This is a genomic window from Clostridium sp. D46t1_190503_E9 (assembly GCF_015555225.1).
Lineage (GTDB): Bacteria > Bacillota > Clostridia > Clostridiales > Clostridiaceae > Clostridium.
This window is the reverse complement of the sequence record NZ_JADNKB010000004.1, coordinates 57,672-115,342: the sequence shown is the minus strand read 5'-3', so window position 1 is coordinate 115,342 and position 57,671 is coordinate 57,672. Positions and strand designations below refer to the sequence as shown.

Here is a 57,671-nt window from a genome sequence, read left to right as displayed (position 1 = left end):
TCCATATTCTTTACTAAAAGAAAAGTACATCTAGATGTAGATACAAATAATGATATACGGAAACTATATATATTCAGTTATATACCTCATTAATTTTGAATTTGGATAATTCCATTTATCAGCATATACACACCCAATATGACCAAGTACAACTAATAATATTAAAATAGTATTAATTATTACCATATTATTTAAAACTATATTTTTTATCATCCATTTTATCTCATCTAAAAGCTTATTTATTTTTATAATTTATTTTTAAACTGCATAAACAATCTTTTAAACTCTTTTCTCATTGATGGAAATAAATAAAGTATAAAAAAGTAAACAAAAGCACAAATTAATATTGATATAAAATTCCAAATAATATCTTCGCTTCTGTATCCATTAATTAAATTAGCAACATAAGCCATGATTAATGTAGATATAATTATCGGGAACATATTTTTTATAGTTTTTTCTATCTTAATTTTTATTACATACTTCATTACTAGAAAATGAACAAATATAAATTGAATTCTCATAAAAGATCTTACATATACAAATGTCCAGAAACCGTATTTTATACTTATTATACAAGATGGTACTAAGAAAATTAGATGTAGTACCTGCGCTAATAATGATATCTTTGGCTTTCCTTTGGCTCTGTATACTTCACTGCATAAATCTCCTAATACTATTTTCATAGAAATTGTCAAAGCAGAAATCCCAACTATTAATTTGGCATCACTCCAACTACTTCCTAACATTATATTAGTTGCAAGTTCTCTATACAAATATATGCCTATCCCCAACGGAAAAATTATTATAGATAAGAATTTCTGTGTATCAAAAAATATATTACTAAAGCTTTTCTCATCTTCTTGCAATCTAGATAAAGTAGAAAAAAATGCTGGTATCACTGAAGCTGAAATTAGAGTCATAATTATATTTACCATGGAAGTCGAAGTTTTATATAATCCTAAAAAATATTCGTTCAAGTAATTTCCAATCACTAACATATCTATCCAACTACTTAGCCATATAGATATCGCTTCTATTAAGGACCAAATACTAAATGAAATCATTTCTTTTAGTATTTCTATCTTATAATATAATTTAGGCTTCCATTCTGATTTAATAGTTAAAATAATAGCATTAGAAATTTGAATACATATTGATCCTATAACAAGAGCCCAATAACTAAATCCTATTGATGCTAAAGGTATAGTTATAAAAAAAGGAATACATACGGATATCATTCTAACAACAAATAAAGTTTTAAAGTTAAAATTTCTTCTATAAAGAGCCATTTGTATGCTAGAAAATGAAGTTAGCAATATCTGAATACATGAAATAGAAATAACATTTCCTAGTCCTGGATTTCCAACTAGAATAGCAATACTATCTCTAAATATTATAATTATTAGCCATAATATTATAGATAATAATAAATTAGTCCAAAACGCTACATTAGCGCTATCAAATAATTCTTCTTCATTTCTAAATTCATGTTGAACTAAATATTTTTGAAATCCTGCATCAGTAAACATATCAACAAAGCTTATTATCATTGTTACTGTTGCTACTACCCCAAAAGCTTCTGGAGAAATAATCCTAGCCAAAATCATATTGGTAATTGGGCTTACTAATTTTGAAAACACTTCTGTTATAGCTGACCATTTAGTAGCAATTAAAAATTTATCATTAATATTAGATTTCATTGTCAATTTAATATCTCCTCAAGTTATTATTAAATTTAAATAATATAGTATAATAAATAGTAAACTGCCATTATTATGATTCTATGACTTCCTTATATATTTTATCTAGTTTCATTATTTCATTATTAATATCTAGATTATTATTTTTTAAATAATTAATACCATACTCTCTATCATTGATAATTTTCATTGATACTATCTTCTTAGCCCATTCCTCAGCTGATCTTTTTAATGAAAAAACTTCACATAGATTTGCTATGATAACCTCATTAGTTATAATATCGGAAACTAAACAAGTAAGTCCATTCGCTTCTGCCTCAATTAAAGAGTTAGGGAATCCCTCAAAAAGTGAAGGAAATAAATAAATATCAGCGGATGATAATAATTCTGAAATATCACTTCTTGCACCTAAAAATAATACCTTATCTTTTATTCCATAAGAGTCAACTCTATTTTCAATTTCATACTTTAAAGAACCCTCTCCTATTAGAAGTAATCTATAATTTGAGTCAATTTTCAATATTTCATTAAATATATCAATTAAAAATCTATGATTCTTCTGTTTCCTAAAAGCTCCAGTATGAATAATTACTTTTGTGCCTTCTAAATTATATAACTTTCTTATTTCATCTCTTTTATAATTATTAAACTTATATTTTTCAATATCTACGCTGTTATTTATAACAATGAAATCTTCATTATCTCCATACATCCATTTACCTGCAATATTCGATACTGCAAGTAACTTAACTTTTCTTTTAGGTAATCTATAATAATTGATTTTATTAACGATTTTCTCTACTAAATTAAAGTCTCCGCCGCCATTTCTACTATGAACTATTACCTTATTTCCATATTTTAATGCCACTAATACAACACTAATATTTTTTAAAGAATTTAAATGACAATGAACTATATCAAACTTCTCATTTTTAAACAATTTATTTAATTCATAAATATACTTAAAATAATTTTTTTTTCTAGATTCAACGAAGAAAAAATCGCATCCAAAATCCTTTAATTCATTAAAAAAACATGGATTTTCATTTCCTATAACTAAAAAATCAAACTTATACTTCTGTCTAGAAAAATTTTTAGTAATTTTTAATAGATACGTTTCAATTCCCCCAAGTGATGCGCATATACCAAAATGAAGTACTCTATACATAATAATTCTCCTTAATCACTATTTAATATATTTCTATTACTTAATTTTAATTCTGTTTTCTTTGAAATTACATATATTGATATCATATTATAGATCAATATGAAATGCTCTCTCATATAACTAATCGTTGCATAATCAAGTATTAATTCCATTAATAAAAAAGCAAACATTCCTGAGGAATATATATCCTTCCTCAATGCTAATCTTAATGTAGAAATTAGAATATAAAAGTACCAACCATAATATATACAAAAGCCAATCAAACCTTGATTACATAATATTTCCAAAAAGTTATTATGTGAATATAAATAAACTCCATAAGTATCCCCATATACTTTTATAAAGGAGTTACCACCTATTCCTCCTATTGGACTTTTCTCAAATAGTTCCCAAGCTAAATCTTTCATTTGCGATCTAGTAAAAGCTGATGCATCTGAAGCCTTTTCTCCTGTTTGTAAATAATGAAAAAATGATACTATTCTTTCTCCAATAGCATTATATAATGTTTCATTATTAATTATAATAAAATATCCTACTACTAAGATAATTATAGAAATTAGAATCCACTTTAAAAGCTTTTTAGGATTTTTCCCATAAATTAGCATTACCGATATAGCAGCAAAAATAAAAGGAGCAACCAAAAGTTTTCTAGTGCCATTCATAAAAATACATACCATTATAAATACCCAATAAATTATATATAATAATTTTTGCTTTACACCTTTATTATTTGCTTTTATTAAAATAAATGTTAAAAAGCAAACGCTTATTAATAAATTATAAGAATAAAATATATATCCTCCGTATGTACCAGCATATAATATTCCACCAAACCTATTATCCGGATTATGCTTCCCATATTCATATATAAGTGCGTAAACTGATGCTAAAATAGTCCCTAATACATAATATTTCCCAATAAACTCAACCATTCTATTATTATCTTTTACACAATATTTTACTAATCTTACAGCTGCAAATGAAAATACAATTAATCTTATATTTAATGAAAGTAATTGAAATGTATAATCTCTACTTATTGTATATATAAGTGAATATGCTATCGATATAGTAAAAATAATTTCCATGATTTCCAATGAAGATAATCTATCTCTTTTTGATATAAAAAGAAGAGTAGAAAATATAAATGAAATTAGCCCTAAAATATAGTATATATTACGGCTAAATATAGGCATCATTGGTAATGACATTATAAATACTAAACTTATAATTCTATATATTTTATTTACTGAGATTTGGTTATATTTGTTCATGTTATACTCCTAACCATTTAAAACTTTAAATAATAGTTATTCAATCATAAGTTATGATTACTTATATAAAACTTTTCCATATCATTACTTATTTTATTTATATCATAATTATTAACATATACATTTTGCAGCATATTTTTCCTTTCATATCCATCATAATATTTAAGAATATTTTTTGCCCAAAAAATAGGATTTTCACTTAATGAAATATATTCAATATTATCACTTATTTTAGCTTCATTAGGTACTACCCCACTACTAGTAAAGCACTTTAATCCAGATGCTTGTGCTTCAATTAACACAATTCCTAATCCTTCAAATAAAGAAGGTAATACAAATATATCCATTGCTTGTAATAAATATTCTATCTTATCTGAAACCCCATAAAATATAACATTTTTTTCTATTCCGAGCTTTTTAACATCATGTTCAATATCACTTTTAATATTTCCATCACCTATTAATAATAAAACAGCATTTTCTTTTTCCTTTAAAATTTCATAGAAAACATCGATTAAGAATGAATGATTTTTAGTTGGTACAAATCTACCAATATGCCCAACAACAAATTTATCTCTAATATCAAGTTTTTTTCTACTACTTTCTCTTATATTTAAATCGAAAATAAATTTTTTAGAATCTATTGCATTATTTATAACCTTAAACTTCTTATTTTTAAATAGATATTTACCTGCATTTAATGAACAAGCTAATCTATGACTAGAATATTTCACTGAAAGTCTTGATAGCAAAAATTTAGTATATCCTTTTAACGATTTTTCAAAAGATGACGTATGACTATGTAATATTCTAACTTTAACACCATTATTTTTTGCAACTTTAAGGTGCAAAAATCCTAGACTTGGCATATGAGAATGAACAACTTTATACTCTTTGTGATCTTCAAAAAACTTTATAAGATCTCGTTTATATCTTATAAAGTTATTATCTTGTCTCACTGTAAAATTATATATTCTCCCACCCATACTTTTTATTTCTTCATCAAAAAAATAATTTCCATTATAATGATATAAAAAATCAAATTGAACCTTACTTCTATCTATATTTCTATAAATATTCATTATAAAACTTTCTAATCCACCTGCTTGCATATTAGGTACTATGTGCAATATCCTTATAGCATCCATTATATACACTATCTCCTTAATAAATTTTTATAAATAAATTTTCTTATCGTATTAGGCATTAGGCAAACAATCGCATTCCCAAATGTACTAATAATATAGTCTTTATAAGAATAAAATCCATGATCTAAAAACTCTTTTTTAAGTGTCATTACTATTTTTAGTTGATTAAATCCGCCTCTTCTTTTATAAAAATCCTTATTTACTCTCATATAAGTTAAATATTCTTGTATATTATAGAACTTGCATCCATTAATAATCATATGGACAACTAAATTATAATCTTGAGCATGTCTATAATCTCTATAATTTCCAGATTCCAATACTTTGCTTTTCCTATACATAATTGCTGGATGCCTTATAGGGCATCTTTTTTTTGCATACTTTATAATCTCACTATTCTTTTCTGGAAGATTTACAAAAGAGATTATATTATTAATATTATCTGTAAATTCTATAACATTGCTTCCAACTACATCTATATTCTTATTATTTTCTAAAATACTTAATTGTTTTTCACATCTATCCGGTAAAGAATAGTCATCTGCATCCATTCTAAGAATATACTCATTGCTACACTCATTTACTCCAAATGCAAGTACCTTTCCCAAACCAATATTTTCTTCAAATTCTTTAATATAAAATAGCTCTCTATGCTGATTTTTATAATATTCTATTACTTTATCTAATTCACTTGTGAGTTTGCCATCTTTAATAATTATAAATTCTGATGGCTTAATTGACTGTAATAAAATACTATCTATACTTTCCTTAAGCCATTTTGGATTATCCTTATAATAAACTGGCATCAATACACTATATGAGCATTCTTCTCTACTAACATTCATAAATAACACCTTTCACTAACTATATGTTTTGTTATTGTATCTTCCAATCAACAAATTTTTTTATTCCCTCTTTAAAAATAGTCTGTGGCCTATACCCAAGTAATTCGCTGGAATGACTTATATCAGCACAAGTTCTATTCACATCTCCTGGTTGCATTGGCATTCTATTTAATTTAGCCTTTTTACCTAGAACTTCTTCAATAGTTTCAACCATTTCAATTAAAGAAACTGTCTTATCTCCACCAATATTTAATATTTCAAACACCTTTTTATCACTATTAACATAATTAATGCTTGCAACTATTCCACTAACAATATCATCTACATAAGTATAATCTCTAGATGTCGTTCCATCTCCATAGAATGGTATTTCTTTACCTTCTAAAATCAAACTTGTAAATTTATTAATTGCTAAATCTGGTCTTTGCCTTGGACCATATACAGTAAAGAATCTTAAACATGCTATATTCATATCAAATAAATGATGATATGTATGACACAAAAGTTCTCCGCTCTTTTTTGTTGCTGCATAGGGACTTATTGGGTTATCTACTCTATCACTTTCTGAAAATGGTACTTTTTCATTATTTCCATATACTGATGAACTTGATGCAAATACAAATTGCTTTATATTATTTTCTCTACATATCTCTAATAAATTAACTGTTCCAGTTATATTTACATCATAATATAATGAAGGATCTTGAATAGAAGGTCTAACACCTGCCATTGCCGCTAAATGCATTATAGAATCAATCTTATTAGAAAATACCTCTTTTAAAAGTCCCTTATCTCTAATATCTCCTTCAAAAACTTTATAATTTTCTAAGGAGATACCATTCTCAATACAAGTTTTCTTAACTTCCTTTATATTTTCTCTCTTTATTTTCGGATCATAATAATTATTAAAGTTATCTATAACTAAAACTTTATTTCCTTCTTTTAATAATCTTTCACTTAGATGTGAGCCTATAAATCCGGCTCCGCCTGTTACCAATATTGTTCTCATTTATCCTTCCCCCTCTATTCTAGTCCCTAGTAAATAAATCTCTTGTGTATATTTTATCTGAAACATCTTCTAGTTCATCTGCTAGCCTGTTAGATACAATCACATCTGATAATTCCTTAAATTCATCTATATCTTTTACAACCTTTGAGTTAAAGAAATTATCTTCCTTTAATACAGGCTCATAAACTACTACATCTATTCCCTTAGCTTTAATTCTTTTCATTATGCCTTGAATAGATGATGCCCTAAAATTATCTGAATCTGTTTTCATTGTTAACCTATAAATCCCAACTGTCTTTGGCGCTTTTTTTATAATCATATCTGAAATATGATCTTTTCTAGTTCTATTTGCCTCTACAATAGCTCCAATTATATTGTTAGGAACATCGGAATAATTTGCTAGAAGCTGCTTTGTATCTTTTGGTAAACAGTAGCCACCATATCCAAATGAAGGATTATTATAGTGCGTTCCTATTCTAGGATCCAATCCTACTCCCTCAATAATATCTTTTGTATTTAATCCCCTTAATTCTGCATACGTATCAAGCTCATTAAAATATGCAACTCTTAAGGCTAAATAAGTATTAGCAAATAACTTAACAGCTTCTGCTTCTGTAGAATTTGTAAATAAAACTGGTATATCTTCTTTAATTGCACCTTCTTTTAAAAGATTTGCAAATCTTTCTGCTCTTTCTGACTTTTCTCCTACTATTATTCTTGAAGGATAAAGATTATCATATAATGCTTTTCCTTCTCTTAAAAACTCTGGTGAAAAAATAATATTATCAGTTTCAAACATTTTTCTTACTTTTTCAGTATATCCTACTGGAACAGTAGACTTTATTACCATAGTTGCTTCTGGATTGATAGATAATACATTTGCTATTACAGCTTCAACACTTCTTGTATTGAAATAATTTAATTCTTCATCATAATTTGTTGGTGTTGATATTATTACATATTCAGCATCCTTATATGCCTTATATGAATCAGTTGTTGCAACTAAATTCAACTCCTTATTTTTCAAATAATCTTCAATTTCTCTATCTACAATAGGTGATATCTTATCATTTATCATATCTACCTTTTCTTTAATAATATCAAGTGCTATAATCTCATTATTTTGTGCTAATAATATAGCATTAGATAAACCTACATATCCTGTTCCTGCAATTGTAATTTTCATATTAAAATCCCCCTCATTTTTTATATCATTTAACATGCATTCTTATCTCCAAACAACACTGCTACTGTTTTAAAAATTAATTTTATATCTAGCCAAAATTTCATATCATTTACATATTTTAAATCAAGCTTCATCCACTCTTCAAAATCTATATTGTTTCTTCCTGAAACTTGCCAGTAGCATGTAAGTCCTGGTTTTACTTCTAGTCTTTTTAACATCCAAGGTTCAAACTTTTCTACTTCTTTTGGAAGGCTTGGCCTTGGACCAACTAAAGTCATATCACCTTTTAAAATATTTAATAATTGTGGAAGTTCATCTATACTTGTTTTCCTTATAAACTTACCTACTTTAGTAACTCTAGGATCATTTTTCATTTTAAACATTGGACCTGACATTTCATTTTGCTTAGCTAACTTTTCTTTTAGCTCTTCAGCATTTTGAACCATGGATCTAAACTTGTACATTTTAAATTCTTCTCCATTTAGCCCAATTCTGCTTTGAGCAAATATTGCTGGTCCCTTTGATTCTAATTTTATTAAAATAGCCACAATTAATAATATAGGGCTTAGAATTACTAGTCCTAAGAATGAAGCTATAACATCTAAAGCCCTTTTAAATATTTCATATAAAGTATTATCTTTTCTTTCAATCTGAATAATTTCTTGTTCTTCAATTTGAAGTCTTTCCATTACTAATTCTCAACCCCCTTAATAAAATAATTATTTATTCTACACTTTATTGAATATACCAAATAACCCTTTTTTCTCTTTTATTAAACTTCCCTGAAATTTAATTTCTTTATTATTCAAAAGATCTTCCCCAGAATCTAGTAAATAATTTGCGTATTTTTCATCGAGACTCTCTAAGTAATCCATAGCTTTTCTCATATCTGGATTTCTTTTTATATCTCTATGGGCATCTGAGCCAATAAAACTATATATGTTATTTTTTAAATATATCTCTGTAGTTTTCTTAACTTCTTTTCCAAAATCGCCAGTTAAACTATCTTTATTTACTTGAAAAAGAAATCCTTCTTTGATGAATTCATTTATCAAAGAAGGATTTTTTATAAACTTTTGATATCTTTCTGGATGAGCTATAACTAGTACTATTCCTTTAAGTTGTAACTCATAAATATTTTCAATAGCTTCTTTAATAGAAAAATCCCTCATGTTGAATTCAATTAACATATACCTTGAATCATTTATGGTCCCTATATAATTATTAATGTAATTTTCTAATATACTGCTTGTATAATACACCTCCTGCCCTTGATATATTTCAATATCTAAATTTTCTTCTTTTATTAAACTTCTTACGTCTTCTACTTTCTTTTTCACTTCCTCTAGAGGTACTTCAAAATACCCTGGCATATAATGAGGAGTAAGAACTAATTTGCTAGTTCCACCCCCAATAGCTTGCCTTAACATATTCAAAGTCATGTCTCTAGATTTAGATCCATCATCAATTTCCCAAATCAAATGAGAATGTAAATCTACCATAATTCTTTCATTCCTTCATTCCTTAATTCTTTAATTCCCCTTAAACTCCATTGGAGTTTATTCCTAAATTGTCAATTGTCAATTCTCCATTGTCCATTATTCTTACTTTTCTCCGTAGTAGTAATAATATTTGTTTCTACCATTGTCTACTCCGTTTAATACTGTTCCAATTATATTTGCTTTTACTTTCTTTAATAAGTTTATTGCATTTTCTACTGAATCTTTTTTTGTTTTTTCTGCTCTAACTACTAATATTGTTCCATCGGCTTTTGTTGAAAGTATTTGCGAATCTGTAACAGCTTGTACCGGTGGAGTATCTAAAATTATATAATCAAAATTATTTTTAAGTTCTTCTATTAATGTAGTCATTGCTTTTGATGAAAGCATTTCTGATGGATTAGGTGGTATTTTTCCTGAAGTTAGTATTACTAAGTTTTGATTATATCTATGAATTGCTGCAACTAATTCTTCTTTACCTATGATTACATCTGATAACCCAATTATGTTTGAAACTTTAAATTTTTTATGTATTGATGGCTTTCTTAAGTCGCAATCAATTAATATTACTTTTTTATCTCCTTGAGCTAAACATAAAGCAAGATTGCCTGCTGTTGTTGACTTTCCTTCTCCTGGCTCAGAGCTTGTTACCATTATTACTCTATATTCTTTATCAAAGGATGAGTATTGTATATTTGTTCTTAAAGTTCTATAACTTTCTGCTGCTATAGATTTTGGTTCTTTTTCTACTATAAACATAATATCCTCCTAAAGCTCCTTTACTGTAGGGATTAAACCAATTACTGGAATATCCAATTCTCTTTCTAATTGTTCTTTAGTTTTAAAAGTATTATCTAAGAATTCTAATAAGAAAGCTAAACCTACACTTACCATTAACCCAAGTAAAAATGCTATTGCAATATTCATCTTTTTATTTGGACTTACTGGTTTTTCTGGTAACTGAACTTCTTCTATTATTTTTATATTTCCATTTGGAACTAACTCTTTAGAAGTCTTAATAAACTCATTTGTTAAGTTTTGTATAATAGTTTTTGCTTCTTCAGGACTATTACTTTTATATTTTATTTGTAATATTTGAGTATCTGTTACTGCTTCTACAGTTAAATCCTCTAAAACATCCTTTGCTTCTAAATCAAGGTTTGTACCTTTTAAACTTTCAGAAACTAAATCTCTAGTTTTTATCGTTTCTGAATAAGTCTTCATAAGCTTTTGATACATAAGTACATCATTTTGATTATATGCTTGATTTTCCCCTTCATCTTTCCCAATAAAAACTTTTGTGCTTGCTTCATACTTTGGTTTTATTACAAAAAAGCTTAGTGCAGCTGATATAACTGTAGCTATTAATGTAATTGAAACTATCATCAGCCATCTCTTTTTTAAGGCTTCAAATAATTCATCTACCCTTATTACCTGTTCTTCCAACTCAAATTCCTCCCACTTAATAATTACATTTCTGGTTTATTATACCATTAAAATATTATATTTTTAGATATTTTAACCCTTAAAATAAGATACTCAGCAATTTCTGAATATCTTATTTGAAAAATCCAACTTTTTTCTTTTTTGAACTTTTTAAAATTTTTTTAGCTCTGGCTCCCTCTGGATTTAATATAAATAAACCCTTTTTACTTAGATCTTCTAGTTGTTTATCTATATATGTTTCTTCAATTGTTTCTTCAAAACCCACAAAATTATATATATTTTTTTTCAGTAAAATTCTTGCTGTTTTCTGGATTTGCTTTCCATAAGAACCTTCTAAACTTGCAGCATCTAATTGAAATAAACATTCTTCTTTTATTAACTTGTCTACTTTTTTACTATCGTTAATAACTTCTTCTATTTTTTCTGGGCTTACTATTATAGGTGTCAAGTTACGTATTTTGTATTCAAAAACTATTTCTAGTAATTCATCTATACTATTTGATTCCTGAACATCTAATAAAACGAATTTTGTTTCATTTATACTTCCTAATAATCCATCTATATGTTTTTTTACATTTTCATAATTATCTCTTAGTAAATTTCCTGGATATAATATTAAATCTATATTTTTTACTTTCAAATATGAATTAAGTTCTTCCACTATTGTATTAACTTCTTTTATTGTAGTCTTGCTATCTTTATCATAATATACGGGAGCTAAAACTAGTTTTTTTATATTGCATTTTGCTGCTTCCTCTATTTTTTTAAGTAAAGTTGTTGAGTTAAAGTTTCCACATAAGACCAATTCCTTAAAAATCAAAGTTGAAAATACCATTTTACCCCTCATTCCATTTTTTGTAATTCTAATTATAAATTTAAAAATTCATTTAAACCACATATTTTATCTTACAATTTTTTACATAATATAAGTTAATTAATTCATCATATGTAGTTTTATTTCTCTAAATGTTAAGTTAAGGTCTTTGATAAATTATTTCACTCACATTTTAGTGTTATTTTAATTGTTCTTATAATGAAATTAACTTGAATAAAATAATTCTTCTTATTTCTTGTATTTTTTTGACTAAAACTTTTTTATAAATTTTTCTCAAAATTACTTTTTTACAGATACTTACTTAGTAAAATAACTTTTAAAATGGAGGGGAAAATCATGAAAGATTTATTAGAAAAAGCCAAAAATAATGATTCTGACTCAAAAGAAGAAATTATAAAGATGTACTATCCATTAATAATAAAGGAAGCTAAAATAATTTATTTAAAAGATAAGTCCTTTGAAGATCTTATTCAAATAGGTATTATTAACTTACTTCATGCAATAGATGTTTTTGATTTATTAAAAGGTGCTGATAAATTTCCTTCTTATGCTCTTTGGTCAATAAAGAATGGTTATAAATATCTTTGCAGAAGTCAAATTAAATATAATACTGAATTTAGTTTAAATAAAGTTAACGATGATGGGTATGAATTTGGAGATAATATAGTAGATGTAAATATAAATATTGAGGATTATGTTATTAACAATACTATAGATGAAAATCTTTATTTAGCTTTAGAAAAGCTTGATAACGAAGAAAGAGAGCTTATTGACTTTTTGTATATATCTAATAATAAGCCTAATCTTACTAGATATTGTGCATTAAAAGAAAAGGATTATTACTATTGTTGTTCCTTGAAAAAAAGGGCTTTAAAAAAGCTTAAAAATATGATGCTTGATTTTTATTAGTAATTATCTTAGAACATATTTATTATTATATTAAGTAAAAAGGACTATTGATTTTTTCTTTCAATAGTCCTTTTTATATTTTATTGTATAAGAAATTGTGAATGCTTATGTTATTCTTAAATGAATTGAGATAATAATTAAATTTATGAGTATTAACTTTTTTATTATAAATAATATTATAATTTATACTGTATTTTAAAATTTTGTCCATAACTTTACTGTACTCTCCTGTTGCTTTTTATCTTTTTAATTCTGCTTCATTACATTAATGTTGATAGTTATTAATTAAATATTAATGTTATTTTTAAATTTTTATTTTATAACATTTCTGATATTTTTTTTTCTTAATTTGTCTATTATTTTCTTCTTCATATTATTTTATTCTTAGTATATTTGAATCATTTCTTAGCTTCTCCATTATTTTATCCTTCATATATCTAAGCTTATGATATTCAATATTTGTTCTTTTAGAATACTCTTTTAAAGTTATACCTTGTACATAAATACTATTAAGTAAAGCTTTTTCATCCTCATTAAGCATCTCTATAGATTTAAATAAAATGCTGCTTAATTCCTTCTTGATACATTCTTCAGAAACATCTGTATTTTGATCTATAATTTCTTCTACGTTTATTGAACTTGCAATTTCTTTATTCAACTTATTTTCGTAGTACTTATTAGTTGCTTTTTCTATTTCTTTGTACATCTTATTTTTTATGCATTTTTGCACGTAAGCAGGAAAGGAATCACTTAAATCAGTATTAAATTTTTCTACGGATTCAATAATTGTAAGCCTCGCTATTTGCTTAATATCCTCTTGACTATACCCGTAAATATAATAGCTAATTGAAGTTTTGTAAACTAGTGGTTCAAAGTTTTTTAATATTTCTTCCATTGACTTTTTATCCCCTTGTTTAGCCCTCACTATTAATTGATTCATAAATTCATCTCCTCTAATAATTTATAATTAAATTATATCAAACGCACGTTCGTCAAGCTACAATTACTTATCGCAATTTCTGACAGTGAAATTTTATTTCAAGAAAATTTTCATTTTTTAGCATTATAGTTTATACTAAATATAAAGAGTTGTTTTTGACTTAATTTTTTTCTTGGAGGGATATACATATGAAGCAAAATATTAAATTGATTTGCATAGACATGGATGGTACTTTATTAAATAGCAAACATGAAATTAGTGAAAGAAATAAAGAAGCTTTAAGAAAAGCAAATAGCTTAGGAGTTAATATTGCTATTACTACTGGAAGACTTTTTTGCTCAGCAAGATATTATGCTGATTTAATTGGAATCGATTCACCTGTTATAGGCTCTAATGGAGCATATATTAAGCATAAATATGACGACATAGCTATTTTAGAAAATCCTATTCCTAAGGATGTAGCTATTGAAATTTATAAGATTGTTAAAAAGCATGGATTAACTATTAACTTTAATAGTTGGGATACTCTTATAAGAGAAGATGAAGTTCCTGCAACTCATGCTTATACTATAATGAACAAATATTTACCAGACGATAAAAAAGTTAAATTTATAGTTAACAGTGATGTTATTAAAACAATAAATAACTTTGATGGAAAAATTCTTAAGGGTATTGTTATTGAAGAAGCTGAAAATAAGGATAATCTATGGGCAGCTAAAGATGAGCTTAAAGAAACCTTTGGTGATAAGCTTCATGTTGTTAGTTCTGGAACAGATAACTTTGAAGTTATGGTTGGAACTACATCTAAAGGAAATGCAGTTGCACATTTAGCTGATACTCTTAATATAAATCCACAAGAAGTTATGTGTATAGGTGATTCTGAAAATGATATTTCAATGCTTAAGTTTGCTGGAATTAGTGTTGCTATGGGCAATGGTCTTCAAATTGTAAAAGATATTGCTGGTTTTGTAACTGACACTAATAATAATGATGGTGTTGCTAAGGCTATTGAGATGTTTGTTTTAAAATAATTTTTTAATAAAAAAGCTATGAGATCTTGTCTCATAGCTTTTTATAAAAATTTTAAATTATAATTTATAAATCTTTTCTCTATTATTAACAACGTTCTTAGTTGCATTTCTTGTATCATAAACAACTTTAGCTCTATCAACTATTTGTTCATAGTCATAAACTGTATGACCTGTTGTTATAACTACCATATCAGATTCATCGATAACTTCTTTCCAATCTACTGAATGATAAGTTTTTCCTTTGTATTTAGCAGTATCACAGAAAGGATCGTTAACTATGACTTCTGCACCATTCTTTTCTAATAGTTCTATAACTTTAAATGATGGTGATTCTCTATAGTCATCAATATCGTTCTTATATGCTAATCCCATAACTAATACTTTTGATCCATTTAAAGCCTTTTTGTGTTTGTTTAATATCTTCATGATATTTTCTAAAACGAAATCTGGCATAGAATCGTTGATGATTCCTGATGTTTCAATAAGCTTAGTATGGTAATCATATTCCTTAGCTTTCCATTCTAAGTAGAAAGGATCTAGTGGGATACAGTGTCCACCAAGTCCTGGACCTGGGTAAAATGGCATAAATCCATATGGCTTAGTTTTAGCAGCATCTATAACTTCCCATACATCTATTCCCATTCTGTTACAAAGAATAGCCATTTCATTTGCTAAACCTATGTTTATATTTCTAAATGTATTTTCTAATATCTTTTCCATTTCAGCTACTGCTGGTGAAGAAACTTTATGAATTTCTCCTTCTAACACATTTTCATATAAAGCAGCTGCTATTTCTGTACACTCTTCTGTGCATCCACCAACTACTTTTGGAGTATTTTTAGTATTGTAGCTCTTATTACCTGGATCTACTCTTTCTGGAGAGAATGCTAAGAAGAAATCTTCTCCACACTTTAATCCACTTTCTTCTAATATTGGCTTAAGTACTTCTTCTGTTGTTCCTGGATAAGTAGTACTTTCTAATATTACTATCATACCTTTATGTAAATACTTTGCAACATCTTTTGTTGAATTTACAACATATGATAAATCTGGTTGCTTATATAAATCAAGTGGAGTTGGTACGCAAATACAAACTGTATCTACATCTTTTATAAAACTAAAATCTGTAGTAGCTTTTAAAAGACCTTTTTCTGTTAATTCTTTTAATTCAGCATCTACAACATCTCCAATGTAGTTTTGACCATTATTAACCATTTCTACTTTTTGATCTTGAACATCAAATCCAATTGTTTGATATCCTGCATTTGCTTTTTCAACTGCTAAAGGTAATCCAACATAACCTAGACCTACTACACCAACTTTTGCAGTTTTATTATTTATTTTTTGTAATAATTCATCTTTTAAAACTGACATTACTTTTCCTCCTAATCAATTAAAAACTTGATAATTGATAATATAAAATTGTTATTTTTTTATTTTTTTAGATTATATAAGTTTCTATCATTTTAATTAATTATTTTGTAGTTAATCATATCTTATTAAATCATTATGTTCTACTACTTTTTAATTAATTATTATTATTATATTTTGACAAAAATTTTTTTAATTAATTATTTTACAATTAATCATACCTTATTTAATTATTATGTTCTACTGTACTTTTTAATTAATTATTAGTATTATATTTTAGCTAAAATTTTGTTTAATTAATTATTTTACAATTGATCATACCTTATTTAATTATTATGTTCTACTGCACTTTTTAATTAATTATTATTATTATATTTTGACAAAAATTTTTTTAATTAATTATTTTACAATTAATCATACCTTATTTAATTATTATGTTCTACTTCACTTTCTAATTAATTATTATATTTTAGCTAAAAATTTTTTAATTAATTGTTTTGCAATTGATCATATATTATTTAATTATTATGTCCCAAGACATTTTTCAACTAATTATTATATTTTGATATTTTTTAAGATATTTTTTAATTAATTATTTTATAGCTAATTAAAACTATATTATCATATATAATTCTAATTAACTATTCTCATATTTAGCTATTTTTAATTAATCATTTTTATTTCAACTTATATGTTATTTAACTTTGCTTATTATATACTCAACTTGCTCTTTTGTTAACTCTGGATATACAGGTATAGCAAAAGTTCTATGTGATAAGTATTCAGATACAGGCATATCCCCTTCTTTGTATCCTAAATCTTTATAAACTTTTTGAAGGTGTAATGGTACTGGGTAATATACCCCTGTTGCAATTCCAGCTTCTTTAAGTTTAGTTAAAACTTCTTCTCTATTTTCAGATTGTAATATATACATGTGATATACATGTTCATTGTAGTCTTTTGCTACTGGAGTTACTAAATCACTATTCTGTAAAGCTTCATCATAAAGCTCAACTATTTCTCTTCTCTTTGCATTCCAACTATCTATTTCTTTTAACTTTACACTTAAAATAGCAGCTTGAATTGCATCTAATCTTGTATTGAATCCTATTAAATAATTGTAATATTTAAGTGGATTATAAACTGTATCGTTTGCTCCTTCAGCAGTTTTAACTTCTTCTTCTATATTATTTAAAAGGTTATATGCCTTTTGGCCATTTTCTCCACTTCCGTGAGTTCTTAATGCCCTTGCAATAGTAGCAATTTTATCATCGTTTGTTACTATCATTCCACCATCGCCAGCACACCCTAAGTTCTTTGTTGGGAAGAATGAGAAGCACGCAACATCACCTAATGTTCCTATCTTTCTTCCTTTATATTTTCCACCTACAGCTTGGCAAGCATCTTCTATTACATATAAATTATGCTTTTTAGCTATTTCATTGATTTCATCCATATCTGCTGATTGACCAAATATATGTACAGGCATTATGGCTTTTGTTTTTGAAGTTATTTTTTCTTCTATTTTTGTTACATCTATATTAAAAGTTTCCTTATTTACATCTACAAATACAGGTGTCGCTCCTACTGCTGAAATAGCTTCTGCTGTTGCAAAAAAAGTAAATGGAGTTGTTATTACTTCATCTCCTTTGCCTATTTCCATTGATTTAAGAGCTAGTACTAGCGCATCTGTTCCATTTCCTACTGATATTGCATGTTTAACTCCTATGAAGTCTGCAAATTGTTTTTCAAAATCTGTTACTGTTTTTCCCATTATGTAATTAGCTGAAGATAATACTTCTAAAGCAGCCTTATCTAATTTTTCACCTAATGAATCATATTGAGCTTTTAAATCTATTAAAGGTATATTCATTGTTATACGCTCCTTTATATTTTTCTTTAAATATAAAACTAATATTAATATTTTACCACATTTATTTATAGATACAAACTTTTTTAATTGAAATTCTTAGACTATTGTGTAAGTAAATGTTAAAATTATACTATAAAATATTAATTTTAGGAGTGTGCATTGATGATTGATATAATTACTAATAAATTCTATTTGAAATTATGTTATATATTTATAGGTATATCATTTGCAACTGTTATATCAGATTTACCATATTTCAACATTTTTAATAAAATAGTACTACTTATAGGATTAGCATTTACAGCTTTAAATCTATTAGAAATTACATTCTTTAAAAGAAGGAAAATTTATTATTTTGAAATATGTCTTTATATCTTTTTACTATTAACCTTATTTTTAAATTTTACTCAATATAAATTAAATGAAAACTTAAAGGTTTGGTTAGTTAATTTTATGATAATGACAGTTATCTTTTCAATTGATACTTATAAAAATAAGAAAAAACTTTTAAAGGAATTAAATATAATATCTTATTTTTATGTTGGATTGACATTTGTTACTTCCTTAGTTTCATTAATAATGATTTTTATGAATAAAGTAATAACTGTAGATTTAGGAATTAAGGATGATGCCCCTTTAATTTTAACTTATAAAGGGCTTTTCAAAAATGAAAATTCTTTTGGAATAGCTGCTGTTCTTTCTCTTTTTATAGCTTTGTATTTACTTCATTGCTCTAAAAATAAATATATAAGAACTTTTTTATATTCTAATATATTGATTCAAGCTATTTCTATATTTGTTGGAGGAGCTAGAAGTGCTTATTTCCCATTTATAGCTTTAGTATTTTTATTTTTAATCTTTAAATTCAAAAATATTTATTTAAGAATTTCCTTTGTGGTAATACCCATTATTATCTCAATAGTATCTTTCTTTACTCTTCCAGATAATATACTTCATAAAATATTAACTAGTAGAGAATATTTATGGCAAACTGCTCTTAGGCTGTTAAAAGTAGTACCCTTAACAGGTGTTGGATATGTAAATAAAGCTGGAAGGTTAAAGGACTTAAGAGTTACCTATCTACAAGGATTAGATGCTGGAGGATTACATAATATATTTTTTGAAATAGCTTGTGTTAATGGAATACCTGCAACAATTATATTTATACTTTTTATTATATTCTTATTTGTTTTCTTCATAAGAAAGTTAGACAAATTGCCACCTAAATTCAAACTTAAATATGGATATGTTTTTGCTTTATGTTTAGGAATAGTCTTAATTAACCTTATGGAAAGTAGCTTAGTTTATATAATTAGTTTTATATCTATAATATTTTGGATTTATTCTGGTTATCTCGTAGCTATCTTAGAAAAAGAATAGATTATTTCTTTATTAATTTATTCCTTACTTAATATTAAGTTTTAAAGATTTAGATTTTATTAAGCATTAATTTGTTTTTTATAAAATCTAAGTCTTTTTAAAATTAACTAATAATATTAAGAATAAAAGCTAAGTATTTATAAACTGTCAATTTTACTTCTATCAGTTATAAAAACTTAGCTTTTATTTTAGTATTTAATATTACTTTTATATTCTATACTTTTAAAACTTTTATGATCTTAATCTCTATCAATAAGCTTTCAATAATTTATCAATAACTCTACAATAATATTATTATAAATTTGTATTATTTATTTGTAATATTATTTTAAATTTACATTCTTTATCTATAATATTACATATTCATTATATTTTTAACTTCTTTGACTAACTCTATTGCAATATATTCTACATCACTTAATTCTAATGTACTATAAACAGGTAGTGAAATTTCATTTGCATATTGAGCATATGCATTTGGATAATCTTCTATTTTATAGCCTAGATTTTTATAAAGCGTGAACATTGGTAATGGCTTAAAATGTACATTTGTTGAAATTCCCTTTTCTGCTAATCTTTGAATAAGTATATTTCTCTTTTCTTCATTAAATCCTTTTATTCTTAATGGATATAGGTGATATGAACTTTCTGTACCTTCACCATATTCTGTAACTGGAATTATTGAAAAATCTTCTTTTTCTAAGATTCTTGTATAAGTATTAAAAATTTCTTTTCTATACTTTAGCATATCTTCATATCTTGTTAATTGAACTCTACCTATAGCTGCATTTATATCCGTCATATTGCATTTAAAACCATCTGTAATTATATCGTATTCCCAAGCTCCAGCTTTCATTTTAGATAATGCATCTTTTGATTGTCCATGTAATGAAGTAAACTTAAAGTCTTGGAATAAGTTTTCTCTTCCTTTAAAGTTATTATCGTTATATGTTATTGCTCCACCTTCAGCAGTTGTAAAGTTTTTAACTGCATGGAAAGAGAATGTATGGAAATCACATTGTGCTCCAACTCTTTGACCTTTATATTTTGCTCCAAAAGCATGAGCTGAATCTACAATTATAATTATATCTTCTCTATTTTTTTCTTTTAAAACTTCTTTTATTCTATCATAATCACAAGGTACTCCTGCAAAATCAACAGGCATTATAACCTTTGTTTTTTCTGTTATTAAATCTCCCATTTTATCATAGTCAATAAAGAAAGAATCCTTTGCTACATCACAAAATATAGGTTTTATACCTCTATGAACTGCTACACTTGCTGTTGCTGTATATGTGTAAGGAGTTGTTATTATCTCGTCTCCTTCCTTTATATCAAAAACCTTTAATATAAGCTCCATTGCTGCTGTTGCACTATTTAACGCTACAGCTTTATTTGCTTCACAATACTGTGCTAATTCTTCTTCAAATTTAGCAAGAGTTGGTCCTGATGTTATCCATCCTGATCTTAAAACTTCTACTACTGCATTAATTTCTGCTTCAGTTATATCTGGAGGAGAAAACGGTATTTTTTTCACATTATCCATTCTTTTCAATCCTTTCATTCTATATCCTATACATTGGATACTTTTATCAACTATTCTTAAGTATATCAGCTTTATTTACAATTATATATTTATATATATTAAAGTTCAAGTTTGTTAAATTTTATTATACTTAAACTATGCTAATATAAACTATAAGAAATATAATATTTAATTTTCTTATTACCTTTGTTAATTATTTCAAAATATATAATTGAAAATAATTAACAAAGGGCTTGGTCTCAGAAAGCTACTTGATATAAAATTTATTAAATTTCAAGTAGTTTTATTGCCTAAAAAAAGTTAATTTCTTATTTTTATAAAGGGTCTCACGTAACGCGAGCACCTTCTAAAGCATTGATTTTTACTAACTTAAATCCATTTTTAAAGTCAAATAGAAATTTTCACCTAATATTTATATATACTCAAAAAGGGAAGCTCTAATTAGAACTTCCCTTTGTATCAGCTAATATCAAAATTAATTTTGGTACAGCCCCTTTTTAATTCCTATCTCTAATATATATTTTATTGAGCTACAGCAAGCAATCTTCTAAGGTTCTCTACAGCAGCCTTAGAAACTATTCCTCCAACTTGCACTATGCTATTAGCAGTCTTTTTATCTAATACTGTTTTTTGAGTACTAGTTAGTTGAGCTTCAGTTATTACTACTGGTGATTCATTAACTGCTGCAACTGGACCTGAAGTTAATGCATCTGCTAATTCTAATCCTTCTGTAACATAAACCTTATTTAGTACATCTCCATAGAATCTTTCTATAACTTTAGCATTTGTCTCATATCTGTTTACTCCACCTAATCTATTACCCGTAATATCTTGCTTAGTCATTGAATTTACTTGATTTAATATATTATTACTTACTACGTCAGCTCCACCTATTAAGTATGCACTATTTAAATCTTCTGATTTTAACCAGCTATTAACACTACTTGGAATATTGTTTGACTCTACTAATATTATAGGCATCCTATCTCTACCTGATACTGGTGCTATTGATAGTGCATCTGCCTCTCCATATCCATTTGCTATAACTACATTTTCTACATCATAAAGATTTTGATCAATGTATTTAGCTACTTGAAGAGCTGTTTCATATCTATTTACACCGCCTAATCTTGTAATCTTTGTAATTCCTAAGTTACGTAATTGGCTTTCAACAGCTGAAGTTACTATTCCTGTTCCACCAACTATTATTGCATTTTTTGCTCCAAGTCTCTTTATTTCATTTTGAGTTTCTGAAGGTATTGAACTCTTTTCAACTAATAATAAAGGTCCTTTATAATATGAAGCAATTGGTGTAGCTGCTAATCCATCTGGTACAGCATAACCATTTGAAATAACTATTGTATCTGCTGCAGTAAATGAGCTTTTACTTAACTCTACAGCTGTTGAGTATCTGTTTGATCCAGATTTAACTTCAACAGGTGGTAAGTATTCATTTGTCATACTTACATTACTTGCTAATATATATCCTCTATCATTCCAGTTATAGCTTCCATGATATTTATTATCAGGTCCCCCTGCTCCTATTGGAGTATTCCTCTCTGGATGTATTTCATAATAGCTTTTACCATTTATAGTTACTTGTTGTAAGTTTGATACAACAAATGGTGTATTTATATAAGCACCATATTGATTAGTATCATTAGTTACATTATATAATAATGTTCCATCTTTCTTTATAACTGAATTATTTGAAGTTGCAACACCAATTTGTTTAGAATTTGTATCTTTTAAATTACTATTTCCACCTGAAAGATACTTATCTATTTCATAAGCAAAGCTTGTTGCTTTTTCTCCCCAGAAAGGATCTGAAGCGTATTTAACATTTGTTCCTCTATTTTTATTTCCTAAGAAACCTCCAAAATATCTCCAATCTGCAGGATCTGCATATCCTCTTGAGATATAATTTTTTGTAAAGTCTATTACTGAATCTTTTGGAGTTGCAAAGCTATCTGCTGATTCCCCTGGCGCTGAATCATATGCTTTTAATCCAAAAAGATTGTTTTTAGTTTGGGCAATTGTTGACATTCCGTAAGCTGATTCATTAATGGAAACCCCTAATGCTAATAATGCATTTACTCCATAAGTACTTTCAGCATCTTTAAAGGCTTGTCCCAAATCTTTAAGTTTTGAACCTTCTCTCTTTCTTCCGTCAATTTCTCCATTAATAAATGCATTTATATATCTATTTAAATCACTTGCTGAATACACAGTTTGGCTTCTAAATGGTAAATTTAAATAGTAAATATAATATGGACTTCCACTATTAACAGAATTAGACCTTACTCCTGCTCTATAGTCCTTAATTAAAATATCTAGTTTATTTGCTATGTCAGTTTGGCTATTATGATTGTATTGATAGAAGTACTTTCCATCGTAGCTTAGATATCTAACACCTTCTTTTAAGAAAAATGGTGCTTTACCTAAAACCTTATCAAATCCTGTAACTCCAGTTAAATCATAACTGATGAAATGAACTAATTCCCCATTTCTAACTGTATAATAGCTTGGATTTTTTACTTGGCTTAAAGGCACTACATCCATATCATATGTACCTGAAGCTTTGTTGTTACTTATCCAACCTTCATATCCATTTATCATTATTTTTACTGATGTACCACTCATATCTAAAATTGGTGCATCATCCATATATCCTGGATTTACATAGGTAAATGCACTTTGCATGCTAGAATCTGTATACATATTTACTGTTCCAGAAACTGGGCTATTATTACTATACTTTATTACTCTTGCCATTTGATTTGTTGCGTAAACAACTTGTCCGGAATAATTTATTACTGCTGGATCTTGATTTTCTTTTGTAGAAGGATCAAGACTTTTAGCTGCATTAACAGCTTCATCTAAATCATCATATGCTTCAATAAACTCATAGCTTCCATCAGAATTAGCAATAGTTAACTCATAATTTTTATCTGTCAATGGCTCTAACACTTCTAGATTTTCTAAAGCTTCTTGCTTTAATTTAAACTCTTCTCTCTCTAAATTTTCTGAAGAAATTGCAGAGTAACTTCTTAATGCAGGATTTATAGCTTTTACTTTCTTATACTTAGTACCTTTTAAAGTATTTGTAGATTCCTCTTTAGTAGCTTCTTCTTTAGTAGAAGCCTCCTTATTTGAAGTTGTAGAATCTTCTTTACTTTCCTCTACCTTTGTATTACTTTCAGTGTTACCTTGCTCAACTGAAGTTTTTTCATCTGGAGAATTATTTGAAGTACTATTTTGAGCTTCCTTGTCTTTAGTTTGATCTTTTTCATTATTTAAAAGCTCTTCCCCATCATTATTTTCCTTTTCTACATCTTCTACTTTCTCATAATCTTGAGAAGATTGTACACTGTTCGTCATCGAATTACTTTCTTCTTGATTATTTTTTTCTTCAATAATCGAACTAGCATTATTGGTTAATGCTTTAGCACTTATATTAGGAACTATAAATGCTACTATTAGTAATTGCGCCACTAATTTTTTAATTTTTTTAAATGACACCTTCCCACCTCCCTTTCTAATATAGAATAACAATTTTATTCCTATTTTTCAACTTATATAGAGTAATTGTAATATTTAAACACCCATTTTTTGTTTAATATAGTAAAAAAGTGTATCATCAGTTTATTAATTGTATATTTTTAGTAATTATAATTTTCATTTAAACTTATTCTTTTATAATTATAGCTCATATATCTTATACATCTCCATATAAGTTATTTACATATTCTCTCTTATCTTCAGTGATTGTTATTTATATCTATAAAAATTAAATATATTATTAAATAAAAAAACAGGAATAGTTACTATTCCCGTTTTTTTATTATTCATCACTCTTACCAACGCCAGATAATACTAATCCTTTATTATGATCTAATGCCCAGCTAATACCCCAGTCATTTTGGAATATAAGGATATTTCTATCTTTAAAATCTTTAACTTTCTTTGTATCTGAAGTTAAGTTTAATTTTTCCATATCAACATCTTTGTTTTCTATCCATCTTACATATCTAAATGGAAGTCTATCCATCTTGATATCAACGTTGTATTCATTTTTTAATCTGTATTCTAGAACTTCAAATTGAAGCACACCAACAACTCCAACTATTATTTCTTCCATTCCTATAAATAATTCTCTAAATACTTGTATTGCTCCTTCTTGAGCTATTTGAGTAACACCTTTTACGAATTGTTTTCTCTTCATTGTATCTACTGGTCTTACTCTTGCAAAGTGTTCTGGAGCAAATGTTGGAATCCCTTCAAATTTAAATTTCTTTGATGGTGCACATAAAGTATCTCCTATTGAGAATATACCTGGGTCAAATACCCCAATTATATCTCCTGCATATGCTTCTTCAACTATTTCTCTATCTTGAGCCATAAATTGTTGTGGTTGAGCAAGCTTAATCTTCTTGCCACCTTGCATATGATAAACATCTTCACCTTTTTCAAATTTACCAGAACAAATTCTCATAAATGCAATTCTATCTCTATGAGCCTTATTCATATTTGCTTGAATCTTAAATACAAAAGCAGAGAAGTTATTATCAAATGGATCTATTTCTCCTATGCTTGAGTTTCTTGGAAGTGGTGATGTTGTCATTTCTAAGAAATGCTCAAGGAATGGTTCTACACCAAAGTTTGTTAAAGCTGATCCAAAGAATACAGGTGTTAATTCTCCTGATTTAACTTTTTCTAAATCAAGCTCATCTCCAGCTATATCTAAAAGCTCTATATCTTCCATTAACTTATCATGTAGAGCTTCTCCTAATATTTCTCTAAATTTAGGATCATCAACTGAACCTTCAACTGCATCTACTGCACTTTGACCGTGATTTCCTGCTGAGAATGCTATGATTCTATTGTTATCTCTTTCATAAACTCCTTTAAAATCCTTACCAGAACCTATTGGCCAGTTCATAGGGTATGTCTTTATTCCAAGTTCATTTTCTATTTCTTCTAATAATTCAAATGGATCTTTAGCTTCTCTATCCATCTTATTAACAAATGTAAATATAGGCATTTCTCTAAGAGATGCAACATGAAATAACTTCCTTGTTTGATCTTCTATACCTTTTGCTCCATCCACTACCATAACAGCGCTATCTGCTGCCATAAGAGTTCTATATGTATCTTCTGAGAAGTCTTGGTGACCTGGTGTATCTAATATGTTTATACAATGTCCTTTATAGTTAAATTGCATTACTGAGGAAGTAACTGAAATCCCTCTTTGCTTTTCTATTTCCATCCAGTCTGATACTGCATGAGTAGAAGCTTTTCTTGCCTTAACTGAACCTGCAAGCCTTATTGCTCCTCCATATAGCAAGAACTTTTCTGTTAAAGTTGTTTTACCTGCATCTGGGTGAGATATAATAGCAAAGGTTCTTCTCTTTTCTATTTCATTTATATAATCTGCCAAAGTAGCTTCCTCCTTAAAATTAAATTAAGTTTTATCTCTGTTTCTCTAGTTATTCATTATACCCTAAAGTTTAATAATTTAAAATGAAAATTTTATATATAAATTGCAAAGCAATTTATAAGTTAAATGTTAAAGGTAAAAGAATTAAAAAGTGAAGGAAGTTTTGCTAGTCAAAACTTAAATTATATAAGTTCAAGGCACTTTCTATGCAAAACAAAAAGATAAATTTAAGACACTTTCTACTCCCAAAATCCCTTAAGGATTTTTTCATTAACTTTTTTCTAACACTTGGCTAACTTTTCACTTCTTACATCTTCGCTATTCCCTCTTCACTATTCACTAATAAATGCTATCATGTTCTGTTTTAAAAACGTGTTGGTATTATTATTCGTAACAAAATAGTGAAAAATGAAATAATGAAAAAGAAAAGGAAAGTTAAAAATTAAAAATGAAATGTTGCGAGATTAAGTATGTTTTGCTATAGGTTTGCGAGATTAAGGATGTTTTGCTATGGAAAACTTAAGCTATAAGCGCAAAGCATTTTCCATTCAAAAATTTCTTAAAAAATTTTTTTACTACCGCTTCACTATCTTTTCACTTTTTCCCATTTCACTCTTCACCAATAACAGCTATCTTGTTGTGTTTTAAAAACGTGTTGGTATTTATCCATGATGTAGTTGTCTATAGTAATCTGTTTTAAAAACGTGTTGGTAGATTTCCATTGTAACCTGTTTTAAAATCTTATTGCTGAAATTTATTTATATATTTTTTCTACATATAATAGCTAATTCCTTTAATATCTAATTCCTTAAAATATAAATATCGCTACAAACAATTTCATATATTTATCCTATTTAATAAATTTTATCATATATGTTTTCCAAACAGTCTCTGCTAATCTGATTACATCTAATATAATATAATGAAATATAATACAATATAATTTTATTTAATATTTGTCTGAGCTTATGAATCCCAATAAAACTTTTTTCCATTAATATAGACATAATCTTATTTAATATTTATCTCTTTAAATTATGTCACCAACATTTTTTTAAAACAGACCCTGATAGTATTTTTTTAACACTATCATCTTCTCTTGTATTTTTCTTTAGAAGTTATACCACCAACACGTTTTTAAAACAGATGCCAATAGTCTTTTTTCATACAATATACTTTTATTTCTTGTTTCTTTTTATAAACCATGCCACCAACATTCTTTTAAAACAGAACATAATAGTATTATTTCACATAATATTATCTTCTCTTGTGTTTCTCTTTATAATTATGCCAACAACACGTTTTTAAAACAGACTATGATACTTCTTTTACATATAACATAAGTTTAAATTTGCATATAATTAATAAGGAAGCCAATATTTTCATACAAACATTGGCTTCCTTATTAATTATATAATTTATTTTACTATTATTATCTTACTACTATTTATTTTTCTTATTAATTTTTACTAGTACTTGCTTATTATAGTTTTACTAGTTTTACTACTTTACCTCTCTTACGTTCCACTTAACAAACATAATAAGAGCAATATTTGCTATGGCTGTTATAAGTAAGATTACTCCTATTGGCATTCCTGTATCTATTATTTGTCCATATAATAGTTGCCCTGGTGCTACGCTTATTGTTGCTATTGCTGTTGAAAAGGCTGAAACTCTTCCTAGCATTTCTAGTGGAACTTCTTTTTGTATAAATGTTAGTGTTAGCACATTTGATAATGAAAGTGACATCATTATTGCAAGCCCACCAATTGCAAATAAAAACGCTATTGTATAGTTATTTGCTTTTAGTCCACCTAAAGTTGACATTAATATAACACCTGCAACCATTGGGAAATATGTATAGTGTACCTTTTTCATTTTAAACATATTTGGTTTTACACTTATCCAGAAGCCTCCAAGTATCATTCCTAAAACGCATATTCCTTCTACTATTCCATATATCTCTGAAGGTAAGCCTAAGAAAATATTTATGAAATATGGTGCTAGTATTGTTAATACTGGAACTAAAAAGATATTACATAATGCATATGAAGCTATAATTCCAAGAACAACTTTTTTCTCTTTTGATAGATATTTAAAAGTTTTACCCATATCTATAAAGGAATTTTTTATAAACTCCATTGATAGTATTTTAGATTTATTGGAATTCTCTTTTATATTTTCAAATTTTATTTTTGCTTCTTTATTTTCTTTTATGACTTCAGAAACTGTTACCACTTCTTTGTTTCCTTTTATGCTATCTTTTGCATTTTCAGATATAACTGCAACTTCTTCATTTTCTTCGGATCTTAGGGATGCTGCTACTCTTTCCTCTAATTCTGAAGTTCTTGAATCTAACCCAGTCGTCGCTAATTCTGTAGTTACTATATTTTTTTCATAAGTAACTACATCATTTAATTCTAGTTTTGATTCTACTTCTGTAGGTACTGCATTTTTTTCTAAAGTAACTACATTATTTGATTCTACATCTTCGTTTACTACTAAATCTGGGATATCTAAGAATAATTCCATTATTGCAGATACAAAAAAGCTTATTGCATTTATTATAACTATTGCTTTTATTCCAACTATTCCATATAAAACACCAGCAAGTATTGGTCCTGCAAAATTTACTATTGAGCCAACTTGGTTTATTACTCCATTAGCACTTGTTAACTTATCTTCTTCAACTATTTGAGGAATTGATGCTGTAACTGCTGGTCCATATAATGTAAAGCAAATTGATAGCATAAACATTACTACAGCGACTATTACTTCATGGTCTCTACCATTAAGTAGTATTAATGCATATCCTCCAATTAAAGCTGAACAGAAGAAATCTAAGTAAACCATTATCTTTTTCTTATTTACACGATCTGATAACATTCCAGCAATAGGTGCAAATAAGATATATGGTATCGTTGATATTGCTAATATATTTGCAAAGGCAGCTGTGCTACCTGTAAATTCTAGTAGATATAGAGACATACTAAATCTTTGAATAGCATTACCAAATAAAGATATAATTTGTCCTATAACTATTATTATAAAGTTTTTATTTTTCATGGTCACCCCTCAGAAGTTCGTATTCCATACATATTGGGTATTCACCATTTTCGCTAACTTGAAGATGTGCTTCTACCCCATATATTTCTTTTAATGATTCTTTTGTTATTACGTCTATTGGTCTTCCTTCACAAATTACTTTTCCTTTTTTAAGACCAATTATATTATCTGCAAATCTACAAGCATTGTTTAGCTCATGAAGAACTATTACTACTGTAATTTGCTTTTCTTTATTTAATTTTTCTAATACTTCTAATACCTCAAGTTGATATGACATATCTAAATATGTAGTTGGCTCATCTAGCATGATAATTTCTGTTTCTTGAGCCAAAGTCATAGCTATCCATGCTCTTTGTCTTTGACCACCGGATAAGTTTTCAACTTCTCTATCTGCAAACTCAGAAAGTCCTGTTTCTTCTATTGCCCAGTCGATAACTTCTTTATCATGTGAATTCAATCCACCTATAATTTTTTGATGTGGAAATCTTCCATATGCTACAAGTTCTCTTACTGTAAGACCACTTGGACACACTGGCCCTTGAGGAAGAAATGCCACTTCTCTTGCTATGTCTTTTTCTTTTACCTTCTTTATATTTTTATTATTTATAAAAATATCTCCGTTCTTTGGCTTGTTTATTCTTGCTATAGTTTTTAGAAGTGTGGATTTTCCACATCCATTTGCTCCAATTATGATACTTATTTTCCCTTTTGGTATACAAAGGTTCATATTTTCAATTATTACATTGCTTTCATATGAAACACTTAAGTTCTTTACACTAATAGCTTCCATAATTATTTCTCCTTCATCATTAAATAAATAAAATATGGTACTCCAAATATTGATACTGTAATCCCAACTGGAATTTCAATTGGAGAAAATAGATTTCTTGAAACTGCATCTGCAACAAGAATTATTATTGTACTTATTATTGCTGATATTGCAATAAAGTTTTTATGATATGGTCCAACTAACTTTCTTGCAATATGAGGTGAAACAAGACCTAAGAAGCCAATGTTTCCTGCAAATGCTGTTGCAGTTCCTGCTAATATAACTACATAAGTTAAAAATTTCTTTCTTTCCTTTTCTATGTTTAATCCAAGTGATATTGATAGCTCATCAGAAAGATTTAAAACATCTAACTTTTTATAATTTAATAAAACTATTATAAATAACACTGTTATTATTGGAATTATCACTTTTGCATAACTCCAGCTTGAGCCCCATAAACTCCCTGATGTCCAAACTAATACTCTGTTATAATCTCCAGCTCCACCTCTAAATGTAACAAAAGTTATAAACGCATTAAGTGCTACATTCATTCCTATACCAATTAAAAGAAGTCTATTTGGCTTTATTCCATTTTTGCTAGATAGCATATATAGTAAAATTGCTGATATTGCAGCTCCAACTATAGCCATAAATGGAAGTACAAATATAGAAAGTGATCCAAGTTCACTATAGTAATTTGCTGTTTTAAATGAAATAAATATTACTGCGGCAACTGCAGCTCCTGCATTTATTCCTATTATTCCAGTATCAGCTAAATCATTTTTAGTTATTGTTTGAAGTATACATCCTGCTGTTGATAATCCTATGGCAACAAATATACCAACAAGCATTCTTGGAAGTCTTAAAGTTAAAACTGCTGTATTTTGAAGTTTTGTTCCATTACCAAGAAGTGTATTTATTACTTCTAATGGAGTTACCTTATATGTACCCCAGCACAATGTAATTAAAAAGGAGACAAGTAATAATGCTATTAAAATTACTAAAACTAGTTTAAATCTTTTTTTCTTCATTATCCTCTCTCCTTTCTAACTAATGATATGAAAAATGGTATTCCTATAAGTGCTGTAAATACTCCAATTGGAGTTTCATAAGGATCTAAAAGCATTCTTGCTGCTATATCTGCATATGTTAAAAGTACTGCACCAACTAAAAATGAGCATGGTATGTTTTTTCTATAATCCTCTCCTAGTATTTTTCTAACTATTTGAGGAACTATAAGCCCAACGAAGGCTATGTTTTTTCCTACTGCAACTGCTGCTGCACACATTGGTATCATAACCATAAGTGTTGCAAACCTTATTTTTTCTGGATTTTCACCAAGTCCAATTGCAACATCATCTCCAAGATTTAAAATATTTATCTTTGATGATAATAAAATTGCTATAATAAGTCCTATAACTCCAACAAAGAATACTAATTTAAAATCTGCCCATCCTGCATTTCTAAATCCTCCAGATACCCAAAATCCTATCATTTGTGATTGATTAGATAAAATTCCAACTATTGTTGTTAATGAAATGAAGAATGTGCTTAAGGCTGTTCCTGCTAAAAGTATCTTTGCAATTGAATTATTATTTGCTTTTTTTGATATAAAAGCTAAAACTATAAGACCTGTTATAAGTGCTCCAATAAAAGATGCTATCATAACATTTCTTGTACTTATTGTTATTCCTAGTGCATAGAAAATTGCTATTACTAAAGTTGCTCCTTGGCTTACACCTAATATTGATGGTTCTGCTATAGGATTTCTAGTAACCCCTTGTATCATTGCACCTGTTACCCCTAATATTCCCCCTGTAAATAATACTGATAATGCTCTTGGAATTCTTACATCTCTAACTAACATAAGTTCTAATGTTTCACTATAATTAAAGATACTATCCCAAATGTCTGAAAAGGAAATATGGACGGATCCTAACCTTACAGCTAGAACCAGTCCTATTACTAAGAGTAACATACTAATTATTGTAAAAATTACTGTATGTCTCTTATTTTGTTTCATTTAACATTTCACCTATTTCATCTACTAATAATTCTCTACCTATTGAGCTATAACCTTGGTTAAAGTATGGTGATGAATCTAACACTATTACTTTACCCGCTTTAACTGCTGGTAGGTTGTTCCAAATAGCATTGCTTTCTAATTGAGCTAAATCTTCTTTTGTTGCTATTAAGAATATATAATCTGATTTTATTGCTGCTAAACCTTCGTATGTAACAACTGGTAAGCTTATATCACTTTGTGCTGGCATGCCTTCTGGTTTCTTAAGTCCCATATCTTCATATAATACGCTACCAAATCCTGCACCATCAAATATGAAGAACTGTCCACCACTAGCTAAGAATGAAAGATATGATGTATCTTCGCCATATTCTGCTTTAATCTTATCGCCTGCTTCCTTAGCCTTTGCTTCATAATCTGCAAGCCACTTATTTGCTTCTACTTCTTTATTAAATACCTTTGCAAATGCCTTAACATCATCTTTCCAGTTTAATGCTTCTAATTGAATCATAACTGTTGGAGCAATTTCACTTAATTGATCGTACATTTTTTCTTGAACTGTTGATATAACTATTAAATCTGGATTTAAGTTCATTATAGCTTCAACATCCATTGTATCTTGCATGCTATATCCTAAGATTTCAGCACCCTTTAATGTTTCTTCTAAATATGAAGGGAACTTAGTGTAATCATAAGCATCACTATTTGCAGTTCCTATTACCTTATATCCTAATATTGATAAAATATCACTGTTTCCGCTTAAATCTACTATTCTTTGAGGTTCTGCTGGAATTTCAACGTCTCCTCTAACATCTGTTACTGTTACTTTTTTATCTTCTGACTTATTTTCAGCTGTAGCACCATTTCCGCATCCTACAAGCATAAATGCAGTAACACAAGAAACTACTAATGTTTTTAATAAATTCTTCTTCATAACTTACCTCCATATTTTCTAAGATTAATTAAATCATTATCTTATAATAACTTAATTAATCTTATTATTAATTTCTTTTTTAATCTTATTATTGTTTTTTTACTTCTTTTTAGTTAGCTTTTTAATTATTTTTTCATTAGTCTTCTTAAATTATTTTTTATTAATATTTTTAGTTTGCTTATAATTAGACTTTTTACTTTCTTTGATTAATTAATCTTATTTATTATCTTTATTACATTGCCAATTGTATATGAGATTCATTCTCAATTCAACACTTGCAACCAATTTAATAATTTTATCATCTAATAGAATAATTTTTATATAAAAATAATCAGTTTTTCTGCTATAATAGTTATGAATTCTTTTTTTAGTTTTAAGAAGTAAAACTTCCTAAACTTTTTCACTTTTGATTATTAACTTTTCATAAAATAAATTGCTTTAAAATTTATTTATATTATTACCTAATGAAAAAGTTTTATGAAAAAATTATTTATTTCTTACTTTATAAATCTAACTAAGGGGGATGAAAAAACAAATGATATCAAGATCTACTCATGAATTTCAAAAAATAGTGCTAAGTAATATGACCTTTTCTTCATACCCTATGGGGAATTACATTATATACAAAAATGAGGACAACCCTGAACTTGGATATTTTATTAAATATAGTCGTGAAGGATATTATGACTTCGGAATTGGTGATTATACTATTGCTCAAGATTTTTCACTTTCTTTTGATCATGAAGATGAGATAATGCGATTTGGGACTGTTTATACAGGAGTAACAAAATTTAAGATAGAAAATAACCCTGTTTCATCATTTACTCCATCTTCTTTTTTTGTTGTAGAGAAGAATTTAAAAGGAACTCAGGTTTGGAAAAAAGGTCAACATTTTCATGGAGCAGAAATAACTATTTACAAAAAATATTTTGATGAAGTTCTTAAACCTAATTTTTCTAACATAATTGATTTTAATAATTTTGATTTTAATTATACATATAGATATCTTCCTCTTGAAATTGCAACCATAATTCAGCAGTTAAGAAACTTAGCTCAAGCTGATGAATTAACTCCAATATATTTAGAAAGCAAGCTTTTAGAAGCTGTTGCATTAATATCAAAGGAAGTTCATTCTTCACCTGAAAATACTTTTACAAATCAATTAAATTATGGGGATATAATGATTGGTAAAAATAGAAAAGTTGCATTAACAGCTTCAGATGCTAATGCAATACAAAAAGCTTATGAGATTTTAACAATGGAAGCTTGTAATCCACCTACTATAAAAAGCTTAAGTAAGATGGTATTTCTAAATGAACAAAAATTAAAGGCAGGATTTTCAGCAAAATATCATATGTCCATTAGCCAGTACACTAATTCAATTAGAATGACTATTGCAGAAAACTTACTATCTACAACGGATTTAAGTATTGAAGAAATCTCTAAAATGATAGGATACAATTATTGTGGAAACTTTGTAAAAATGTTTAAAAAAGTCCATGGAAAAACTCCACTGGCCTTTAGGAAAATGAAGGAAGTTCATTAGAATAAAAAGTTAAAGGTGAAAGATGGAAAAAGTTATTGAAATAGCTCAGGAAAGCTGAGTTAAAATTTAAAAATAGCAATAAAATATAATTTATTGCTATTTTAGCATCACCTTTATTTGGAATTGCAATACAACCACAGCGAGGACATGGTGAATCACCTATTATTTCAGTAAAATTACTACTTTCATTCTCTAAAATTTTTTCTAAATTTACTTCTGGTAGAAATTCATATTTTAAATCACTCATTTTTAACCTCTCCTAAATTAGTCAAAAAATCGTTATAATTATTATCATTTTATATTTTTAGCATCAAGTCTAATTTTTTCTTCAGTTAATTGTAGAAATATCTCTAATAACTCCATCTTTGAGATTGCATAATTTAATATATCATTTTCTACTCTTTCTCTCTTATAATAATCATGTGTATATCTATTTCTCAATATTACAGCAGAAACTAAAAATTTTGTTAAGTTTTCATCTATAAACCCATATAAATTAGATCTTTTAATTAATTCTAAACCTGAATATCCATCAACATAATTACCTGTTATAACTAAATATGCTTCTGACATATCTATTATATACTCAGTAAAATCTTGAAAATATCCAATTATTGATCTTCTTAAGTAAATTGAATTTGATGACTTATATTCTTTTATAGCTCCTTGCATTAATTTAAGTGTATCTTTTGCACTATTAAACTTTAAATTAATACTCTCCTTTTTATATTTATAATATGCTGCTACCATTTATATCCTCCAATATTTTATTATCTTCTCTAGTTTTTCTTATAATCCATTCATTTTCTCTTAAGTATTTATTTACATATAATCTAAAATCAATTTCTTTAATTTCATCTACAATCAGTTTATCATTACTATCTAAGTATTGTCTTGCTAACCTACTATCATAATCACTTATACTTAAAAATGTTAAATGTATATCTTCATAACTAAAGTAATCCTTTAACACTGGTAAAAGCATTTCTTCTAGATCAATTTCATCCATAATATCTTCTCGTGTTGCCATTAGTACAAATATATCTATATCACTATCCCCACTTCTCCAATACTTTGTACCATAACTCCCAAATACAGATAGTGAAATTAAGTTATCTATTTTATTAATCTTTAAATTCTTTAACAATTTCATAGTCTCACCCTTAACCTTAAAATCATCACATATATTATATTTTATTATATATTATTCCAATTATTAAGTTAAGTATATCACTATATTTAAGTTTTTAATCATCTATAATTTTTATCTTATTCTATTTTTAAACATTGTTGTTTCCTATATTTTCATTACATAATACTCTGTTTTAAAAACGTGTTGGTAATTATATTTTCATACTATATGTTTCTGTTTTAAAAGATTGTTGGTGATTATATTTTCATACTATATATTTCTGTTTTAAAAGATTGTTGGTGATTATATTTTCATACTATATATTTCTGTTTTAAAAGATTTTTGGTGAAATTATTTAGTTACATTTTTCTAAATAGTTCTTACTCCTATCAATACATTTAAATATAATTAATTATACTTAAAGCCATATGAGACATGTCTCTGAAATTTAACAGTAACCAATTGGATATAATTAATTATACTTAAAGTTATGCTAATACCATTAACAACAATTTCTTAAAACAGACCTCGAGTATTCTGAAAAACAAAATAGTGAAAAGTTAAAGCCTCTTTACTGAATCTTATCTAAATCAGATACACATTAACTTTTCACTATTTCACTATTTCACTATTAATATAAATTATAAATATAATTTAAGAAGATAAATAGACTGTGTAATAAGCATATCTAGTTATCTTCATAATTATTTCACGATTTATTTAAATTCGTTAAATTCTTTCTTTGCATATTCATGATGTTTCATGCAAGCAACTAATGGCATTTCATAACCATCTTCTGTAAAGTTTATTTCTGTAAGGCTTGTCTGCTTTATAAACGGTGGATCCCATAAAGTGTCTATATCTCTTTTTTCTAGCTCACATAAATATGACTTTAAAGTGATAGTATGAGTTACGATTAAAATATTTTTTCCTTTTTCTTTTTCTAATATTTCATTAATTGCTTTGAAAGCTCTTTTTTTAACTTCATAAAAGTTTTCTCCATCTCCTGTTGGAATATATTTTGATGGAACATTCCAAAAGTTATAGTAGTTTTCTTCACTTAGGCTTTTCATTTCTTCTTGATTTAGGCCTTCCCATCCACCTATTCTAATTTCTTTTAAACCATCATTAGCTTTAAGAGGTATGTTTCTATCTCCTTTTACTATTTTAGCCGTATTATAAGCCCTTCCTATTGGACTTGCATAAATAACATCTATATGTGTATCCTTCATTCTATCTCTAAGCCATTCAGCTTGCTTAATTCCAAGCTCTGTTAAAGGAGAATCTCCCCACCCTTGCATTATTCCTTTTTCATTCCATTCTGTTTCTCCATGTCTTGTTAAATATAGTTTAGTCATAAAAACACCTCTCATTAATATTTGCAATATGGTAGATTATATTAGGATAACAAACTAACACAATCTACTAATAATTTCTCATATTTTTATATTTCTCATATTTTTATATTAGCATAAGTATTTTTCCTCAACAATTGTACTATTTCTAAATCAAATGTTTATTGCATACCTGTTTAATGTTTATTGTATAAATATTTATTTTATAAATGTTTATTTAACTTTTTCAATAATAAAAAAGAGCTTATACTGATTATAAATCCAGCATTATTTTTTCATTCTTTATCCTGCACAAATGATCTAAATTTCTAACTCTTCTAGTGTATAGAAAAAGAACTGATATACATAGCTAATAAATTTATGTATTTCTTCTATCTATTAAAAATAGAAGATTATTTTCACCTACATATCTATTCCCAGCACCTAAAGAAGGTTGAATACATAAATTTCATTTTAATAGTCTGATGATTTTAAGAAATAAAAAAAGCCTACCTATTAAGTAGCCTCTGAAAGTCTTATTTTATTTTTTATTAATTTAAAGTCTTATTTCATTTTATTTTTTATTAATTTAAAAAAATCTGAAAATTATCAACAAATAATATTTTTTTATCCACAATTTTCAGTTAATAAATTTTATTTTTATGTTGATACTTTCTAAATATTTCAATTAATATAGCTTAATAATAAATTTTGTAGTATCTAATAGAACTATTAGTAGTATCATTTTGTCTTATGTATATTATTCTTGCTTATATTAATTAAATTTGCTTTTAAATAAAACATCATTAAAAAATGGAATGCCTACGAAAATGACTTTTAAATCAATTTTCGTAGACACTTTTATTTTACTTAGCCATATCTAGATTTATCTCTTGAGACACTCCTACGATATCTAATATTTTTTCTGCTCTTTCTTTTGTTGATCCTGTTATTTCTGTATATCTAACATTTTCTGCTTCTAAGAAACTTAATATAGCCTTGTCCACAGCTTGTGCTACTTCTTCGTCCTGCCATCTTACTCCGTCTTTTGAATAACCAAATTCTCTTGGTACAAAGAATATGTGATCATACTTTGGTAAATCTCTTAAAGCTAACACATAAAGATCTTTTAATATTTCAATTTCTTTTGTTGTTCTTTTTTTATCACCTAGCATAAATCTAGCATATATGTATGGTACAAAGGTAGCATAATCTGTTAATGCATAATCAAAATCATTTAAACTTTCTTCTAAATGAAGTTGTCCTAAATAAATTCCATATTGCTCAGCTATGTTTTCTATCATACCTTTATCTCTTAGGTAATCTGTACTATACTCTGTTGCTACTCCTACATTTAAATCTCTAATCTTCATATCTACATAAAGTTGTTGTATTAATGTAGTTTTTCCACATCTTGGCCCACCTAAAATGGCAATTCTCTTTGGCATTGCAAACCCTCCAAAAAACTTCTATATAAAAAGTAAATATTTTTCAAAATAGATTTTAATTATATCAACAATCGACATAAATTTCAATGTATATTGGAGGGAATATTCATGTTTTGTAATTAGTAATAATTATGAAACATGAATTTTATTCACTTTTTATAAAAAGACAGTAAATATATTTATTCTTTCACAAATATATCTACTGTATTCACTAAATTAACTTATAACATGTTACAATTCAGCTATATGAATTATATCATAATTTATGCATTGTTCATTCTCAATTATCTAATTCTACCTGCTTGTCTGAGTTATCTCCTCAATTATGCATTATCCATTGTCCATTATCAATTACTCTATCAGTCCTTCTGATTTTAAGAATTCACTTGCAACTGTTTTTGCATCTCTCTTATTTACATCTACTTCATAGTTTAATTTTCTCATTTTTTCATCAGTTAGCTTTCCATCTAATTCACTTAGAACTTCTCTTAGCTCTGGGAATTTTTCTAAAGTTTCTTCTTTTATAATAGGAACTGCATAATATGGAGGGAAGAAGCTCTTATCATCTTCTAAAACAGTTAAATTGAACTGCTCTATTAATCCATCTGTTGTAAATGCATCAATAACTTGAGTTTCATTACTGTTTAAAGCTGTATATCTTAAACCACCATCTATAGGATTAACAACTTTAAAGTTTATATTATACGCTTTGTTAAGTCCTAGCAATCCATCTTCTCTGTTAGCAAACTCTATTGTAGGTCCTGCAATTAAATCTCCTGATATCTTTGCTAAATCTGATGTATTTTTTAAATTGTATTTTTCTGCTGTTTCTTTACTTACTGCCATTGCATAAGTATTATTGAACCCCATTGGATTTAATACCTCAATCCCATAATCTTCTTTAAATCTATCTTTCATTACATTATAAACTTCGTCAGTATTTGAATTAGGCTCTTTAATATTTAGTATATTTACATATCCTGTGCCTGTATATTCAACATACATATCTATTCCAGCAGATCTTAATGCACTAAATGCTACTTGAGTTCCCCCCAAATTCAATTTTGTTTCTACATCAATATCTGTTTTATTTTCTATAAACTCTTCTAACATGTTTCCTAATATAATTTGCTCTGTAAAGTTTTTAGACCCTATAGTTATCTTATTATCATTTTTTGATAATATACTTGTTGCTAGTGCCCCACCTAAAATTACTATTACCAATACAGAAGCTATAATTATATTTCTCTTTTTATTCTTATTTGAACCATTTCTTTTAACTTTCATAGTTCCATCTGATTTTTTAATTCCATTTGGCATTGTAGCTGCTTCTATTTTTCCTGTTATCCAGTCTATAACTAAAGCTAATATAGCTGCTGGAATTGCACCAAATAGTATAAGGTTATTATCTACTGTTTGAATACCTGAGAATACTAAATATCCAAGACCACCTGCCCCTACAAAGGCTGCTATTGTCATAAGTCCAACTGCTGTAACTGCTGCCATTCTTATACCTGCCATCATAACGGGCATTGCTAGAGGGATTTTTATAAGCTTAAGAGTTTGTCCGCTAGTCATTCCTAATCCCTTTGCTGCTTCTAGCATATCTGGATTTATATTTGTTATTCCTGTATAAGTATTTTTTATTATAGGTAACATAGAATATAACACTACCATTGTTATAGCTGGTGCTGACCCTATGCCTATAACTGGTATCAAGAATCCTAATATAGCTAAACTTGGTATAGCTTGAGTTAAGTTCGCAAATCCAATTACAAAGTTAGCTATTTTTTTATTCTTAGTTATAAATATACCTAAAGGTACACCAATTACTACCGCTATTAGAACTGCCACTACTGTAAGCTGTACGTGTTCTAATAAAAGAGAGAAGATTTCCGATTTCTTAGTCATTAATTGTTCTATAAAAGTACTCATTAATTATCGCCTCCCATCTCGATGTACTGACTACTTAAAACTGATATTAAACTACTTCTTGTTACTAATCCTAGTAATCTAGAAGTTTCATCACAAACTGGTAAGTATCCTTTCTTTAAATTATTAAATACTTCTAATAATTCTGGTAGGCTAGTATCTCCTGAAACCCACTTAGGTTCTTTATTCATAGCTTCTTCAACTAATTTATTTTTTTCTGATATCTTTTGAATATCTTCTAATGTAACATATCCTAATAAGGTTCCTACTCTATTTATAACAAGTAAGCTATCTACTTTCTTTTCTCTCATTATTTCTCTTGCTTGAAGCAAGTTTCTCTTTGGACCAACTGTTACTGGTTTTGATATCATAACATCTTCTGCTTTAATCATTTCAGGCTTTGTCCAAATTTTATTCTTACCAACAAATTCTTCAACATATTCTCCTGCTGGGTTTTTTAAAATATTTTCTGGAGTATCATATTGAAGTATTTTACCATCTTTTAAAATACATATTTTATCTGCTAAGTTTATAGCTTCATCCATATCATGAGTTACGAAAACTATAGTCTTTTTATATTCTTTTTGAATATTAAATAACTCTTCTTGAAGCTCTGTTCTCGTTATTGGGTCCAATGCACTAAAAGGCTCGTCCATTAATATTATTTCAGCATCAGCTGCAAAAGCTCTTGCAACTCCAACTCTTTGTTGTTGTCCACCACTTAGCTCTACTGGATATCTATCACTATACTTTTCCGGCTCTAATCCAACCATATTTAATAAATCTATTGTCTTTTTATTTATTTCATCTTCACTTTTTCCCATAAGCTTAGGTATTATTTCTATATTTTCCTTTACTGTCATGTGTGGGAATAAACCTGTTTGCTGAATTACATATCCTATACTTCTTCTAAGCTCTATTGGATCCATTTCTTTTATATTTTTGCCATTAACTAATATTTCTCCTGAAGTAGATTCTATTAATCTATTTATCATTTTTAATAAAGTAGTTTTACCACAACCACTTGATCCTATTAAAACAACTAAGTTTCCATCCTCTATATTTAAATTAAAATCTTCTAATATAATGTTATTTTTGTAGCTTTTTTTAATATTTCTAAATTCAATCATAAATTACCTCCTAATTCCAGTAACAACCTTATAGTAACATTAAGTTGTCAGATTGTCAAACTACTTTCAGAATATTTGGTATTTATTGAACTTTTTACTATAAAGCTATTAAGTTAAAATTTAGCTTAATCTGTGTCTAATCTAATTAAGGATATTAAGTAACTTAATATAAATACTTCTCTACATATACTCCTTTTATTGCATAATATAACTATATCTATTTTAAGCTTGTATTCTTTAAGAAAAAAATTTGAAACAAAAAAGATGCTAGAATAAATAGATATTTTTATCATTCTATTTACTCTAGCATTTTTATGTTTTAAATATTAAAATTACTTAATTAAACTATATAATTTAAAATTAATAACTTATCCTTATTTATTATCACAAGTTATATAATTTACTATATTCTCGCAAATTTCATGTGTCTTTATTGAATCACTTATTGATGGATTTGGTATTGATTTATTTTTTACAGATTCTATAAAGTGATTTATTATATCTTCAAATCCCCTTTTGTATAATGTTGGGTCCCAACCGCCAAAACTAGTCTTTGTTCTACCATTATTATTTACTTCTATAATATCAACTAAATCTTCAACAATATATTTATTTCCCTTTACCATGTATTCAATATTCTCTTCTGTAATACCTGCAGTTCTATTCATTATTCCCACTGCAGTTGTATTATTGCTTTTTAATGTTACTACTACATTATGAAGATCATTTCCATCTTTTAGATAATTTATATCGATGTCTTTAACTTCTTCATCCATTAAAAATCTTAATGTATCAACAACATGTATAAAGTCTTCCACAATAAATCTTCTTGTATCGCCTGGTGGATATGCTCTATTTTTTTGCATTATAATTATGTCTGCTTTTCCTTTGGATTTAAGTTCTTTAACCTTTGGGCAAAATCTTCTATTAAATCCAACCATAGCAATAACATTATGTTCTTTTGCTAAGCTTTCTATTTCTTTGCTTTCTTCAATATTGAAGCTAAGTGGCTTGTCTATATATACATTAACGCCTTTTTTTATAAGCTTTCTAGCTATTTCATAATGTCCATCTGCATGTGTTGAAATTATTGCTGCATCTATATCTTCTTTTATTAAATCTTCAATGTTATTATATGCTCTGTCTATATTATACTTATTTGATATTTCATCTAATACAGTTTTATTTCTAGTTGAAATAAAAAGCTCCACACCTTCTTTTACTGTTAAAATAGGTAAATAAGCTTTTTTAGCTATTTCCCCTAAACCAATTATTGCAAGTCTCATAAAATCCCTCCAATTTATATACTATCACTACTTATATATAAAATTTCTTCTATACTAATCTAAAGCTAAATAGTATTTAATTTAATTTTAATAGCTATTTAATTCGCCTTATTTAATTAATTTTATTTAGTTAGTCTTATTTAATTTACTTTATATAATACAAATACTATTTATATTAATTCTAATTTTTTTAATCCCTTTTCTATACCTTCATTTTCAACATCTTCTGTAAAATCAAATGCATGTTCCTCTAACCCTTTATGATATCCGCCCATAGCTATACCATGCTTTACAACTTGGAACATTTCTATATCATTTTCACCATCTCCAAAAGCATAAGCATTTTCTCTATCTATTCCAAGCTTTTCTAATAAATGTTCAACTCCATAGCCCTTTGTATATTTAGATACATATATTTCAAAAGTGTTACCAAATTGGTTTGCCATAAATGCCAGACCTTCGCCTTTAAATTTATCACAAACTAATTTATAAGAATTTTCATCTTGTCCTATAGATATTATTTTACTTGTTTTTACAGTTTCTTTATCCCAATCTTCTGTAAAGTTCTCAATACCTAGATTTGCTCTAGTTACAAGATCTATAACTTTTTCATTATCTATATCTAAAACATAATTTCTTTCTTGTCCTTCTAAAATATACACTATATTATTTTCTTCAAGAAAGTTTAATACATCTTTAAGCTTTTTATTATCAATACATTCATTAAATATTACTTTACTTTCAATTTCTGCATAAGCCCCATTAGAAGCTATATATCCATTTAAACCTAAATCTTCTATTTCATTAGTAATAGAATTTTTAGGCCTTCCTGTTGCCAAAACAGTTAAATAGCCATTTTCTTTTAACTTATTTATAGCTTCCTTTGTATTTTTTGTTGGAGCATATATACCCTTTGTCCAATCTATTAAAGTTCCATCTACATCAAAAAAAACTATTCCTTTGTTATTCATTAACCTTCCCCCTTATAATTCTCTATCACTACATAAATTTATATATGCGCTTTTTATATAAAAATCTGTTTTTTACTTTCTATTTGATATGTAAATCAAGATTCTATCTTTAACTTAAATTTTTATTCACGTCTCTCTTAATTTCATATCAATTTATATCCTAACTTTTAGTCTATGATATCATATAGCAATTTAATTTAAAAGTTTTCTTAAATATGTTCCCTAGAATATTTTTACTGTATTATAGAACAGTTAACCACTTTCCTTAATTTATTTGCCTATCTAATTTTATAATTTATCATATAAGTTGAAATAACTCTTACAAATTTTTATCTTCTAATTAATATTAAACATATAATTAATATTAAACATACATTTGCATTATAATCTAACAAAAATAAGGTTTGCATTCTTGCATAATAAAATAAGAGATGTCTACGACATCCCTCATCATTATAAAAATACACTTTTTTTATTATTCATCCTGTTCTTTTCTACTTAGATTAAATTATTAATAATATATAATATGAACAGAATCTATTCCAAATAGATAACTGACTATAATTAACTATTAGAAATAAATTGATTTTTTTCAAACTCACTAAGTTTAACAGGCTTTCCATATAAATATCCTTGTACAATTGTACATCCTATACTTTTCAAAAACATTGCTTGCTCTCTAAATTCCACACCTTCAGCAATAATTCCTAGGTTTAATTCCTTTGCAAGTTTTATAATATTTTTTAATACTACACTTCCCTTAGATGATATAGTTTTTTTATCTAAAAAAAGTTTATCTAATTTTATTGCATCTAGAGGTAAGCTTTTTAAAATATTTAATGATGAATATCCTGCTCCAAAGTCATCTAAGGATATTTTGATACCTAGATTTCTTATATCATTTAATATATTAATTATATCATTGGAATCCTCTAACATAGCGCTTTCTGTCATTTCAATTTCAATTAGATTTGTATTAATGTTATAAGCCTCTATTAATTTTTTTACCCTTTCCATAAAATAGTCTCCTTGACTTAAAGTAAATCTAGATATGTTAACTGATAATGGAATTACTTTATAATTATTATTTTCCCATCTATTAATAATTTTACATACTTCTTCAAACATATAAATATCTAAATTTACTATAAAACCATTCTTCTCAAATATATGAATAAAGTTATTAGGACTAATAGTTCCATTAGATTTTGTATTCCATCTAACTAAACATTCTGCACCTACTATACATTCATTTTGCAAATCATATTTTTGTTGAAGATACATCTCAAACTCTCTATTTTGTATTGCATTATACATTATATTTTCTGTATTACTTTTATACTCTTTCTTAGTTCCACTTTTACAATCACATTTAAAAATAAAGTTTAATATCAACCTAGCAACTAAAACTAAAGCAATAATCAAAATTAAAAATAAAAAAAGAGTATATTCTCCTGAAAATAGTATTTTATCCATGTCAGCTTTATCTCCATCTTTATTTTAATATACTCTATTATATTCATTTCACTTTAATATAGACACTGTATAGATGCGTTAAAAAATTAAAAGTTTAGTATTGTTAAACTTAATAATATAATTCATATATATTTAATAAAAAAAATTGCTAACTCAATTTTTTAGAGCTAGCAATCTTTTCTTATTTTAATTTAAAGATATTATTTATCATGCTAAGATTTTCTTTTCTATTATTTATTCCATAATTCTAATCTATCTTTTATTAATTCAGTTATTCCTTGATTTAATTTATCAATTTCATAGGACTTTAATGTATTTTCTATTTCATCCCAAGCCTTATCAAAGTTTTCTGGTGCTCCAAGGATTGCTTGAGTTGCTGCTTGTTGAACATAATCATCAGCTTTCTTTTGGATTATAGCTATATCACTATCACTTGGAATACTTAATTGCCATACTTGTCCATGATTAGAAATTCCTAATTCTTCTGCCTTAGGGAATAATTCAGGCCAAGCTTCTGCACCATAAGCCTTTAATGTTTCCTTTTCTGCTTCTGTGTAATTTGCCATCTTGTTCTCCAATGTATCTGGTGAATAAGTATCTCCATTTGAATCTAAAGCTCCAATACCTCTTTGTGGGAATGGATATGCGTATAAACCAACCCCAGTTTTCTTAGAGAAATCTGCATCTGTATTTCTTTGCTTTTGGATTTCTGGTAAGAACTCTCTCTTTCCAGCTGCATTTACAGTATAGTGTGTTCCTTCAATCCCCCAGTTTAAAAGTATTTGTGCTTCATCTGATGCTAACCAATCTAAGAATTGAAATGCTCTTTCTGGCTCTTCACAACTTGAAGTAATTGCAATACCCCAACCACCGCTAAATCCATAATCTTTTAAGCTTTGATCCTTGTATTTAGTTTCATCTATTACAACAGGAAGTTTAGCGTAAGTTGCCTCGTCTTTTCCTTCTGCAATTAAACTAGTTGCTGCTGATTGATAATCCCAGTATGCATCTGATAAACCCACTACTCTGCCAGCTGCTATTTTAGCTCTATAAGTATCTTCCTTTTGTGTGAAAGACTCTGGATCTAATAATCCTTCTGCATTCATGTGATTTAACCACTTAAAATATTCTTTTACTTCTGGAAGTAAGAACTTATAATTTGCCTCTCCAGTTTCATCGTTTACAGCAAATTGTCCATCATCTGGAATACCTGCTGCAAGAGATGCAATATTTCCTACTGTAAGTAACCATCTCCAATCACTAGCCATTAGTGATAAACCTATTCTAGATTGTCCATCTTCTGTTGTAGGATTTTTAGCTAGATAATCTTTTATAGCCTTTTCATAATCCTTAATATTTTTTATTTCAGGATATCCAAGTTCTTTTAAAACTTGATGTTGAAGTTGCATTGTACCTGATGGGTCAAATATTTTATTTGTAACTCCATAAGTACCTACTGTATATATTGATTGATCTTCATTGTTATATCTCAATCTATTTAATTGGTCTCCATATAATGCTTTTAAGTTATCTCCACCTTCTTCTATATAGTCATCTAATGCTATAACAGCTCCTGCATCTACAAGTTTTGAAGTATCACTTTTGGCATAAATTAAATCTGGATATTCTCCACCTGCTATCATAAGTGGGACAGCTTGAGTATCACCTGCTACTGGGTGTTCAAATTTTAAAGTAACACCTGTTAATTCTGTTATTTTCTTAGCAACATCATCCGTAAATGCAATATCTTCTGATAAGTCTGCTGAGAAAATTGTAAATGTTATAGGTGACTTATCCATTTCGTCTAACTTCGAACGCTTACCATCCTCTTTCTTACCACATCCAACAAATATTGATGCAGTTACTAACCCTGCTAAAAGTAAAGATAAAATTTTTCTCCTCTTCATTATTTTCCCTCCTAATCTTTTTACCCTCTATGGCTTATAAAAATAGAAATCTTATTATTTAGTTATTTTATTATTTAAACAAGTTCTCTTATAAAAACTGAATTTTTATATTATTTGCCTATTTTATAATCTTTATAAGAACTCTTGTATTTAAACCTTATTAGAATGATGATATTACAATTATCATATTTGAAAAATCATTTTAAAGTTTTCCATAACTGTTCTATAATCTTGCTAATCTATTCTCGAGTTTTTAGTTACTAGCTTTTTACTGCTCCTAATGTCATACCTGATACAAAATACTTTTGTACAAATGGATACACCATTAAAATTGGTACTGTTGCAACCATCGTTATAGCCATCTTTATTGATTCTGGATTTGACCTTGCCGTATTTTGTAGATTTGGATTATGAACATCTACTGTAGCAGCTGCATTGTCCATTATTTTCATAAGTTCATATTGTAGTGTTGTTAAACTATCATTAGTTCTTGCATATATATAAGTATCAAACCAACTGTTCCATTGTCCAACTGCTATAAATAATGCAACTGTTGCTATTACTGGTAAACACAGTGGGAATACTATCTTTCTAAATACAATCCAATCATTAGCTCCATCTATTGCTGCTGATTCATATAAAGCTTCAGGAAGTCCATCCATAAATGATCTTACTACTATAACATTAAATGCTGAAATTAATCCTGGCAAAATATATACTGCAAAATTATTTACTAATCCTAATTGTCTAATTACTAGATATTCTGGAATTAACCCTCCACTAACATACATTGTTACTATAAATAATATAGTTACAAACTTGTTAAACATAAAATCCCTTCTACTTAATGTGTAAGCAACCATAGTAGTAGCTATAACACCTGTTACTGTTCCAATTGTAGTTCTTAAAACCGAGTTTACAAAGGCTCTCGGTAATTTACTACTACCATTGAAAATTTCTTTATAATTTTGTAAAGTAAACTCTCTTGGCCAAATGTGAATTCCACCTTTTACTGTATCAGTTGCATCATTAAATGAAATTGCTAATACATTTAGGAAAGGATATAGGGTAATAACTACAATAAATAACATTAGTAAAATCAATACTATATCAAATACTTCAATTTTGTCTTTTTTCTTTTTTAATTTCATACTAAGTACCTCCTATATAGCTTTACTATTATTTTAGTAAGCTTCCCTCTCCATCATTAAATTTTTGAGAAAGCTTATTAGCTGCAAATATTAGTACAATTCCTACAACTGACTTAAAGATACCTATTGCCGTACCGAATGAATATCTAAACATTCCAATACCATAATCTAATGCATATTTATCAATAACTAAAGCTTTGCTTGCAACTGTCGGATTGCTAAGTAACATTTGCTTTTCAAATCCAATATTTAATATATTTCCTATACTCATTATTAATAAAACTAATATTGTACTTTTTATTAGAGGTAATGTTATATTGAACATTCTTCTGAATCTTCCTGCTCCATCAACTTTTGCCGCATCGTAAAGCTCTGGATCTATTGCTGTCATGGCTGATAAATATATAATTGCATTCCAGCCCATTTCCTTCCAAACATCTGATCCTGTAACTATTCCCCAAAACATATTTGGGCTTTGTAAGAATTTAATTGGCTCTGAAATAATGTTTATTTTCATTAATAATTCATTAACTATTCCTGTTTGAGATAAAATATTTGTTACTAAAGCAGCTGCAACAACCCAAGAGATAAAGTGAGGTAAATAAGAAATAGTTTGTACCGTTTTCTTAAACCTTGTATATCTAAGTTCATTTAAAAGTAAAGCAAATAAAATGGCAGATGTTGTACCAAATATCAATCCTAGAACACTCATTCCTAAAGTATTTTTTAAGGATTCATAAAATAATGGTTCATTAAATAAATCTATAAAGTGCTTGAATCCTACCCATTCCTGTTCAAAAAAAGATAACTTCGGCTTATAATTTTGGAATGCCATAGTCCATCCAAACAAAGGTAAATACTTAAAAATAATTACCCACAATACAAAGGGGAAGGACATTGCTATTAGTACCCACTGCTTCTTAATATTATCCCATGTAATTTTCTTCTTTTTCTTTTTAGGTTTACTTTCAGTTTTTAAGTCTACATTTTTAACCAGCTGCATTATTTATCCCTCCATTTTCTTCAACCTTTACTTCAACTGTTAATATAATAATAGTCTCATTAATAAATTCTTCATACCTATAAAAATGTATATGTTTTCATATAAAAATTAGAGGATTAAAAAGTAAAATTTAATAGGTATTCTTCTCCAGTATCAACACCTATTGATCCCACACATTCTCACATGCGAAAGCCTTACGTTTACAAGGTTTAGCTGCATTAAGCAAAAATAAACTGCACTAAAAATATCATAATCAATTTTGCAATTTACCCATAAAATTTCATATATTTATCATGGATAATTGCACATTTAACCCTAGATATTTTTAATACAGTTTATTATTTTTTTACTGTAAAGACTACGATAAATAAAATATGTAGAATAAGCCTAATACTTCTTTGCACAGCTATCTAGCTTATGGAACATTTTTATTTATCTTAGCTATTATCATTAACAATTTAACTGTTGTATTTTTCCTTCAAATAATTTTCTGCATCTATTAGTACATTTTTTTCTAGAATTAAAATTAAATATGCTAACGCAATTGGTCCAAATAATACTCCTAATAAGGATATTTTTAAAAATTTTATTGTAAATAAAGCTATTATTATTATTGAAAGAACAGTAAGTGTTATATAAAACTTCTTAAATGTTAATGTAATAGCAAGTCTAAATACATCTTTTGTTTTAGCACTTATTCTTGCAATAATAGGAAATACATATAAACTAATTGCAAGTGCAAAAATAGCAATTGCTATAAATATATATGAAAGAATATTCACTCCAGCTTTAAAGAAATGTTCTATATCTAAATAACTCATTAAAAGTATAATACTTATTATGGTACTAGCAAAAATACCTTGTAGGAAGTTTAATTTATAGAAATACAGAAAATCTTTTTTTGAATCTGTTTCATTTCCCTTGATTACCCTGCCTAAAACTGAAAACATTGTGGAAAGCGCAGGTCCTATTAATATTCCCAAAAATGATAGGATATAAATTGAAAGATTGCTACCTGAAAATATGAAATAAGCTATAAAGGGAGATATTGCTATTAAGAAATATATATTTGTCATAAATATATATATAAATCTTTTAGTTAAATAATAAACACTATTACTTTTTAAATTATTGTCATTGCTCATTTAAACCATCTCCTATTTTTACATTTCTTTCTGTTTCTTATAATTTAGTGGGCTTATACCAACATACTTTTTAAATTTACTATGAAAATAATCTATATTCTTATATCCAATACGCTCGCATACTTCATAAACTTTAAGATTTTCTTCTACTAATAACTTTTTACCCTCTTCAATTCTAATTTTATCTAAATAAGTATTAAAAGATTCTCCTGTATAACTTTTAAAGATCTTCCCTAAGTAAGCACTATTGTAATTAAATATCTCTGCTAAATTTTCAAGCTTCAAATCCTTATAATAGTTTTTTTCCACATATTTAACTACTCTCTTAATTGATGAATTATTAGAGCTCGTACTAATTTCCTTTGATATAGAAGATAATCCTTTAGATAAAACTTCTATTACTCCTTTTAAATTTTCTTCTAAATAAATTTTATCTATTATCTTTTCTTCAATTTTTAAACTTTCCTCTTTAAGCTTATAATCCTGTTTTATCTTTTCCTTAAAATCTAAAAGAGTCCTTGTTATTGTAAACTTAATTTCATCTTCTCTAAATCCTTTTGCTCTAATTAACTTCTCTAATATATTTAAATTTTCATTAAGTTTATCCTTCTGACCAATTTCAGTATAAGTAATTATCTTATTAAGGATTTTCTTTTCATCTAAATTTAAATCTATATTTTCTTTTTCAACTAGTAAATTAGATGCTATAGCTGAATTGCTGAATAAAAATTTATTATTTGTTAAATTCTTTGCACTTCTATAAGACCTATAAATATCTTCGATATCATTTACATCTTCACCTAATGCGATGAAATTATTTCCGCCTAAATTTTTATCTAAACTCAACTTTACATTTGTTAATAATTTATGAGTATAATTTACATTTATATTTCTTATTACTAAAGCAAGTCTATCACCTAATTTAATAATATCTATATTTTCTTTTTCATTTATACTATTTAAAATTATTTCCTCAATCTTAACTATATTATCAAAATTATTCTGATTTGAAGAATTACTTATAAGTGCAACTTGGAAGCTTGAAGTATTTAAACTATTTTTTATATCCTCATATTCATTTACATCTTTTCTTAAAATTAATTGTGTTAGTACATATTGTCTTAAGGCTATTTTATTTTTTTCTCCTCTTGCTTCATTTTTTTTCTCTTCTTCTATTTCTTTTTTTAACTTTAATGCTATTTCTAAAAGTTCATCTTCATCTATAGGTTTTAATAAATACTCTTTAACTCCATATTTAATTGCTTTTTGAGCATATTCAAAGTTTGAATACCCACTAATAACTATAAATTTACCTTTAATACCACTTTCCTTAAAGTCTTTTATTATATCTAGTCCAAGTTTCCCTGGCATTTGTATATCAATTAAGATTATATCTGGTTTTAAACCTAAAATCTTGGAATACCCTTCATCTCCATCTGCTGCTTCACCACATATTTCAAAACCATTTTCTCTCCAATTTATAACATGCTTTAATCCTTCTCTTACATAAGGCTCATCATCAATTATTAAAACTTTCAACATTGAAATTCTCCCCCTTTTCTAGTAAAAATTTAAGTCGTAAAATGTATATTATTTCTGTCATCTCAAAGCTAAAATATCTATTTTATTTAGATGAATTTTTATATAAACTCAAATTGCTTTTTACTTGGCAATAATATTATTACTTTAGTTCCAGTATCTACAGTACTTAAAATATATAATCCATACTCTTCCCCATAAAACATCTTTATTCTTTCATTAACATTACTTATGCCTATGCTCTTTTTATTTTCATTATTATAGTTTCTTAATTTTCCATTTATATAGTCTAATTTTTCATTAGTTATTCCAACTCCATTATCTGAAACTTCTACTATTAAATATCCTACTTCATCATATATAGAAATCTCTATTTTCCCAATTTTTGTACTACTTTCTAAACCGTGAACAAAAGCATTTTCTACTATTGGTTGTAATAATAAAGGTAAAATCTCATATTCACTTGTATCTACTTCAATCTTAAATTCATATTCGACTTTTCCCTTAAATCTTAACCCCTGTATCTCTAAGTAGCTTCCTATAATATCAAGTTCTGATTCTAAAGTAACAACTTCATTGGTAACTTCTAAATTTCTTCTCATGATTTTCCCCAGCTTTTTAACTATATTAGCAAGCTCTCTGTCTCCATTACAAAATGCCCTCATCCTTATAGTTTCTAAAGTATTATATAGAAAATGCGGATTTATTTGGCTGGCAAGCATCTTAAATTCTGCATCCTTTTGTTTTACAATTAGGCTTTTTTGCTCAATTTCTTTAACATATACTTCATCTATGAGATTTTTAATACTCTCAACCATAGTATAAAAATGTTGATAAATATAACCTATTTCATCCTTACCTTCAATTTTTTCTTTTATCTCAAAGTTTCCTTCAACCACCTTAGATATTTCTGCACTTAAAAGACCTACTCTATCCGAAAATAACTTTGAAAAATATAATATAATAATTAATGATATTGTTACTGCTATACTTATTATAGCTATACTCTTATCAATTGCATCTCTTGATTGTTCCATTATTTTATAAACTGGAACACTAACTGCTATTTCAAATATGTTATTAAAAGATTTATCTATCTTGTATTTTTCTGAAATAACATAATTTTGACCTAAATTGACTTCTTCTTTAACATCATTATAATAATCTACTTCATCCTTATTATGAATTAAAACTAATTCACTACCTTCCTCATATTCATCTGAAGCTACCACTGTTCCATCTATCAAAATACTTGTTGGAAATGGTTGCTGAGAAATTATTGTCCTTAGCTTTGAAGTTTGGAGGCTTATTACTAACACTCCAATATGCCCATGTATATCACAATATATATCTCTAATTAATGATAAACTATACTTCTTGGTTATATTATCAAAATTATACTGCCATGTTATTCCCCCTTTATCTTCCCTTGCATTATTATACCAATCACTATTTTTAACTGTATCATCTACTTTAACTATAACTGAGTTATCTAATATTGATTGATTTTCTACATATAATCTTATTGTAGATAGGTCATTATAGTATCTTAAATAATTACTTAAAATCGGATACTCATTATAAGCCTTTACATTGCTCCCATAATCCTGGTATTCAGTTTTAACTATATCATGAAGATTCTCATCTTGATAAATCATATCAGATGTTGATGTTGCAAACCTTAAAGTTTCATTTAATCGTTGTTTAATTTGTTTTGATGTATATCTTGCATCCTTTTGTGAATTTTCAACTACCACCTTACTCATTTTTGTAGTAAAATAAACCCCAACAGTTAAAACGGTAACTACAACGATAATAAAATATACAATTAAAAGCTTAGTCCTAATTTTCATATTATTCAAAATATTTCTCAGAATATTTAAGCTACCTTTTAAAAAATTCAAACTACTTTTTAGCTTGTTCATAACTGCTCCTTAATTGTTATAAATTGAGAATATAAAGGCTACGATAATTAGATATATTCTACAAGCTAGATACCTGTGCAGGCATTGAATACTTAGTGAAGTTAAACGCAGTTACACCTGAGCTTAGTATGAAAGTCCATCTACTGAAGCTTGTCTTAAGTAGATTTTCCTATTAAAAATCAGAAAACTACTATTCCAAGAGTTTTGCTTAACTCGCTACGCTCAGACAATTAAGCAACACTAATGCCTAGTATCTTTTTCCACGTCAAGTGCTTCTAATTTCTCGCTATATGCTTATTCCACAGTCAATTTATCTTCGCAGATTTATATTCTGCCACTTTACACAGTTAAATTAAGAATTAGCCTCATTAATTATATGTATTAAATTAGAAATTTTTTTATAATGAGACACTACAATTCTTATTTAAGATATCTAATATGGCGTTAAAAATTTTTATTGTTTGAGCGCAGAGAATTATAAAAATTTAGTCATCTTTGATATCTTAAATTTAGAATTGTCTTCGAAATTATATAAAAATCGGAAAGTTAATACATATCACTATATTTAATTCGTAATTTATAACGAGTTTTCTTTATGTAAACATTTATATTATAAATACTATTTTAATGTATCTTTTTATTTATGTAAACATACACACTTTACGATATCCCAATAAAACCACTAATTTTTTTAGTAATTTTAATATAATTCATAACGTATTAATAATTTTTTTTCTATTATAAACTTTAGTTAATTATATATAAATAAGTTACAGTACTAGTCTAATAAGTATTTAAAAAATATATAGGAGGGAATGAAATGATTAGTTCAAAAACACCTTTCATACTTTATGGTGGGGATTATAATCCTGATCAATGGCCAAAAGAAATAATAATTGAAGATATGAAGTTTTTTAAAGATGCTAATATAAACGTTGTAACTTTACCTGTATTTAGCTGGGCATTATTACAACCTGATGAAGATACTTATAATTTTGAGTGGTTAGATGAAATATTAGATCTACTTAAGGAAAACGATATCTTTGTTTGTATGGCTACTTCTACTGCTGTTCAACCTAATTGGATGTCAAAAAAGTATCCTGAAATTTTACCTACTGACTTTAATGGCATGAAAAGAAAGTTTGGAGGAAGAGTTAACTTTTGCCCAAATAGTGAAAAATATCGTGAGTTCTCTGTAAAGCTTGCTACAAAACTCGCTGAAAGATATAAGGATTATTCAAACATAATAGCTTGGCATATAGGAAATGAATATGATAACTATTGCTATTGTGAGCATTGTGAAAATAAATTTAAGGAATGGGTTAAAAATAAATACAAAACTATTGAAAATGTTAATAAAGCTTGGAATATGAATTTCTGGGGCCACACCCTTTATAGCTTTGATGAAATAGTTGCACCTTCTGGCTTAAGTGAAGTTTGGTATGGCTATGATAAGCAATGCACTAACTTTCAAGGAATTGCTTTAGATTATAATAGATTTATGTCTGACTCTATCCTTGAATGTTACTTAGGTGAATATAATGTTTTAAAAACTATAACTCCTGATATAAAAATTACAACTAATTTTATGGGTACATTTAAGCCTTTGGATTACTTTAAATGGGCTAAGCATATGGATATAGTTTCTTGGGACAACTATCCTGGTTTAAATGCTCACCCAAGTGATACTTCAATGCGTCATGATTTAATGAGAGGCTTAAAAAACGGGGAGCCCTTTATGCTAATGGAACAAACTCCAAATCAACAAAACTGGCAACCTTATAATAGTGTAAAAAGACCTGGGGTTATGAGGCTATTAAGTTATCAAGCAGTTGCTCATGGAGCTGATACAGTTATGTTCTTCCAGATGAGACAATCCATTGGAGCTTGTGAAAAATATCATGCTGCAGTTATTCCACATGCTGGACATGAAAACACTAGAACATTTAAAGAATGTGCAAAGCTTGGTGAAGAACTTAAATCATTAGGAGATACAATAATCGATTCAAAATATGATGCAAAAGTTGCTATTATATTTAATTGGGACAACTGGTGGGCAGTAGAATTTTCAAGTGGTCCATCTATTCAACTTAGATATGTTGAGCAAATTGAAAAATATTATAAAGCTTTCCATAACCTTAATGTAGCTGTAGATTTTGTTGAACCAAATGGAGATTTCACTAAATACTCAGTAGTATTAGGACCAGTACTTTATATGCTTCATGATGGAGTTGCTAACAATATTAAAAACTATGTTTCAAATGGAGGAACTTTCATAACTACTTACTTTAGTGGATATGTAAATGAAAATGATCTAGTTCAACTTGGAGGTTATCCATCAGAGCTTAGAGACATGCTAGGACTTTGGGTTGAAGAAATAGATGCCCTTCCACCAGATATGAACAATTCTATTAACTTTAGAAATAATTTAAGCAATGCAACAAATACTGAAAAAATAGAAAATGTGGTTACTGAATTTAATAACGTAGTAACTACAGAAAATATAATAAATAATGATTCTAATAATGTAGGTACTGCATCTAATGCTTCAGTAACTACATCAAATAAAATAGATAATAAATCCAACAATGTAGGTACTGAGTTTAATGACATAGTAACTACATCAAATACTGTAGTTACTAAATTTAATAACACAGTAACTACAACTAGTAATATAAACTCTATTTCTAATGAAGGAACAAAAGTAAATCCTGTAGAAAATTATGCTATGAAAGATAGCTATACATGCGATATGGTTTGCGATATCATCAATTTAGAAGGGGCTACTCCACTTGCTGTTTATGGATCAGACTTCTATAAAGATTCTCCTGTGTTTACAGTAAACACTTATGGCAACGGTAAGGCTTATTATATAGGAGCAAATCCTGAACAAAACTTCTTAAATGACTTTGCAAATTCTCTTTCTAAGGAAAATAATTTATTAATAGATATTCCAAATGTTGATGGAGTTGAAATTACTAGAAGATTCAAAGATGATTATAGCTTAACATTTATTTTAAATCATAATAATGATGAAGTTAATATAACTTTAGATGATAAGGAATATATAAATCTATTAAATAATACATCTGTAAAAGGTAATATAATATTAAAAGCTAAAGATGTGGCTATATTAAAAACTATATAAATTAAAGAATTTAATTATCAACTATTAAACAGAGTTTCTACAATGACCTTTTTCATATAAATTCCTTAATATAAAAGAAGGAGCATTTAATAAATGATTTTTAAATTATTTATTAAATGTTCCTTTTATAGTTTATCTCAAAATATAATCTACCTTATAAAATTTATTTAAAATATCTTTAATTAATATCAAGAATAACTTAT

The 57,671-nt window shown here is 27.2% G+C and carries 45 protein-coding genes; 5 read left to right on the top strand and 40 right to left on the bottom strand.

Annotated elements, in window-relative coordinates:
• Nucleotides 1-63: 63 nt before the first annotated feature.
• The 13 genes from I2E83_RS05990 to I2E83_RS05930 form a co-directional block, all read right to left on the bottom strand.
• Nucleotides 64-213 (bottom strand): hypothetical protein, encoded by a 150-nt coding sequence (locus tag I2E83_RS05990; protein ID WP_195429012.1) that lies wholly within the window; start codon nucleotides 211-213, stop codon nucleotides 64-66.
• A gap of 32 nt (nucleotides 214-245) precedes the next feature.
• Nucleotides 246-1,703: a lipopolysaccharide biosynthesis protein gene (locus I2E83_RS05985; protein WP_195429189.1), complete on the bottom strand. Its 1,458-nt coding sequence runs from the start codon at nucleotides 1,701-1,703 to the stop codon at nucleotides 246-248.
• Nucleotides 1,704-1,776: 73 nt separating this feature from the next.
• On the bottom strand, nucleotides 1,777-2,871 hold the full coding sequence (locus I2E83_RS05980; protein ID WP_195429011.1) for a glycosyltransferase: 1,095 nt from the start codon (nucleotides 2,869-2,871) through the stop codon (nucleotides 1,777-1,779).
• Nucleotides 2,872-2,882: 11 nt separating this feature from the next.
• Entirely contained in the window at nucleotides 2,883-4,145 is a 1,263-nt protein-coding gene (locus tag I2E83_RS05975; protein WP_195429009.1) for an O-antigen ligase family protein, read from the bottom strand.
• A gap of 44 nt (nucleotides 4,146-4,189) precedes the next feature.
• The gene (locus I2E83_RS05970; protein WP_195429008.1) at nucleotides 4,190-5,293 is read right to left on the bottom strand and encodes a glycosyltransferase family 1 protein; all 1,104 of its coding nucleotides are present in this window, start codon (nucleotides 5,291-5,293) and stop codon (nucleotides 4,190-4,192) included.
• 8 nt (nucleotides 5,294-5,301) lie between these two features.
• Nucleotides 5,302-6,138, bottom strand: a complete 837-nt coding sequence (locus I2E83_RS05965; RefSeq protein ID WP_195429007.1) for a glycosyltransferase — start codon at nucleotides 6,136-6,138, stop codon at nucleotides 5,302-5,304.
• A 31-nt stretch (nucleotides 6,139-6,169) separates the two neighbouring features.
• Nucleotides 6,170-7,147 (bottom strand): GDP-mannose 4,6-dehydratase, encoded by a 978-nt coding sequence (locus I2E83_RS05960; RefSeq protein WP_195429006.1) that lies wholly within the window; start codon nucleotides 7,145-7,147, stop codon nucleotides 6,170-6,172.
• 19 nt (nucleotides 7,148-7,166) lie between these two features.
• On the bottom strand, nucleotides 7,167-8,333 hold the full coding sequence (locus I2E83_RS05955) for a nucleotide sugar dehydrogenase (protein WP_195429005.1): 1,167 nt from the start codon (nucleotides 8,331-8,333) through the stop codon (nucleotides 7,167-7,169).
• A gap of 29 nt (nucleotides 8,334-8,362) precedes the next feature.
• Nucleotides 8,363-9,022, bottom strand: coding sequence for a sugar transferase (locus tag I2E83_RS05950; protein ID WP_195429004.1), 660 nt, complete (start codon nucleotides 9,020-9,022; stop codon nucleotides 8,363-8,365).
• 39 nt (nucleotides 9,023-9,061) lie between these two features.
• Nucleotides 9,062-9,835, bottom strand: a complete 774-nt coding sequence (locus tag I2E83_RS05945; protein ID WP_195429003.1) for a CpsB/CapC family capsule biosynthesis tyrosine phosphatase — start codon at nucleotides 9,833-9,835, stop codon at nucleotides 9,062-9,064.
• A gap of 102 nt (nucleotides 9,836-9,937) precedes the next feature.
• Nucleotides 9,938-10,591, bottom strand: coding sequence for a CpsD/CapB family tyrosine-protein kinase (locus tag I2E83_RS05940; RefSeq protein ID WP_195429002.1), 654 nt, complete (start codon nucleotides 10,589-10,591; stop codon nucleotides 9,938-9,940).
• 9 nt (nucleotides 10,592-10,600) lie between these two features.
• A complete protein-coding gene (locus tag I2E83_RS05935; RefSeq protein WP_195429001.1) occupies nucleotides 10,601-11,278 on the bottom strand; it encodes a Wzz/FepE/Etk N-terminal domain-containing protein in 678 nt (225 codons plus the stop codon).
• A 112-nt stretch (nucleotides 11,279-11,390) separates the two neighbouring features.
• A complete protein-coding gene (locus I2E83_RS05930) occupies nucleotides 11,391-12,113 on the bottom strand; it encodes a CpsB/CapC family capsule biosynthesis tyrosine phosphatase (protein ID WP_195429000.1) in 723 nt (240 codons plus the stop codon).
• Nucleotides 12,114-12,449: 336 nt separating this feature from the next.
• Between I2E83_RS05930 and I2E83_RS05925 the strand changes: the two genes are divergently transcribed.
• Nucleotides 12,450-13,022 (top strand): sigma-70 family RNA polymerase sigma factor, encoded by a 573-nt coding sequence (locus tag I2E83_RS05925; protein ID WP_243249574.1) that lies wholly within the window; start codon nucleotides 12,450-12,452, stop codon nucleotides 13,020-13,022.
• 373 nt (nucleotides 13,023-13,395) lie between these two features.
• Here the strand turns inward: I2E83_RS05925 and I2E83_RS05920 are convergent, their stop codons facing one another.
• The gene (locus tag I2E83_RS05920) at nucleotides 13,396-13,962 is read right to left on the bottom strand and encodes a sigma-70 family RNA polymerase sigma factor (RefSeq protein ID WP_195428997.1); all 567 of its coding nucleotides are present in this window, start codon (nucleotides 13,960-13,962) and stop codon (nucleotides 13,396-13,398) included.
• Nucleotides 13,963-14,150: 188 nt separating this feature from the next.
• On the opposite strand from I2E83_RS05920, the gene I2E83_RS05915 reads away from it, so the two are divergent.
• Complete coding sequence (locus tag I2E83_RS05915) at nucleotides 14,151-14,993, top strand: Cof-type HAD-IIB family hydrolase (RefSeq protein WP_195428996.1); 843 nt, start codon at nucleotides 14,151-14,153, stop codon at nucleotides 14,991-14,993.
• 57 nt (nucleotides 14,994-15,050) lie between these two features.
• On the opposite strand, the gene I2E83_RS05910 is transcribed toward I2E83_RS05915, so the two are convergent.
• Both I2E83_RS05910 and I2E83_RS05905 read right to left on the bottom strand, forming a co-directional pair.
• Nucleotides 15,051-16,367, bottom strand: a complete 1,317-nt coding sequence (locus I2E83_RS05910) for a nucleotide sugar dehydrogenase (protein WP_195265455.1) — start codon at nucleotides 16,365-16,367, stop codon at nucleotides 15,051-15,053.
• A gap of 691 nt (nucleotides 16,368-17,058) precedes the next feature.
• The gene (locus I2E83_RS05905) at nucleotides 17,059-18,237 is read right to left on the bottom strand and encodes a DegT/DnrJ/EryC1/StrS family aminotransferase (RefSeq protein WP_195428995.1); all 1,179 of its coding nucleotides are present in this window, start codon (nucleotides 18,235-18,237) and stop codon (nucleotides 17,059-17,061) included.
• Nucleotides 18,238-18,399: 162 nt separating this feature from the next.
• Here I2E83_RS05905 and I2E83_RS05900 point away from each other — a divergent pair, with 162 nt between their 5' ends.
• A complete protein-coding gene (locus tag I2E83_RS05900; protein ID WP_195265459.1) occupies nucleotides 18,400-19,617 on the top strand; it encodes an O-antigen ligase family protein in 1,218 nt (405 codons plus the stop codon).
• A 355-nt stretch (nucleotides 19,618-19,972) separates the two neighbouring features.
• Here I2E83_RS05900 and I2E83_RS05895 read toward each other — a convergent pair whose 3' ends face one another.
• The 8 genes from I2E83_RS05895 to I2E83_RS05860 all read right to left on the bottom strand — a co-directional run bounded on the left by I2E83_RS05895 (nucleotide 19,973) and on the right by I2E83_RS05860 (nucleotide 33,395).
• A complete protein-coding gene (locus tag I2E83_RS05895; protein ID WP_195429188.1) occupies nucleotides 19,973-21,154 on the bottom strand; it encodes a DegT/DnrJ/EryC1/StrS aminotransferase family protein in 1,182 nt (393 codons plus the stop codon).
• Nucleotides 21,155-21,685: 531 nt separating this feature from the next.
• The gene (locus I2E83_RS05890) at nucleotides 21,686-24,685 is read right to left on the bottom strand and encodes a cell wall-binding repeat-containing protein (RefSeq protein ID WP_195428994.1); all 3,000 of its coding nucleotides are present in this window, start codon (nucleotides 24,683-24,685) and stop codon (nucleotides 21,686-21,688) included.
• A gap of 322 nt (nucleotides 24,686-25,007) precedes the next feature.
• Nucleotides 25,008-26,603 (bottom strand): peptide chain release factor 3, encoded by a 1,596-nt coding sequence (locus I2E83_RS05885; protein WP_195428993.1) that lies wholly within the window; start codon nucleotides 26,601-26,603, stop codon nucleotides 25,008-25,010.
• 1,503 nt (nucleotides 26,604-28,106) lie between these two features.
• Nucleotides 28,107-29,669 carry an MFS transporter gene (locus tag I2E83_RS05880; protein ID WP_195428992.1) on the bottom strand — a complete coding sequence of 521 codons (1,563 nt, stop codon included), beginning with the start codon at nucleotides 29,667-29,669 and terminating at the stop codon, nucleotides 28,107-28,109.
• Nucleotides 29,659-30,459, bottom strand: coding sequence for an ABC transporter ATP-binding protein (locus I2E83_RS05875; protein WP_195428991.1), 801 nt, complete (start codon nucleotides 30,457-30,459; stop codon nucleotides 29,659-29,661). The genes I2E83_RS05880 and I2E83_RS05875 overlap by 11 nt, the downstream gene beginning before the upstream one ends.
• Before the next feature lie 2 nt (nucleotides 30,460-30,461).
• The gene (locus I2E83_RS05870) at nucleotides 30,462-31,469 is read right to left on the bottom strand and encodes an iron ABC transporter permease (RefSeq protein WP_195428989.1); all 1,008 of its coding nucleotides are present in this window, start codon (nucleotides 31,467-31,469) and stop codon (nucleotides 30,462-30,464) included.
• A complete protein-coding gene (locus tag I2E83_RS05865) occupies nucleotides 31,469-32,461 on the bottom strand; it encodes an iron ABC transporter permease (protein ID WP_195428987.1) in 993 nt (330 codons plus the stop codon). Before I2E83_RS05865 ends, I2E83_RS05870 begins: the two co-directional genes overlap by 1 nt.
• Complete coding sequence (locus tag I2E83_RS05860) at nucleotides 32,448-33,395, bottom strand: iron-hydroxamate ABC transporter substrate-binding protein (RefSeq protein ID WP_195428986.1); 948 nt, start codon at nucleotides 33,393-33,395, stop codon at nucleotides 32,448-32,450. The genes I2E83_RS05865 and I2E83_RS05860 overlap by 14 nt, the downstream gene beginning before the upstream one ends.
• 535 nt (nucleotides 33,396-33,930) lie before the next feature.
• On the opposite strand from I2E83_RS05860, the gene I2E83_RS05855 reads away from it, so the two are divergent.
• Complete coding sequence (locus I2E83_RS05855) at nucleotides 33,931-34,941, top strand: AraC family transcriptional regulator (protein ID WP_195429187.1); 1,011 nt, start codon at nucleotides 33,931-33,933, stop codon at nucleotides 34,939-34,941.
• On the opposite strand, the gene I2E83_RS05850 is transcribed toward I2E83_RS05855, so the two are convergent.
• From I2E83_RS05850 to I2E83_RS05775, 16 genes are all read right to left on the bottom strand, one after another.
• The gene (locus I2E83_RS05850) at nucleotides 34,916-35,188 is read right to left on the bottom strand and encodes a hypothetical protein (RefSeq protein ID WP_195428984.1); all 273 of its coding nucleotides are present in this window, start codon (nucleotides 35,186-35,188) and stop codon (nucleotides 34,916-34,918) included. The two genes, I2E83_RS05855 and I2E83_RS05850, sit on opposite strands and share 26 nt — an antisense overlap.
• A gap of 44 nt (nucleotides 35,189-35,232) precedes the next feature.
• Entirely contained in the window at nucleotides 35,233-35,691 is a 459-nt protein-coding gene (locus I2E83_RS05845) for a hypothetical protein (RefSeq protein ID WP_195428982.1), read from the bottom strand.
• The gene (locus tag I2E83_RS05840; protein WP_195428981.1) at nucleotides 35,672-36,094 is read right to left on the bottom strand and encodes a nucleotidyltransferase domain-containing protein; all 423 of its coding nucleotides are present in this window, start codon (nucleotides 36,092-36,094) and stop codon (nucleotides 35,672-35,674) included. The genes I2E83_RS05845 and I2E83_RS05840 overlap by 20 nt, the downstream gene beginning before the upstream one ends.
• Before the next feature lie 695 nt (nucleotides 36,095-36,789).
• Nucleotides 36,790-37,431, bottom strand: a complete 642-nt coding sequence (locus tag I2E83_RS05835; protein WP_195428979.1) for a histidine phosphatase family protein — start codon at nucleotides 37,429-37,431, stop codon at nucleotides 36,790-36,792.
• A gap of 842 nt (nucleotides 37,432-38,273) precedes the next feature.
• Nucleotides 38,274-38,855 carry an ATP-binding protein gene (locus I2E83_RS05830; RefSeq protein WP_195265484.1) on the bottom strand — a complete coding sequence of 194 codons (582 nt, stop codon included), beginning with the start codon at nucleotides 38,853-38,855 and terminating at the stop codon, nucleotides 38,274-38,276.
• Between the two features lie 351 nt (nucleotides 38,856-39,206).
• Complete coding sequence (locus I2E83_RS05825; protein ID WP_195428977.1) at nucleotides 39,207-40,790, bottom strand: glycine betaine ABC transporter substrate-binding protein; 1,584 nt, start codon at nucleotides 40,788-40,790, stop codon at nucleotides 39,207-39,209.
• Nucleotides 40,790-41,917, bottom strand: coding sequence for an ABC transporter ATP-binding protein (locus I2E83_RS05820; protein WP_195265488.1), 1,128 nt, complete (start codon nucleotides 41,915-41,917; stop codon nucleotides 40,790-40,792). The genes I2E83_RS05825 and I2E83_RS05820 overlap by 1 nt, the downstream gene beginning before the upstream one ends.
• A 374-nt stretch (nucleotides 41,918-42,291) precedes the next feature.
• On the bottom strand, nucleotides 42,292-43,203 hold the full coding sequence (locus tag I2E83_RS05815) for a Gfo/Idh/MocA family oxidoreductase (protein ID WP_195265490.1): 912 nt from the start codon (nucleotides 43,201-43,203) through the stop codon (nucleotides 42,292-42,294).
• A 170-nt stretch (nucleotides 43,204-43,373) separates the two neighbouring features.
• On the bottom strand, nucleotides 43,374-44,174 hold the full coding sequence (locus I2E83_RS05810; RefSeq protein WP_195265492.1) for an HAD family hydrolase: 801 nt from the start codon (nucleotides 44,172-44,174) through the stop codon (nucleotides 43,374-43,376).
• Between the two features lie 564 nt (nucleotides 44,175-44,738).
• Nucleotides 44,739-45,650: an EAL domain-containing protein gene (locus I2E83_RS05805; protein WP_195428975.1), complete on the bottom strand. Its 912-nt coding sequence runs from the start codon at nucleotides 45,648-45,650 to the stop codon at nucleotides 44,739-44,741.
• Nucleotides 45,651-45,880: 230 nt separating this feature from the next.
• Complete coding sequence (locus tag I2E83_RS05800) at nucleotides 45,881-47,557, bottom strand: ABC transporter substrate-binding protein (protein ID WP_195265496.1); 1,677 nt, start codon at nucleotides 47,555-47,557, stop codon at nucleotides 45,881-45,883.
• 260 nt (nucleotides 47,558-47,817) lie between these two features.
• A complete protein-coding gene (locus I2E83_RS05795) occupies nucleotides 47,818-48,708 on the bottom strand; it encodes a carbohydrate ABC transporter permease (protein ID WP_195265498.1) in 891 nt (296 codons plus the stop codon).
• Nucleotides 48,709-48,736: 28 nt separating this feature from the next.
• Nucleotides 48,737-49,711 (bottom strand): ABC transporter permease subunit, encoded by a 975-nt coding sequence (locus I2E83_RS05790; RefSeq protein ID WP_195265500.1) that lies wholly within the window; start codon nucleotides 49,709-49,711, stop codon nucleotides 48,737-48,739.
• Nucleotides 49,712-50,169: 458 nt separating this feature from the next.
• Nucleotides 50,170-50,856: a DUF624 domain-containing protein gene (locus I2E83_RS05785; RefSeq protein WP_195428973.1), complete on the bottom strand. Its 687-nt coding sequence runs from the start codon at nucleotides 50,854-50,856 to the stop codon at nucleotides 50,170-50,172.
• A gap of 18 nt (nucleotides 50,857-50,874) precedes the next feature.
• Nucleotides 50,875-52,398, bottom strand: a complete 1,524-nt coding sequence (locus I2E83_RS05780; protein WP_195428971.1) for a response regulator — start codon at nucleotides 52,396-52,398, stop codon at nucleotides 50,875-50,877.
• Nucleotides 52,399-52,496: 98 nt separating this feature from the next.
• Nucleotides 52,497-54,320: a histidine kinase gene (locus I2E83_RS05775; protein WP_195428969.1), complete on the bottom strand. Its 1,824-nt coding sequence runs from the start codon at nucleotides 54,318-54,320 to the stop codon at nucleotides 52,497-52,499.
• Nucleotides 54,321-55,140: 820 nt separating this feature from the next.
• Here I2E83_RS05775 and I2E83_RS05770 point away from each other — a divergent pair.
• Nucleotides 55,141-57,468, top strand: coding sequence for a beta-galactosidase (locus I2E83_RS05770; RefSeq protein WP_195428967.1), 2,328 nt, complete (start codon nucleotides 55,141-55,143; stop codon nucleotides 57,466-57,468).
• Nucleotides 57,469-57,671 lie beyond the last annotated feature (203 nt).

Bases quoted from the DNA above. Each gene is read 5' to 3' on its own strand.
- I2E83_RS05980 (WP_195429011.1), bottom strand. From the start codon at position 2,871: ATGTATAGAGTACTTCATTTTGGTATATGCGCATCACTTGGGGGAATT.
- I2E83_RS05925 (WP_243249574.1), top strand. From the start codon at position 12,450: ATGAAAGATTTATTAGAAAAAGCCAAAAATAATGATTCTGACTCAAAA.
- I2E83_RS05770 (WP_195428967.1), top strand. From the start codon at position 55,141: ATGATTAGTTCAAAAACACCTTTCATACTTTATGGTGGGGATTATAAT.
- I2E83_RS05830 (WP_195265484.1), bottom strand. From the start codon at position 38,855: ATGCCAAAGAGAATTGCCATTTTAGGTGGGCCAAGATGTGGAAAAACT.
- I2E83_RS05930 (WP_195429000.1), bottom strand. From the start codon at position 12,113: ATGGTATTTTCAACTTTGATTTTTAAGGAATTGGTCTTATGTGGAAAC.
- I2E83_RS05805 (WP_195428975.1), bottom strand. From the start codon at position 45,650: ATGGATAAAATACTATTTTCAGGAGAATATACTCTTTTTTTATTTTTA.
- I2E83_RS05790 (WP_195265500.1), bottom strand. From the start codon at position 49,711: ATGCAGCTGGTTAAAAATGTAGACTTAAAAACTGAAAGTAAACCTAAA.
- I2E83_RS05880 (WP_195428992.1), bottom strand. From the start codon at position 29,669: ATGAAAAATAAAAACTTTATAATAATAGTTATAGGACAAATTATATCT.
- I2E83_RS05815 (WP_195265490.1), bottom strand. From the start codon at position 43,203: ATGAGACTTGCAATAATTGGTTTAGGGGAAATAGCTAAAAAAGCTTAT.
- I2E83_RS05800 (WP_195265496.1), bottom strand. From the start codon at position 47,557: ATGAAGAGGAGAAAAATTTTATCTTTACTTTTAGCAGGGTTAGTAACT.
- I2E83_RS05870 (WP_195428989.1), bottom strand. From the start codon at position 31,469: ATGAAGAAAAAAAGATTTAAACTAGTTTTAGTAATTTTAATAGCATTA.
- I2E83_RS05860 (WP_195428986.1), bottom strand. From the start codon at position 33,395: ATGAAGAAGAATTTATTAAAAACATTAGTAGTTTCTTGTGTTACTGCA.
- I2E83_RS05955 (WP_195429005.1), bottom strand. From the start codon at position 8,333: ATGAAAATTACAATTGCAGGAACAGGATATGTAGGTTTATCTAATGCT.
- I2E83_RS05915 (WP_195428996.1), top strand. From the start codon at position 14,151: ATGAAGCAAAATATTAAATTGATTTGCATAGACATGGATGGTACTTTA.
- I2E83_RS05845 (WP_195428982.1), bottom strand. From the start codon at position 35,691: ATGGTAGCAGCATATTATAAATATAAAAAGGAGAGTATTAATTTAAAG.
- I2E83_RS05990 (WP_195429012.1), bottom strand. From the start codon at position 213: ATGATAAAAAATATAGTTTTAAATAATATGGTAATAATTAATACTATT.
- I2E83_RS05780 (WP_195428971.1), bottom strand. From the start codon at position 52,398: ATGTTGAAAGTTTTAATAATTGATGATGAGCCTTATGTAAGAGAAGGA.
- I2E83_RS05970 (WP_195429008.1), bottom strand. From the start codon at position 5,293: ATGGATGCTATAAGGATATTGCACATAGTACCTAATATGCAAGCAGGT.
- I2E83_RS05825 (WP_195428977.1), bottom strand. From the start codon at position 40,790: ATGAGTACTTTTATAGAACAATTAATGACTAAGAAATCGGAAATCTTC.
- I2E83_RS05820 (WP_195265488.1), bottom strand. From the start codon at position 41,917: ATGATTGAATTTAGAAATATTAAAAAAAGCTACAAAAATAACATTATA.
- I2E83_RS05975 (WP_195429009.1), bottom strand. From the start codon at position 4,145: ATGAACAAATATAACCAAATCTCAGTAAATAAAATATATAGAATTATA.
- I2E83_RS05810 (WP_195265492.1), bottom strand. From the start codon at position 44,174: ATGAATAACAAAGGAATAGTTTTTTTTGATGTAGATGGAACTTTAATA.
- I2E83_RS05965 (WP_195429007.1), bottom strand. From the start codon at position 6,138: ATGAATGTTAGTAGAGAAGAATGCTCATATAGTGTATTGATGCCAGTT.
- I2E83_RS05875 (WP_195428991.1), bottom strand. From the start codon at position 30,459: ATGGAAGCTATTAGTGTAAAGAACTTAAGTGTTTCATATGAAAGCAAT.
- I2E83_RS05900 (WP_195265459.1), top strand. From the start codon at position 18,400: ATGATTGATATAATTACTAATAAATTCTATTTGAAATTATGTTATATA.
- I2E83_RS05775 (WP_195428969.1), bottom strand. From the start codon at position 54,320: ATGAACAAGCTAAAAAGTAGTTTGAATTTTTTAAAAGGTAGCTTAAAT.
- I2E83_RS05920 (WP_195428997.1), bottom strand. From the start codon at position 13,962: ATGAATCAATTAATAGTGAGGGCTAAACAAGGGGATAAAAAGTCAATG.
- I2E83_RS05960 (WP_195429006.1), bottom strand. From the start codon at position 7,147: ATGAGAACAATATTGGTAACAGGCGGAGCCGGATTTATAGGCTCACAT.
- I2E83_RS05835 (WP_195428979.1), bottom strand. From the start codon at position 37,431: ATGACTAAACTATATTTAACAAGACATGGAGAAACAGAATGGAATGAA.
- I2E83_RS05950 (WP_195429004.1), bottom strand. From the start codon at position 9,022: ATGGAAAGACTTCAAATTGAAGAACAAGAAATTATTCAGATTGAAAGA.
- I2E83_RS05940 (WP_195429002.1), bottom strand. From the start codon at position 10,591: ATGTTTATAGTAGAAAAAGAACCAAAATCTATAGCAGCAGAAAGTTAT.
- I2E83_RS05785 (WP_195428973.1), bottom strand. From the start codon at position 50,856: ATGAGCAATGACAATAATTTAAAAAGTAATAGTGTTTATTATTTAACT.
- I2E83_RS05905 (WP_195428995.1), bottom strand. From the start codon at position 18,237: ATGAATATACCTTTAATAGATTTAAAAGCTCAATATGATTCATTAGGT.
- I2E83_RS05855 (WP_195429187.1), top strand. From the start codon at position 33,931: ATGATATCAAGATCTACTCATGAATTTCAAAAAATAGTGCTAAGTAAT.
- I2E83_RS05945 (WP_195429003.1), bottom strand. From the start codon at position 9,835: ATGGTAGATTTACATTCTCATTTGATTTGGGAAATTGATGATGGATCT.
- I2E83_RS05865 (WP_195428987.1), bottom strand. From the start codon at position 32,461: ATGAAACAAAATAAGAGACATACAGTAATTTTTACAATAATTAGTATG.
- I2E83_RS05850 (WP_195428984.1), bottom strand. From the start codon at position 35,188: ATGAGTGATTTAAAATATGAATTTCTACCAGAAGTAAATTTAGAAAAA.
- I2E83_RS05840 (WP_195428981.1), bottom strand. From the start codon at position 36,094: ATGAAATTGTTAAAGAATTTAAAGATTAATAAAATAGATAACTTAATT.
- I2E83_RS05910 (WP_195265455.1), bottom strand. From the start codon at position 16,367: ATGTCAGTTTTAAAAGATGAATTATTACAAAAAATAAATAATAAAACT.
- I2E83_RS05795 (WP_195265498.1), bottom strand. From the start codon at position 48,708: ATGAAATTAAAAAAGAAAAAAGACAAAATTGAAGTATTTGATATAGTA.
- I2E83_RS05985 (WP_195429189.1), bottom strand. From the start codon at position 1,703: ATGAAATCTAATATTAATGATAAATTTTTAATTGCTACTAAATGGTCA.